Origin of the sequence: Ensifer sp. ENS02 (genome assembly GCF_014851885.1) — a bacterium.
Taxonomy (GTDB): domain Bacteria; phylum Pseudomonadota; class Alphaproteobacteria; order Rhizobiales; family Rhizobiaceae; genus Ensifer; species Ensifer adhaerens.
Map to the genome: position 1 here is coordinate 165,682 of NZ_JACVAO010000009.1, position 57,671 is coordinate 223,352.

Below are 57,671 nucleotides of genomic sequence, written 5' to 3' on the forward strand. Positions count from 1 at the left end.
TTGATGACCAGATGCTGCTCGACGAATTCCGGTGTCGAGGCGACGAAGCCGTTGATCTTCACCAGGCGGCGGATGCGACCGAGATCGCCGCCGAGCGCTGCCTTGGCCTGGGCAAGGATGTTGATCGAGCAGAGTTCGGCGGCGCGCTGTGCGCGGGCCACGTCCACATCCTTGCCGACGATGCCGGTCACAGCAACCTTGCCGTCTTCCATCGGAAGCTGTCCGGAGATGTAGAGCATCGAGCCGCTGATCACGTAGGGCACGTAGTTTGCAACCGGGGTCGCAGCCTGGGGAAGTGTGACGCCGAGGTCCTTGAGGCGCGCTTCGATCTCTGCCGACATGGAAAGCTCCATTGTTGTCTTTTGTGTTAAAATCCTGCATTCAGGCCGGATCGCGGCGGGCACCGGCTTTTTCCTGCGAACGCCGCCTCGCTTCTGCCGAACGCTTGTTTATAGCATTGCCGGCGAGTCCAACAGGAGGAAACGGATGTTTCATAAAGGCTTCGGTCTCGTCACTTTGGGCAGCGCCTGTTTCGCCGTCATGACAGTATCGGGCGCCACGGCGGCACACGCAAACGCCCTTGTGCCGCACCGCGCCGTCTATGATCTCGAACTCAAGGATGCATCGGATCGTTCGGGCATTGCCGGAATGTATGGTCGCATGGTCTACGAGTTCAATGGCTCGGCCTGCGCGGGCTATACCGTCAGCTTCCGTTTCGTCACCCAGGTCGATACCGGCGAGGAAGTGCGCCTGACCGATCAGCAGACGACCACCTATGAAGATCTAAAGAATGGCAATTTCCGCTTCCTGACCCGCTCTTTCACCGATGAGAAGCTGGACAAGGAAGTGCGCGGTACGGCGCATGAGGAAAAAGCGGGCGTTAAGGTCGAGCTGACTGCGCCGGACAAGCGCGAAATCGAGCTTGCGGCGAGCCGGTTTCCGACGGCGCACATGATGGAGGTGATCTCGCGAGCGAAGAAAGGCGAGAGCCTCTTTGAGGCGCGCATCTTCGACGGCTCCGATTCGGGTGACAAGACCTTGATCACCTCGACCTTCGTCGGCAAATCGCGCAAACCCACGGCGGACGAGCCGGATGCCGGCAAGGCGGGCAAGCTCAGCGGTGACAATTACTGGCCGGTGACGATCTCCTATTTCAACGATGACAAGAGCGGCGACGCGCTGCCGATCTACCGTATGTCGTTCAAGCTCTACGAGAACGGAATCACCCGCGACCTGACGATGGACTACGGCGATTTCGTCCTGAGCGGCAAGCTTGCGGACCTCGAAGTGTTCAAATCCGAGGACTGCAAATAGCCGATTGCGGTAAAAAGCGGCGTTTGCGGCTTGATTTCTCGGGCGGTTGCCGTTAAGGGGCTGCCCATTCCACACGTGAAGCTTGGGATGTTCCGGGAGAAATCCGGATCGTTCCGCCGGTGGGCCGGTCGAAAGACATGCTCGACGCTTCGCGGAGGTTCAACCGGAAAAGGAGAAAAGGCATGGCATTGCCTGATTTTAGCATGCGTCAGCTTCTGGAAGCTGGCGTTCACTTCGGCCACCAGACGCACCGCTGGAACCCGAAGATGAAGCCGTACATTTTCGGCGATCGCAACAACGTTCACATCATCGACCTCGCACAGACCGTGCCGATGCTGTCGCGCGCCCTGCAGATCGTCAGCGACACCGTTGCCAACGGCGGCCGCGTTCTGTTCGTCGGCACCAAGCGCCAGGCGTCCGAAATCATCGCTGACGCTGCGAAGCGTTCGGCCCAGTACTACGTCAACGCTCGCTGGCTCGGCGGCATGATGACCAACTGGAAGACGATTTCGAACTCGATCCAGCGCCTGCGCAAGCTCGACGAAATCCTCTCTTCGGAAGCTTCGGGCTTCACCAAGAAGGAACGCCTGAACCTCGAGCGCGAACGCGAAAAGCTGAACCGCGCTCTCGGCGGTATCCGCGACATGGGCGGCACGCCGGACCTGATGTTCATCATCGACACCAACAAGGAATCGATCGCGATCGACGAAGCCAAGCGCCTCGGCATCCCGGTTGTCGCAGTCATCGACTCGAACTGCGATCCGGACCAGATCGACTATCCGATCCCGGGCAACGACGACGCTTCGCGCGCCATCGCTCTCTACTGCGACCTCATTGCACGCGCTGCCATCGACGGCATCGCACGTCAGCAGGGCGCATCGGGCCGTGACCTCGGCGCATCTGCCGAAGCTCCGGTCGAGCCGGCGCTCGACGAGGCCTCCGACGCCTGATCGGGCCTTGGCGGCAGGTAAGCCTGCCGCCCCCAATGAAATGTCGGGACAAGGCCGTTTGTGATGAAAATCTGAACGGCCTTGTTCTTTTCAGCCGGGGATGGCGCTGATCCGTTCGGATCTTTGGAGCCGAGCAACCCCGTGATGTTTCAGTCATCACGGTGTCACATTGAAAAGCCATTCCCTGCCACACCTCCTGGTACCGCGCCCTTAAGGGCAGCGCGCCAACCAAACAGACAAAGAGGCAATAAGATGAGTGTAACTGCAGCAATGGTGAAGGAACTGCGCGAAAAGACCGGCGCAGGCATGATGGACTGCAAGAAGGCGCTCGCCGAAACCAACGGCGACATGGAAGCTGCGATCGACTGGCTGCGCGCCAAGGGCATCGCCAAGGCCGACAAGAAGTCGGGCCGCACGGCTGCTGAAGGCCTCATCGGTATTGTCAGCGGTGGCGTCAAGGCTGTCGTCGTCGAAATCAACTCCGAGACCGATTTCGTTGCCCGCAACGAAGCCTTCCAGGAACTCGTCCGCGGCGTTGCCAATGTAGCGCTGACCACCGACGGCTCGGTTGAAGCCATCGCGGCTGCAAACTACCCGGCAACCGGCAAGTCGGTCGACGAGACCATCAAGGACGCGATCGCCACCATCGGCGAGAACATGACGCTTCGCCGCGCAGCCCTCCTCAAGGTCGAAGACGGTGTTGTTGCCACCTACATCCACAACGCTGCCGGCGACGGCATCGGCAAGCTCGGTGTTCTCGTCGCCCTGAAGTCGATCGGCGACAAGGAAGTTCTCTTCTCGGTTGGCCGTCAGATCGCCATGCACATCGCTGCCACCAACCCGCTCGCGATCCGTGCGGACGAAGTCGACGCCGCTGTTGCCGAGCGCGAACGCAACGTCTTCATCGAACAGTCGCGCGCTTCGGGCAAGCCGGACAACATCATCGAAAAGATGGTCGAAGGCCGCATGCGCAAGTTCTTCGAAGAAGTCGCTCTGCTGTCGCAGGCCTTCGTCATGAACCCGGAAATCACCGTCGGTCAGGCCGTCAAGGACGCTGAAAAGCTCGCTGGCGCACCGATCGAAGTCACCGGCATGGCTCGCCTGCTACTCGGCGAAGGTGTCGAGAAGGAAGAGTCCGACTTCGCTGCAGAAGTTGCAGCCGTCGCCAAGGGCTGATTTCTTCACCCATATTGGGAAAACCTTGGGGCATCGCGTGACAACGCGGTGCCCTTCGTGTATCCGGCTTCGTCAATGCGCTGGACCCGCCGGAAAATACGCCGTTGCGGTTGAAACCATGGTGCGCAATGTGTCCTTATGCGCTGTGCGCCGCCATCGTGCGCACGCGCGCCGATCTGTTCAGGAGCGATGATGCCGGCCGAGCCACTCTACAAACGCGTTCTACTCAAAGCCTCCGGTGAAGCTCTCATGGGCAGCCAGGGCTTCGGCATCGATGTGGCGGTCGCTGACCGCATCGCCGCAGATATCGCCGAAGCGCGCGCCATGGGCGTCGAAGTGGGCGTGGTTGTCGGCGGCGGCAATATCTTCCGCGGCGTGGCCGTCGCTTCCAAGGGCGGCGACCGGGTAACCGGCGACCACATGGGCATGCTGGCAACCGTCATCAACGCGCTGGCGCTCGCAACGTCGCTGCGCAAGCTCGACATCGATACGGTCGTGCTTTCGGCAATCGCGATGCCGGAAATCTGCGAGAGCTTCTCGCAGCGCGCAACGCTCTACCATCTTTCCCTCGGCCGCGTCGTGATCTTCGCCGGCGGCACGGGCAATCCCTTCTTCACGACCGACTCTGCCGCCGCCCTTCGCGCCGCCGAAATGGGCGCGCAGGCGATCTTCAAGGGCACCCAGGTCGATGGGATCTATTCCGCCGACCCGAAGAAGGATCCGGACGCGACCCGCTTCGACCGCCTGACGCACAGCGAAGTCCTCGAGAAGGGGCTTGCCGTCATGGATGTTGCCGCCGTCGCGCTTGCACGCGAAAATGCCATTCCGATCGTTGTCTTCTCCATTCATGAGAAGGGTGGCTTTGCGGAAATATTGACCGGCGGCGGTCGCGCGACCATCGTCACAGACAATTAAGAAGCTGCAGAACGGCCCTCGGGCCGGCGAATGATAGAACGGGAGTTTCGACCATGAGTGAAGGTGTTGACCTGAAGGAACTGAAGCGTCGCATGGATGGCGCCATTTCCGCATTCAAGAGCGATATCGCGTCGCTCCGTACCGGCCGCGCGTCGGCGAACGTTCTCGATCCGGTGACCGTCGAAGCCTATGGCTCACGCGTGCCGCTCAACCAGGTGGCGAACATCACGGTTCCCGAGCCGCGCATGCTGTCCGTCTCGGTCTGGGACAAGCAGATGGTCGGCGCTGTGGATCGCGGCATTCGCGAATCGAACCTCGGCCTCAATCCGATCATCGACGGCCAGAACCTGCGCATTCCGCTGCCGGAACTCAACGAAGAGCGCCGCAAGTCGCTCGTCAAAGTGGCACATGACTACGCCGAAAAGGCGAAGGTCGCCGTGCGCCACGTGCGCCGTGACGGCATGGACGACCTGAAAAAAGCCGAAAAGGATGGCGACATCGGTCAGGATATCAGCCGTTCTCAGTCGGAGCGCGTGCAAAAGATGACCGACGAAACGATTTCCGATATCGACCGCTTGCTCGTCGAGAAGGAAAAGGAAATCATGCAGGTCTGATCTGCTCTGCTCGTGATCTGAGTCTCCTTTCGCGGACGCCTTATGCAAAACCTCACTTCCACGACCGTTCCGGAACATGTTGCCATCATCATGGATGGCAACGGGCGTTGGGCGAACGCGCGTGGGCTGCCGCGCACGATGGGGCACCGCAAGGGTGTCGAGACCGTTCGCGCCGCCGTCAAGACGGCGGGCGACTTGGGGATCCGCTACCTCACGCTTTTTGCATTTTCCTCGGAAAACTGGAGCAGGCCGGCGGCGGAAGTCAGCGATCTGATGGGGCTGCTCAAGACCTTCATCCGCCGGGATCTTGCCGATCTGCACCGCGAGAATGTCCGCATCCGAGTCATCGGTGACCGCTCCAACCTCAGAGGCGACATTCTACCGTTGCTGGTGGAGGCGGAGGAAACGACGCGGGCAAATACCGGGATTACGCTCGTCATTGCCTTCAATTACGGCGCCCGGGACGAAATGACACGAGCCATGCGGCGGCTGGCGACGGAAGTCGCCGAAGGACGCTTGCGGCCGGAAGACATCAACCCCGAGCGTATCGCGGCGATGCTGGACACGTCGGACATTCCCGATCCGGACCTTATCATCCGCACCAGCGGCGAAGAGCGTCTCTCGAATTTCCTTCTTTGGCAGGGCGCTTATTCGGAACTGATCTTCGTTCCGGAGTTGTGGCCGGACTTTACGCGCGAAACGTTCCTGGCGGCGCTTGAAAAATACGCCTGCCGCGAGCGCCGCTTCGGCGGCGTCGCCGAGCCCACGTTGGCGGTCGGTTCCTGATGCAGACTGAACTTAAGCTTCGTATCGCTTCGGGCGTGGTCCTCGCAGCGGTGACACTGGCGGCGACCTGGTTCGGCGGTTTGGCGTTTCAGTTGCTGTCGGCGCTGATTGCGCTGCTCGTCTATTATGAGTGGTCGACGATCACGGACCTCCAGGAGCGGGATTTCCAAGGCAATGCCGTTGGCTGGCTGGCCGTCGTGATCATCGCCGGCCTGATCGTGACCGGCTATATCGGCTACAGCCTTCCGGTCCTGACCGCTTTTGTAGTTCTCACTGTCCTTTGGGTATTTCTGCAGAAGACCAGTTGGTGGCTGCCGGGTGGCATCGCCTACGCCGGGCTGACCGGCATTTCGCTTGCGGCCCTTCGCGGCGCCGACGATCTTGGTTTGATGGCGACGCTGTTCGTCTTTGCCGTCGTCTGGGCGACCGACATCTTCGCCTATTTTACCGGCCGCGCGATCGGTGGACCGAAGCTCGCGCCACGCATATCGCCCGGCAAGACATGGTCGGGTGCCATCGGTGGCACAATTTGCGGCATTGTTGCCGGTGTTGCCGTCTTTATGGCTTATTTTTCACTGCAAGATCTCCGCATTCCGATCATTGCGCTGGTGCTCTCCGTCGCCAGCCAGGTGGGAGACTTGTTCGAATCCTTCATCAAGCGCCGTTTTGGGGTGAAGGATTCCAGCCGTCTCATTCCGGGGCATGGCGGCGTTATGGATCGGGTCGACGGGTTGATTTTCGCGTGTGTCGCGGCGTTGATTCTGGTCATGGTTCAGTATTTCGTCAGCGATGGGCGCCAGATCGCTTTCGGATCCGTCCTGTATAGCCTTTGAGCTTAGGCCCGCGGGTGCTTGAGGAACGTTCATGACATATCTGCTTGATGCCCTCCAGATTCTGACCGGCTACGTCGTCCCATTTCTTCTGGTGCTGACGCTGCTGGTCTTTGTGCACGAGATGGGCCACTACCTCGTCGGCCGCTGGTCGGGCATCCGCATTCTGGCTTTTTCGATCGGCTTTGGCCCTGAGCTCGTCGGCTGGACCGACCGGCACGGAACGCGGTGGAAACTGGCGGCGATTCCCCTTGGCGGTTACGTCAAGTTCTACGGCGATGAGGATGCGGCGAGCGTGCCGGACTACAAGCGCCTGGAGGCGCTGGCGCCGGAAGAGCGCAGCCAGACCTTCCTCGGCGCCAAATTGTGGAAGCGTGCGGCAACCGTCGCCGCCGGACCGATCGCAAACTTCATTCTCGCCATCGCCATCTTTGCCGTGCTGTTTTCCGTCTACGGGCGTCAGGTCGCCGATCCGGTGGTTGCGCGGGTGAATGAGAACAGTGCTGCTGCGCAAGCCGGTGTCGTGCCGGGAGACCGTCTGATTTCGATCGACGGCACGCCCGTCGTCACCTTCGACGACGTTCGCCGCTACGTCAGTGTTCGCCCGGAAATGCCGATTTCGATCCGAATCGAACGCAACGGCGCGATGCTCGATCTGTCCATGGTGCCGCAGCGTACCGAGCTCACGGATCAGTTTGGCAACAAGATGGAAATCGGCGTCATCGGTATCCTGACCGACCAGGAAGCCGGCAATTTCCGCACGGTCAGCTATGGTCCGATCGAGGCCGTCGGGCAGGGCGTCCTGCAAAGCTGGCACGTTGTCACCGGTACTTTCGACTATCTCTCCAATGTCGTGACCGGTCGGATGAAGGCGGATCAGATCGGTGGACCGATCCGCGTCGCCAAGGTCTCGGGGCAGATGGCGACGCTTGGAATTCCGTTTTTGCTGAATATTGCCGCGATCCTGTCTGTTTCCATAGGATTGCTTAACCTCATGCCCGTTCCGGTGCTTGATGGCGGCCACTTGATGTTCTATGCGGTTGAGGCCTTGCGCGGAAGGCCGGTGGGCCCGGCCGCGCAGGATGTCGCCTACCGGATCGGTTTTGCCATGGTGCTGATGCTCATGGTCTTTGCCACCTGGAACGACATATCGATGTTCTTCGGCTAGCGTTCGGCCGGGGAAACGGCGAGGGGGATTTCGACGGATACTGTGAACGATTGGTTTTCAACGGCTTGCGACGAAAGGTTTTGTTTACGATAAATCGAAGCTGTAGTGGCCGTTAAGCCACGGTTCGAATTGAAGTAAACAGAAATTAACGAGCTGGCTTGCTTGTATGGGAAAAGCGGTTAAAACGGCAACCGTGACCGGAGTCGGCACGAAATTGCCGCGCGACGTTTGGAAAAGGTAAGATTTGAACATGAAAGCTGGTTCAAGGTTTTTGAACGCGGTGTCGGCGGCTGCGCTGTCAACAAGCATTGTTGTTTCCGGCGCTGGTGTTGGGTTGCTCGCAGGCACGTCCGTTGCAGAAGCTGCGGTCATCAATCGTGTCGAAGTGCGCGGCGCCACGCGCGTCAGCGCTGAGACGGTTCGCGCCAACATCACGATCGTTCCGGGCAAGAGCTTCAACAACACCGACATCGACGCTTCTGTGAAGCGCCTGTATGCGACCGGCTACTTCTCCGACGTCAGCATCAATGTTTCCGGCGGCACGCTGGTCGTCAGCGTCAGCGAGAATCAGCTTGTCAACCAGGTCGTCTTCAACGGCAACCGCAAGATCAAGGACGACAAGCTGCAGGGCGTCGTGCGCACGCAGCCGCTCGGTCCTTACAGCGAAGCGACGGTCGAGACGGACATCCAGTCGATCAAGGACGCCTATGCGGCGATCGGTCGTGGCGATGTCACGGTGACGACGCAGGTCGTTCCTGTCGCCGAAGGTCGCGTCAACCTCGCGTTCGTCATCAACGAAGGCGAGCGCACCAAGATTTCTCAGATCAACTTCGTCGGCAACGAGGCCTACAGCGACGGTCGTCTGCAGTCGGTCATCGCGACGAAGGAATCGGGCATCTTCTCCTTCATTACGCGGAAGGACGTCTACAATCCTGACAAGCTGCGCGCGGACGAAGAACTGCTACGTCAGTTCTACTACAACCGCGGCTACGCCGACTTCCAGGTCGTTACTTCGGATGCGACCCTGAATGAAGCGACCAACGAATACACGGTGACGATCACAGTCGAAGAAGGTCCGCGCTACGACTTTGGTTCCGTCAATGTCGAATCGACCGTTGAGGGCATCAACGCCGAAGAACTGAAGGGGCTTATCGTCAGCCGTCAGGGTTCGGTCTACAAGGCCAAGGACGTTCAGGCGACGATGACCGAGATCTCGAAGCGCGTCGCTTCGGCTGGCTACCCGTTCGCTCGCGTCACGCCTCGCGGCAACCGCGATCTCGGCAACCACACGATCGCCGTCGACTACCTCGTCGACCAGGGCGAGCGCGCCTATGTCGAGCGTATCGAAATCCGCGGCAACACCCGTACCCGCGACTACGTTATCCGTCGCGAGTTCGACATGGGTGAAGGCGACGCCTTCAACCAGGAAATGGTAGCGCGCGCCAAGCGTCGTCTCGAGGCTCTCGGTTACTTCTCGACTGTCAACGTTTCGACCGCTCCGGGCAGCGCCGCTGACCGTGTTGTCGTGATCGTCGACGTACAGGATCAGTCGACCGGTTCGTTCGGTATCGGTGCAGGTTACTCCGCCGGTAGCGGTGGTGGCTTCCTCGTCGAAGCTTCGATCGAAGAAAAGAACTTCCTCGGCCGTGGTCAGTACATCCGCGTTGCCGCTGGTCGTGGTGACGAGAGCCGCACGTACAACGTTTCGTTCACGGAGCCGTATTTCCTCGGCTATCGTCTGGCCGCAGGCTTCGACGTCTTCAAGAACGAAAACGACTTCGATGACGACAACTACAGCTACGAAGATCAGGGCTTCAGCCTGCGCGTGACCGCGCCGATCACCGAGAACCTGTCGACGACGCTGCGTTACAACTTCACGCAGTTCGATTATAGCGGTGACCGGTCGAAGCTTTCGTCGCCCTACATTCGTGCGATCGACGGCGGCAACTGGGTCCGTTCGTCGGTGTCGCAGTCGATCACCTACAACACGCTCGACGATGCGCAGCTGCCGCATGACGGCATTCTTGCGACCTTCACGCATGAATTCGCCGGCCTCGGCGGTGACTCCGACTTCTACAAGATGACCGGTAAGGCCAAGTGGTACTACACGGTCAACGACGAAGCCGACATCATCGCTTCGCTCGGCGGTAGCGCCGGCCATATCTTCGAGACCGGTAGCGATCTGCAGGTCTTCGACCAGTTCCAGCTCGGCACCAGCGACATCCGCGGCTTCGAGCGGAACGGTATCGGCCCGCGCGAAAAGCAATCGGGTGACTCGCTCGGTGGTACGACCTATTTCACGGCTTCGGCCGAGGCGACGTTCCCGCTTCCGGGTATCCCGCGTGACAGCGGCTTCCGCGGTGCGGTCTTCGCTGACGCAGGAACGCTCTACAGCAACAAGGTCGCGCTCACCGGTCCTGGTGAATCGGTCCAGGGCAACGACGCCTCGCTGCGCGCCTCGGTCGGTATTGGTCTGATCTGGGCTTCGCCCTTCGGTCCGCTGCGAGTCGACTACGCATGGCCGGTTGCCAAGGAAGATTTCGACCGGGTTCAGAACCTGAAGTTCGGTATTTCGTCGTCGTTCTGATAAGAAGCAGTCCAGAACTGCCAGAAAAGATCGTTCTGGAGTGTACATGGAACAGAACTGGTTTTTTCCGCCCCACGATGGGATCCGCTTGGGCGACCTGGCGGATCGAATTGGGGCGGAGTTGGTTGATGTCGCGGTCGTTGACCGCGCCGTCCGCTCCGTAGCGCCGGTCTATCGGGCAAAGCCCGGTGACGTCTGCTATATGTTGTCTCGCAAGAGCCGTGCCGAACTCGAAACGTGTGAGGCATCGGCGATCATTTGCGATAAGACGATTTCGTCTCTCGTCCCTGCACATATTCCCGTCCTTTTGACAGCGCGCCCGCACACGGCCTTTGCGCTTGCCGGCACGTTGTTGCACGAGATTGCGATGCGTCCGGCTCGCAATACGAGCCTGCGCGGCATCGCGCCTGGCGCGTTCGTGGATCCAACCGCGCGGCTTGAAGACGATGTCGAGGTCGAACCGACCGCTGTGGTTGGTGCTGGCGCCGAGATCGGCCGCGGCACGCGGATCGCGGCCGGCGCGGTCATCGGCCCAGGCGTGCGAATCGGTCGCGAGTGCACGATTGCCGCAGGTGCAAGCGTGCTTTGCGCTCTCGTCGGCAACAGCGTGATCATTCACCCCGGCGCTCGCATCGGTCAGGACGGCTTCGGCTATGCGCCGGGTCCGAAAGGCGGGATGATCAAGATCGTTCAGGTCGGACGGGTGATCATTCAGGATCATGTCGAGATCGGCGCGAATACGACGATCGACCGTGGCACGATGGATGATACGGTGATCGGCGAGGGCACGAAGATCGACAATCTCGTTCAGATCGGTCACAACGTGCGCATCGGTCGCTATTGCGGCATCGTTAGCGGGGTCGGCATCGCCGGCAGTACGAAGATCGGCGACGGTGTCATGATCGGGGGCGGCAGCGGCGTCAATGGCCATATCACCGTTGGTGATGGCGTCCAGATCGCCGCCATGAGCGGCGTGGCGGCTGATGTTCCCGCCGGCGAACGGTACGGTGGTATCCCAGCGCGCCCGATGCGTGATTTCCTGCGCGACGTTGCGGAAATGGCGATGCGGGCAGAGGAAAGACAGAAAAAGAAGAAGGGCGGCGCGAATGAGTGAAGCAGCAACGGTTCTCGGCACGGCGGATATTCAGGAAATCCTGAAACTGCTTCCCCATCGCTACCCATTTCTGCTCGTCGATCGCATCATCGAGATCGACGGCGACAATTCGGCGATCGGCATCAAGAACGTTTCGGCGAACGAGCCGCATTTCACCGGCCACTTCCCGGAGCAGCCGATCATGCCGGGCGTCCTGCTGGTCGAGGGCATGGCACAGACCGCCGGCGCGATCTGCGCCCGCAAGGTGGGAACCGGCACGAACCTGGTCTATTTCATGACCATCGACAATGCCCGTTTCCGCAAGCCGGTCGTGCCTGGAGATCGCGTCGAATTCCATGTCGTGAAGCAGAAGCAGCGCGGCAATATCTGGAAATTTCACTGTGACGCAAAAGTTGACGGGCAACTTGTCGCAGAAGCTGATATCGGCGCGATGATAGTCAGCAAGGAAGACGCCTGAACATGATTGCAGCATCTGCGAAGATCCACCCGTCCTCGATCGTCGAGAGCGGTGCTGTGATCGGCGAGAACGTCAAGATCGGCCCGTTTTGCTACATCGGGCCGAAAGTCGTTCTGGGCGACGATATCGAGCTTCTCAGCCATGTCGTGGTGATCGGCCGGACGTCCGTCGGCAAGGGAACGAAGATTTTCCCGAACGCCGTGGTCGGCGGTGATTCTCAGAGCGTTCACCACAGCGCCGTCGATACCGAGCTTCTGATCGGCACCAATTGCACGATCCGTGAAGGCGTGACGATGAACACCGGAACCGTCGAGCATGGCGGTAAGACGGTCGTCGGCGATAACAATCTCTTTCTCGCCAACTCGCACGTGGCGCATGATTGCCGCCTCGGCAGCAACATCATCCTATCCAACAATGTGATGCTGGCGGGCCACGTCACGGTCGAAGATCGCGTCATTCTCGGCGGCGGCTGTGCGGTCCACCAGTTCACCCGCGTCGGCCGTCAGGCCTTTGTCGGCGGCCTGTCGGCTGTCAGCTACGACGTCATTCCCTATGGCATGCTCAACGGCAATCCCGGCCTGCTGAGCGGTCTGAATGTCGTCGGCATGAGCCGGGCTGGCATCGATCGTGCAACGATCCATGTGGTTCGCCGCGCCTACAAGCAGATCTTCGAAGGGCCGGAATCGATCCGCGCCAATGCCGCAGCGATTCGCGAAGACTATATGGATTGCGCGCCGGTCATGGAAATCCTCGATTTCATCGGCGCCGAGAGCGACCGCGCGCTATCTTCGCCGCAACGCGGCAAGGCCTGACCGTGATGTCTTCTGCTGCGAGCCGCGCGGCGACCAGCGGCCGGCTCGCAATCATCGCTGGTGGCGGCGCGCTGCCTCATCACGTCGCCGAAGCGGTTCGTGCACGCGGCGAAGATCCCTACATCATCGCGCTCACGCGTGAAGCGGAAGAAACCGATTGGGTCGATTTTGACCATTCGGTTCTGGCGATCGGCGATTTCGCCAATATCAGCCGCACATTCAAAGAAGAGGGCATCGACCGCGTCGTCTTGTCCGGGTGGGTTCGGCGTCGGCCGGAGTGGCGCGATATCCGCCCGACGTTGCGGACCCTCGCAAAGATACCGTCAGTGCTGAAGACCTTGGTCTCGGGCGGGGACGATGCGGTTCTGCGCATGGCGATGCAGCTGATCGAGGCAAGCGGCGCGCATGTCATCGGCGTGCACGAGGTGGTACCCAATCTCCTGGCCGAATCAGGCCCCATCGGTGCTGTGAACCCTGACAGTGACGACCAACGCGACATAGAAGCGGGCATCGCTGCGGCCAACGCGCTCGGCGCGCTCGACGTGGGGCAGGGGGCGGTTGCGGTCGGCGGGCGTGTCGTAGCGCTCGAGGGCGCCGAGGGCACGGACGCCATGCTGGAGCGTGTCGCCGTCTTGAAGGCGGAGGGGCGCGTCTCTTCGCGCCGGCGCGGCGTTCTCGTCAAACTTTGCAAGCCCGGGCAGGATCTGCGCGCGGATCTGCCGTCGATCGGCCCGTCCACCATCGCGCTCGCCGAGCGGGCCGGTCTTGCCGGTGTTGCCGTCGAAGCCGGACGGGCGCTGGTGCTGGAACGTAGCGAAGTGGTCAAGGTCGCCGATCAAGCGGGGCTTTTTGTCGCCGGAGTGGAGCGCACTTCCGGAGGTATCAGGCGATGAACGCGCCACGTTACAAGCTCGCAGTAATCGCGGGTGAAGTTTCCGGCGACCTTCTGGGTGCCGATCTCGTCCGCGCGCTTCGGGCGCAAAGCCATTCCGACGTCGAACTCGTCGGGGTCGGCGGCGAGGCGCTGGAGGCCGAGGGCCTTCGCTCGTTGTTCGACTATTCCGAACTGTCGATCATGGGCTTCACCCAGGTGCTCGCCCGTCTGCCGAAGCTGATCATGCGTATTCGCCAAACGGCAAAGGCGATCATCGCAGCCCGACCCGACGCGCTTCTGATCATTGATAGCCCGGATTTCACCCACCGCGTGGCGCGAAAAGTGCGCGCCGCATTGCCGGATCTGCTCGTCATCAACTACGTCTGCCCGAGCGTCTGGGCCTGGAAGCCGGAGCGAGCACCGCGCATGCGCGGCTACGTCGATCACGTGCTCGCCGTCTTGCCGTTCGAGCCGGAGGCGATGGAGCGGCTGCAAGGCCCCCCGACCACTTATGTCGGCCATCGCCTTGCAAGCGACGCCAATGTGCTCGCCGTTCGCGCAAGCCGCCAGCCGCGCCTTGCGGGCGCCAAGGACGGGCGTGTTGAAACATGCCTTCTATTGCCGGGCTCTCGCTCCAGCGAGGTTGGTCGCCTGCTTCCGATCTTCCGCGCGACAGTCGAGGAACTCGAAGCCCGCCATCCGGGCATTCGCTTCCTGCTTCCGACCGTCCCGCGCCAGGAGAAGCTGGTGCGGGAAATTACCGCATCGTGGACGATCCAGCCGGAAATTTCGGTCGGTGCGGCCGACAAATGGGCGGCCTTCGATCGAGCCGACGCGGCGATTGCTGCTTCGGGTACGGTCATTCTGGAACTCGCTTTGGCTGGCGTGCCCGTGGTTTCAACCTATGCGCCGGATTTCCTGGTGAAGTTCCTGCACAAGCGCATCCGCATCTGGAGTGGCGCACTGCCGAACCTGATCGCGGATTTCCCGATCGTCCCGGAATATTTCGGCGAATCGATCCGCCCCGGCGCGTTGACGCGCTGGATGGAGCGGCTTTCGGGCGCAACGGCGCAGCGGGCCTCGATGCTCGACGGTTACGCGCTGGTGCAGCAGCGCATGACGACCGATCATCCGCCGGGCGAGATGGCGGCCAAGATCGTTCTTGGCTATCTCAACAAGAGCAAGCCGTAAGACTTAGCGCCGCCCGAACGCACGATTGCCGCAATACTTCTGAAGACGGTGCCCTAGTGCACAGTGCGCGCTAGGGTGGCGTTGTGTTGCCGCCATTACGAGACCGGCCACAACTGGTCCGAAACGTCGATCCTAGCCTGCAAAAACAAAAGCCCGGTCATCGCTGACCGGGCTTTGTTGTCTCTGCTGATTTGTCAGTCTTAGCGCTTGGAAACCGGCACGTAGTCGCGCTGCGGAGCGCCGACATAGAGCTGGCGCGGACGGCCGATGCGCTGTTCCGGATCCTCGATCATCTCGTTCCACTGCGCGATCCAGCCGACGGTACGGGCAAGCGCGAAGAGAACGGTGAACATGGTGGTGGGGAAGCCGAGAGCCTTCAGCGTGATGCCCGAGTAGAAGTCGATGTTCGGGTAGAGCTTCTTCTCGATGAAGTACTCGTCGGTGAGCGCGATGCGTTCGAGTTCCATCGCCACTTCGAGGAGCGGATCGTCCTTGTGGCCGAGTTCGGCGAGCACTTCATGCGTGGTCTTCTGCATGATCTTGGCGCGCGGATCGTAGTTCTTGTAGACGCGGTGACCGAAGCCCATCAGGCGGAACGGATCGTTCTTATCCTTGGCGCGGGCGATGAATTCCGGAATACGGTCGGCCGTGCCGATTTCGGCAAGCATGTTGAGTGCCGCTTCGTTGGCGCCGCCGTGCGCCGGGCCCCAGAGGCAGGCGATGCCGGCCGCGATGCAGGCGAACGGGTTGGCACCCGACGAGCCGGCGAGACGAACCGTCGAGGTCGAAGCGTTCTGTTCGTGGTCGGCGTGCAGGATGAAGATACGGTCCATGGCGCGCGACAGAACCGGGTTGACGACATATTCTTCGCAGGGAACGGCGAAGCACATGCGCAGGAAGTTCGAGGCGTAGTCGAGGTCGTTCTTCGGGTAAACGAAGGGCTGGCCGATGTGGTACTTGTAGGCCATGGCCGCAATCGTCGGCATCTTGGCGATCATGCGCAGCGACGCAACCATGCGCTGGTGCGGATCGGTGATGTCGGTCGAGTCGTGGTAGAAGGCAGAAAGCGCGCCGACGCAGCCGCACATGACGGCCATCGGATGTGCGTCGCGGCGGAAGCCGGTGAAGAAGCGCGACATCTGCTCGTGCACCATGGTGTGGTGCGTGACGCGATAGTCGAAGTCAGCCTTCTGCGCCTTCGTCGGCAGTTCGCCGTAGAGCAGCAGGTAGCAGACTTCCAGGAAGTCGCCGTGCTCGGCAAGCTGTTCGATCGGATAGCCGCGGTGGAGCAGCACGCCTTCGTCGCCGTCGATATAGGTGATCTTGGATTCGCACGACGCCGTCGACGTGAAGCCCGGGTCGTAGGTGAACATCTTCGTCTGCTTGTAGAGCGAGCCGATGTCCACGACGTCAGGGCCGATGGACCCAGATCGCACCGGAAGATCCGCCGACTTTCCATCGAGTGTTACAACCGCGGTTTTATCAGTCATCGGACCCTCCGTCTTATGGCAACGTGGCACACAGACGTGCCACGACAATGAACGTTGCGAATTTGCTATATGATTTATTTTCGACTGCCAAGCTGTACGAAAGGCAAATTGTGCGATGCGAAAATGTGCATATGGCGACGCAATAATGGCATGTTACGGCAATAAGTCCAAAGAGATCAATAAGCTCGTCCGATGATGGTGCGGTACCATTCTATATAGGTTTGCCGCTTTTTTCGGCAGATAGCGCCTCGGTTGCAGTTGCGCTGCGTTGGTTGCATGATCGACCGCGAAGTCAGGGTCCAAAGTGCGGGCGCAATGAGCGAAACGGAAATGCGGCAAGCGTCGCTCGACGTCGAACGCGGAAGCTTCAGGCTTCCCGAATCCGATGCCGCCGTTGTCGCCGCGACATTACCTACGCGAGGCCGGTTCTTCCTGTTTCTCCGGCCATCGTGGCAAGCAATTGCGGGCCGCGCAGCCCGTTTCCGGCCTGCCGCGCTTAAACCGGCATTCCTCGCCGCGATCGAAGATGAACGGGCATTCGGTCACGGTTTCGTGTTGATCCCGGTGTTCTTGATCTTCGGCGTGCTCGCCTGGCTGGCGCTGCCCTTCGATATCCGGATTGCCAATCTTGCAGTGCTGCTGTGCATTTTCGGAATGGCAGCGCTGGCCTGTCGGTGGCGGCTGGCGCCTTTGAGGGCTCCGTTGATTGCAGTAACGCTGTTCGTCTCCGGCATGCTGCTGGTCGCGATCGAGACGTGGCGCACCGACACGGTTGTTCTCGACGCTCCGGTGACCACGAACCTGCGGGGCGTGGTCTTTTCGCGCGAGCAGGATGATCGCGGCCGGTGGCGCTACGGGCTGGAGATCGAGGAAACGAGCCGGCCAAAGCTGCGCCGCCAGCCGCTGAAGGCGACGCTGGTGACGCGGGGCTCCGGAGAGCCGTTTCCGCTCGGCGCCCTGATCGAGGGCAGGGCGCGGCTGTCTCCGCCCTCGGGTCCGGCGCTGCCCGGCCTGAACGATTTCGCCTTCGACAGCTATTTCAAGGGAATCGGCGCCGTCGGGTTTTTCTACGGCGCGCCCAAACTATCCGAGAAGGTGGCGACCGAAGAGCCTGGGACGGCTTTCTCGCTGCGTTCGGCAGCGACGAAAACCATGGCCGCAATGCGGGAAACGGTTGGCGAGAGGATCCGCGCCTCGATCGGCGGCGATACCGGCGCGCTTGCGGCGGCTCTGGTGACCGCAGAGGAAAGGGCCATCAGCCGGGAGACGGTCGAGGTGCTGCGACAGGCGGGGCTAGCGCATGTGCTGGCGATCTCCGGCCTCAACATGGCGCTGGCAGCCGGCACGTTTCTGATCGGCGCACGCACTGCTCTCAGCATGGTTCCGGGGCTGGCGCACCGTGTGCCGATCAAGAAGGTTGCCGCTGCCGGTGCGCTGCTGATGGTCTGCCTCTACATCCTCATTTCCGGCGGCGCCGTATCGGCACTTCGCGCCTGGATCATGATCTCGATCATGCTGGTCGCGGTGTTTTTCGACCGCATGTCGATCAGCCTGCGCAACGTCGCGCTCGCCGCAATCGTCATCGTGGTTCTCATGCCTTCGGCTGTGGCCGGGCCAGGCTTCCAGATGTCCTTCGCCGCCACCCTGGCGCTGGTTGCCGGCTACGGGCGCTGGCGCGAACGGCGCACCGGCAAGGCCGAAGCGGCTGGCGGCCGCAGCAAGGGGCGCCTCATCACCGGCGTCGCCGCAGGCATCCTCATCACCTCGCTCATCGGCGGCCTGGCAACGTCGGTCTATTCGATCGCCTACTTCCACAGGCTGCCGGCCTATGGCCTGCTCGCAAACATTCTCACCATGCCGCTGATCAGCATCGTGATCATGCCCTTCGGTCTGTTCGCCATGCTGCTAATGCCGTTCGGGCTTGAGCATCTGCCTTTGATGGCGATGGCGTGGGGTCTCGATCGGATGCTCGACGTCGCCCGGTTCGTGACGTCGCTCGATGGCGAGGTCGTGACCGGCCGCATCGGACCCATCGGCTTCGTGCTGATCGCGATCGGCGGTGTTTTTCTCTGCGCGCTGCGCAGTTGGCTGGCAATCTCTGGCATCGTGCTGATCTGTGCAGGCTTCTTCAGCCTGGCATTGGAAGATGGGAGCCGGCCCGACATCGTGATCGCCGAGGACGGACGCCTTATCGGTCTGGTGACGGATGATGCCATCGCAACGAACCGGCCGCGCCCGCCGGACTTCATATTTTCGCAATGGCAACGGGCGCTCGCCGTGGTGGAGCACGAGCGGCCGGTCATGCTCCCGCCTGCAGCCGATGATCTTTACCCGGCTATGGAACAGGCGGTCCGACGAGCGCCGCCGATCGATGGAGAGAAGGCTACGGCGATCCGTGCGGATTTTTCATCGGCCATCGAGGCAAGCCGGCCAAGCCGTTTTGTCTGCCGCGACAAGCAATGGTGTGCGGCGCGCAGCGCCATCGGCTGGACGATCGTCACCCTCGAAAATCCGCGCCTCTTTCCCGCCCTGTGCGATCAGGCAGACTTGATCGTGGTCGCCGCGCGGGTCGATGTGGAAGCGTGCGCGCCGCGCCGAGCCCGCATCGTCGACGCACGGACGCTGCGCCGCACGGGCGCAATCGAAATTCGGGCGGAGCAGCAGGAAGGGCAGGGCTCACCCGTCATGCAAATCCGGCCGGCTTTCACGACGCATGCCCGTCCCTGGGAGCGCCATCGCACCTATGATTGGCGCAGCGACACCTTCATCGAAGATCAGCCGACGCCCTGAAAACGCCTGTCCAGTTCCGGCAATGGGTGGTTGCGAAATTATTCTTGATTGATAAACTCCACAAATCCTTGTCATTCGGTTTTCCTTTGCTTAAAGAGCCCCGGAAGCGCGCAAGGGTAGCGGCGGATGACGGAAAACCCTTCGCCCTGACACGACGAAATGGACCAGTACGTGAGGAACGAGATGCCGAGACGAGCCCGATCGACGATCAATTTGTTGGCAGCCGCGATGCTGGTCCTGTCCTCCGCAGCTTCGCCAACGGCCGCCTTGGCCCAAGCGACGACGCAGGCACCCGCGGTTAATGGTACGCAAAGCGGCGCAACGGCGCCGTCCGCATCCGCGCCGACGGCAGAAAATCAGGGCACGGCCGTAACGGTTCCGCCGGCGGAACCGGCGACACAGGCGCAGCCGACACTGCAAGCTCCTGCCGCTACGTCGGGCGAGGGGGCTCCGGCAACCGTTGAAGGCGTCCCGGTGACGGCGGAAAGCGGGCCGGCAACGGGCGAGGGTGCAGCAAGCCCGGTGTTGCCGCATGATCTTTCGCCGATTGGCATGTTCATGGCCGCCGACGTGGTGGTGAAGAGCGTGATGATTGGCCTTGCGCTGGCGTCCGTCGCCACCTGGGCGATCTTTGTGGTCAAGCTGCTGGAACTCTTTGGTGCCAAGGCGCGCCTGACGCGCGCTGTTCGCCTGCTGTCGGCTGCCAACGGCCTGGCAGACGTCAAGGGAGCCTTTGTTGGCAAGTCGGGACCGGCGCCCGAAATGGTCGCCGCGGCGATCGACGAAATGGCCCGCTCGGAGGCGGTGATCGACCATGCGCCGACAGGCGGCCTGAAGGAGCGTGTTTCCTCGCTTCTGACCCGCATCGAGGTTCGCGCCGGTAAGCGCATGACAAGTGGCACCGGCATCCTGGCCTCGATCGGCTCCGTCGGCCCGTTCGTCGGCCTTTTCGGCACGGTCTGGGGGATCATGAATTCCTTCATCGGCATCAGCAAGGCACAGACGACCAATCTGGCGATCGTGGCGCCGGGCATCGCGGAGGCGCTTTTGGCGACCGCTATCGGCCTGGTGGCGGCGATCCCGGCCGTCGTCATCTACAACTATTTTGCCCGCTCGGTCGGTGGCTACAAGGTCATTCTCGCCGATGCCGCGGCGGCCGTGGAACGGCTCGTCAGCCGCGACCTCGACCATCGTCTGGCCCGCAAGGCGCAGCCGCGCCGCCAGGACTTCGGTCACACCGAGACGACCATCGCAAGGATCGGGTGACCTATGGCCGGAAAAATCAGCGACGGTGGCGGCGATCTCGATGAAAACGCCGAGATCAACGTCACCCCCTTCATCGACGTCATGCTGGTGCTGTTGATCATTTTCATGGTGGCGGCGCCGCTTGCCACCGTGGACATGAAGGTGGACCTGCCGCAATCGGCCGCAAAGCCGGCTCCGCGGGACGACAAGCCGGTCTTCGTGACTTTGAAGGCCGATCTGGCTCTGGCGATCGGCAACGATGAGACGGCGCGCGAGAGCTTTGCCGACGAGTTGAAGCGCCTGACCGAAGGCAATACCGAGACGCGCGTTCTGCTGCGCGCGGACAAAGCCGTCGACTACGGTGAGCTGATGACGGTGATGAACCTCATTCAGAACGCCGGCTACACCAAGATTGCCCTCGTTGGGCTGGAAGGAGCGCCGGGACGCTGATCCCGGCTGGCAATCGTGTTGCCTCCGCCATTCGCAGTGCAATTCCCTCCCGTTTTTCCGGCGCAGATTGCCGCTATCGCTTGAAACCGGCCGGGCGCCGATTTATGAGCTTACCTCAAAGGCTTTCCGACGGGAGCCAGAAGACGATCGTGCGTGCTTGCCCGAAAGCGGGCGCCGCGCCTATCCGGACACGAGGGCACTACCATGAATTTCGAAGCAGCGCGCACCAAGATGGTGGACAACCAGATCCGCACGACGGATGTCACGTCCCACTCGGTTCTGTCCGCGTTCCTGAGCGTGCCGCGCGAGGAATTCGTGCCTGCCAAGATGAAAGAGCTTGCCTACATCGACACGGATATCGCGCTTGAGGTTACCAATGGCAACGCACCGCGTTTCCTGATGGAGCCGTCGCCGCTCGCCAAGCTTCTCCAGCTGGCCGAAATCGCCAAGTCCGATGTCGTCCTGGAGATCGGCTGCGGCACCGGCTACGCGTCCGCACTGCTGTCACAGGTTGCAGGTTCGGTCGTTGCGCTCGAAAGCGATGAAGGCCTCGCCGCCACCGCGACGGAAACGCTGTCTCGCCTCGGCTACGACAACATCGCCGTCGTGACCGGCGAACTCGAGAAGGGATATGCCGCCGAGGCACCCTATGACGTGATCTTCGTTCACGGCTCGGTCGAAGTCCTGCCGACCGCTTTGTTCGAGCAGCTGCGCGATGGCGGGCGGCTGGTCGTCGTTGAAGGATTTGGCAATGCTTCTCGCGCTAAACTCTATGTGCACGAGCACGGAAAGACGTCCGAGCGCCCCGATTTCAACACCGCGGTCAAGCCGCTTCCCGGCTTCCGTCGTGCACAGGAATTTGTTTTTTGAGGTCCCGCTTATTGAGGGATATCAACAATTAATTGCGTTGCTAAAATAACAATGTTGCCAATTCGCAACGCGGTACTTGTTTCTTTTTGAAATGGCTGCGCAGAGTATGGCTGCGCAGTTGTCGGAATGCTGATTCCGGGTTTCAAAGAGTGCAGTGGTAGTGATTTGCTCACCAGTGGGCGGTGTGAGCGCTTCATCGCCGTGTCTAGTTGGGGTCGCTTTTTGCACAAAGAGCGGCGCCGCGGAAATAGAGGGCAGGCTCTGCCGCCCCGATCGGAGAGAGAAGTAATGGTGTCGATTGTCCGCAAAGCGGCCCTCCTGGCCGCCGTTTCGACAAGCTTGCTGCTTGCACCGCACGCAGTACTGGCCGAAACGATCTTCGGCGCAATGGCCAAAGCCTACGCAAACAACCCTGACCTGAACGCCGCGCGGGCCGGCCTCAGGGCGACCGACGAGAGCGTGCCGATTGCCAAGTCCGGCTTTCGCCCCCAGGTGGCGGCATTCGCGTCCGGAACGCTTTCGACCATCGACAGAGAAAAGACCCTGAGCGAAGACCTCCACCAGGGACAGGTCGGCATCACCGTAAACCAGATGGTGTTTGACGGCTTTCAGACGCTGAACAATGTGCGCGCCGCTGAATCGAACGTCTTTGCGACCCGCGAATCGCTGCGCGCCAACGAGATATCGATTCTCCTTTCGGCCGCGACCATCTATTCCAACATCGCGCGCGACCAGCAGCTCGTATCGATCCGCAAGCAGAACATCGCCTTCCTTCAGGAGCAGGTGAACGCGGCGAAAGCCCGTCTCGATGTGGGCGAAGGTACCCGAACGGACGTGAGCCTCGCCGAAGCCTCGCTCGCCAATGCCCAGTCGCAGCTTATCGTCGCCGTCGCTCAGTTGAAGCAGAGCGAAGCGACCTATGTACAGATCGTCGGCGATGTGCCGCGCGGCATCAAGCAGGCTTCGCCGGCTTCGAAGGCCCTGCCGCGCACGCTCGATCAGGCCGTCGCGACAGGTCTGCGCGAAAGCCCGATCATTCTGTCGGCGCAGTACTCCGTTGATTCGGCCGGTTATCAGGTCAAGTCGGCGGAAGGCACGATGCTCCCCGGTGTGACGCTGCAGGGCCAGGTTGGCCGCACCACCGGCAATGCCAGCCAGTTCGATAGCAATGCATCGAGCATTACGGCTCGCCTCGAAGTTCCGATCTATCAGGGTGGCGCCGAGTACGGCCAGATCCGCCAGGCCAAGGAACGTCTCGGCCAGCAGCGCATCCTCGTCGATTCGGCGCGTGCGGCGGTACAGCAGACTATTGTCTCCGCCTATGCTCAGCTGGAAGCCGCGATTGCGCGCATCTCCGCCAACAAGGCGCAGATCTCCGCCGCCAAGCTGGCTCTCGATGGCGTGATCGAAGAGCGCAAGGTCGGCCAGCGTACGACACTCGACGTGCTTGATTCGCAGCAGGACGTGCTTCAGGCACAGGAACTTCTGGCCGTTGCCCAGCGCGACGCGGTCGTTGCGAGCTATTCGCTGCTTGCTGCCGCCGCGCGGCTGACCGTGAAGGATCAGGGCCTGCAGGTTGCCGAATACCGTGCCGAAGAGCACTACGAAGTGGTCAAGGACAAGTGGTTCGGTCTGCGAACCGTTGACGGTCGCTAAGGCGTCCGTTCGCATTATTGAGTACTTGCCAACGCCTCGGGTCTTCCCCGGGGCGTTTCTATTTTTTCCCCTGAAAACAAATCTGTGCAAGAATCCTTAGCGTTGATTCGTGGCGTATGTTTCGTTCGCGAACTCACTTAAGGTTTGTCGGAAATCGGCGCATGTCCAGTTTTGGGACACATGTCTGCCGCGTCAAACGAGGATGGAAATGGCACAGCTCAATGTCGCGCGTGAACCGTCGATGGATGAAATCCTGGCATCCATTCGCAAGATCATTGAGAGCAACGAACCCGGGCAAGCCGGATTTGCGCCGCAGGAGCAGTTCGAGGACGAGGGCAACGACGAGATCGAGCTGACCATCGACAGCGAGATCGAGACGATCGCCTTTGGCCGACGCGATGAGGCGCCCAAGGCCGCGTTTGTCGAACCGGTCGTGGACAGCCAGGCCGGGCTGTCGGAGCCGTCGCCGGCAGCGCAGCCGCCGCTTTCACTTGCCGATGTCGCAGCACGGGTTCGCGCCGCGTCCGAGCGTCATACGACGGGCTTTGCCGGACGTGAGGTGCCGCCTGCGCCGCAGGTCGTCGCTATTCAGGACAGTCCGGTCGTCACCTCGCGCATGGCGGCGGTTTCCGCGCCGAAAGCGCCGGTGATCGAGCCCGCTGCTGCTGTTGAGGCGCCGGCAGAGCCGGAAGTCGTAGCGCCGCCGCCAGTCGAACTCCCGGAAGTTCTAAGCGCGGTTCCGCCGGTGGCCGCCGTCGTTCCGCCGGAAGCGCCCGCGCCGGAGACGGCGCTTGCGGCGATCGTCTCGCCGGAGGTCGGCCGCAAGGTCGCTCAGTCGTTCGGCGATCTTGCCCACGCAGTGGATCAGGAATCGCGGCGTTCCTTTGATGAAATTGCCGAAGCGATGCTACGGCCGATGCTGCAGGAATGGCTCGATGACAATCTGCCGACGCTTGTCGAGCGGCTCGTCCGCGAGGAAATCGAACGCGTCGCGCGCGGCCCCCGCCGCTAAAAGCCGAATCCGAACACGAAAGAAGCCGCGCGATCGTCGCGGCTTTTTGCGTTCGTGTTGACTTGCACCGGCCGTTCCGGTTTACAAGACGCTGACATCAATCTCGTAAATTGGCTCCAAAATGCTTGATAAGACCTACGATTCCGCATCCGTCGACCCGCGTATCGCCAAGAAGTGGGACGAAGAAAACGCGTTTCGTGCAGGGGCGGGTGCCAAGCCCGGCGCCGACAGTTTCTGCATCGTGATCCCGCCGCCGAACGTGACGGGTTCGCTGCACATGGGCCACGCGCTCAACAACACGCTTCAGGACGTGCTCGTTCGTTTCGAACGCATGCGCGGCAAGGATGTGTTGTGGCAGCCGGGCATGGACCATGCAGGCATCGCCACCCAGATGGTCGTCGAGCGTAAGCTGATGGAGAGCCAGCAGCACCGCCGGCAGATGGGCCGCGAAGCCTTCATCGAGAAGGTCTGGGAATGGAAAGCCGAATCGGGCGGGCTCATCTTCAACCAATTGAAGCGTCTTGGCGCGTCCTGCGACTGGTCGCGCGAACGCTTCACCATGGACGAAGGGCTGTCTGAGGCCGTTCTCGAGGTCTTCGTTTCGCTCTACAAGGAAGGCCTGATCTACAAGGATAAGCGCCTGGTCAACTGGGACCCGAAGCTTCTGACCGCGATTTCGGATCTGGAGGTCGAGCAGCACGAGATCAACGGCAACCTCTGGCACCTGCGCTATCCGTTGGAGCCTGGCGTAACCTTCGATTACCCGGTCGCCTTCGATGAAGAGGGCAAGGCGACCGAGTGGGAAAAGCGCGATTACCTCGTCGTCGCCACGACGCGTCCTGAAACCATGCTCGGAGACAGCGGCATCGCGGTCAATCCGGAGGATGAGCGCTACAAGCCTTTGATCGGCAAGCACGTCATTCTGCCGATCGTCGGTCGCCGCATTCCTGTCGTTGCCGACGACTATGCGGATCCGACCGCCGGTACCGGTGCGGTGAAGATCACGCCTGCGCATGATTTCAACGACTTCGACGTCGGCAAGCGCGCCGGTCTGCGCGCGATCAACATCATGACGATCGAAGGCCGCATCACGATCAAGGACAACGAGGATTTCCTCGAAGGGCTCAGCGATCCGGCTGCCCTGCACGGTGCCTGGGACGAACTCGAAGGCAAGGACCGATTCGAAGCGCGCAAGATCATCGTTCGCATATTCGAAGAGGCGGGCCTGCTCGACAAGATCGAGCCGCACAAGCACATGGTTCCCCATGGCGACCGTGGCGGCGTGCCGATCGAACCGCGTCTGACAGAGCAATGGTACGTTGACGCGAAGACGCTGGCCAAGCCCGCGATCGCGGCCGTCAAGGAAGGTCGGACCAACTTCGTTCCCAAGAACTGGGAGAAGACCTACTACGAGTGGATGGAAAACATTCAGCCCTGGTGCGTTTCGCGCCAGCTCTGGTGGGGGCACCAGATCCCGGCCTGGTACGGTCCGGACGGTCAGGTCTTCGTCGAAAAGACCGAGGAAGAGGCGCTGCACGCGGCGATCCAGCATTATCTGGCGCATGAAGGCCCGATGAAGGCCTATGTCGAGGATCTGCTCGAGAACTTCAAGCCGGGCGAAATCCTGACGCGTGACGAAGACGTTCTCGACACCTGGTTCTCCTCGGCGCTCTGGCCGTTCTCCACGCTCGGCTGGCCGAACGAGACGCCGGAACTGGAGAAGTACTATCAGACCGACGTGCTGGTCACCGGTTTCGACATCATCTTCTTCTGGGTCGCCCGGATGATGATGATGGGCCTGCACTTCATGAAGGATGCCGACGGCACTCCGGTCGAGCCTTTCCATACGGTCTATGTCCATGCGCTCGTTCGCGACAAGAACGGCCAGAAGATGTCGAAGTCGAAGGGCAACGTCATCGATCCGCTCGAACTGATCGACGAATACGGTGCTGACGCCTTGCGCTTCACGCTGGCGATCATGGCGGCCCAGGGGCGTGACGTGAAACTCGACCCGGCCCGCATCGCCGGCTACCGCAACTTCGGCACCAAGCTGTGGAACGCGACGCGTTTTGCCCAGATGAATGGCGTTACCAGCAGCGATGGTTTCATTCCCGAAACCTCATCGCTCACCGTCAACCGCTGGATCCTGACGGAGCTGTCGCGGACCATCCGCGACGTCACCGAGGCGCTCGATGCCTATCGCTTCAACGACGCGGCCGGCAGCCTCTACCGGTTCGTCTGGAACCAGTTCTGCGATTGGTACCTCGAACTGCTGAAGCCGATCTTCAGTGGCGAGGACGAAGCGGCAAAACGCGAGTCGCAGGCCTGCGTCGCCTACGTTCTCGACGAGATCTACAAGCTGCTGCACCCGTTCATGCCGTTCATGACGGAAGAGCTCTGGGCGCAGACGGCAGGCGAGGGCCAGGAGCGTTCGACGCTGCTGTGCCACGCCGAATGGCCGGCGCCGTCCTATGCTGACGACACGGCGGCCGACGAGATCAACTGGCTGATCGATCTGGTTTCGGGCATTCGTTCGGTTCGTTCGGAGATGAACGTCCCGCCGGCGGCAACTGCGCCGCTGATCGTTGTCGGTGCCAACAACCTGACGCGCGAGCGCCTGCAGCAGCATGCGCAGGCCATCGGTCGTCTGGCGCGCGTCGAGCATATCGACCACGCCACTGTTGCGCCGCGCGGTAGCGCCCAGATCGTCGTTGGCGAGGCAACGGCCTGCCTGCCGCTCGGCAACCTGATCGACCTTTCCGCCGAGAAGGCCCGGCTTGAGAAGGCGATCGCCAAGGTGGAAGCCGAGCGCGAGCGCATCCTCGGCAAGCTGGCCAATGAGAAGTTTGTCGCCAATGCAAAGCCGGAACTGGTCGAAGCGGAACGTGAACGCCTCGTAGAGCTCGATCTCCAGAAGGAATCGCTGAGCGTTGCGCTGACGCGCGTCGCCGAGGCCGGTTGAGGCCGTTAATCGACGGATTCAACGAGAGGGCGTTCAAGAGAATGCCTGACCGTCAGAAATCGAAATCCGCGGCAGAAATGCCGCGGATTTTTTATTTTAGAGATACAAGATAGACTTTAGCCTATCGAGATTTTGCATTGATTCGATCAGTTGAATCTGCTGCGCGGGTCATTAAGCGCGCGTGGCGTTTGAGCGGAACTTCAACGGAGTTTTTCGCTGTTCTACCGCAAAAAGCGATAATGTTGTTCAGGCGACACAGGTTTTCGATGGTTTGGAAATCCATTCTAATTCAGTGGATTTTATCCATGATTTTGGAAAAATGGTTCCGATCTGGCGTCATTGTGGCTAAATCATGAGAATCTTACGTAAATTCTGTGACCGATCGAGCCTGCTAACTGCTAGATCTCGCATTTGCGATTTCACGGGATCGTGAGAATACTTCGGCCCACACGACATGAGGTGGAATGTCGCAGTTTTGCAGTGCAGGGGGAGGAGCTGGATGGCTCACATGAATTTGAAGCGGGGTGTTCTGTCGGTAGCAGCGGGTTTGCTGTTTGCCTCCGCCGCGCACGCGGGCGGTCTTGAGCGCGGCGGTTACAACATCGATCTGCTGTTCGACCCGTCGGACTATGCCGCAGAAGCATCGGCGACCTACGTCAATCCGCAGCGCGAGCTGAACAACGTCCAGGATGCCCCCAGCGGTGGTAACCTGAATGGTCGTCCGAATTCCGGTATTGGCGATACGGAAAGCTATTGGGTACCGCGCATTGGCGTGAAGGCTGCGTTCGGGAGCAACGTTGACTGTATGGCTGACTACTCTCAGCCTTGGGGCGCACATACCAATCCGGGTCGGAATTGGGCGGGCGCCAACGATAACACCGAAACAAAGATCGACAGCGACAACTATGCAGCAACTTGCTCCTACAAATGGGATGTGGGACCAGGGAAGTTTCGCGTCATTGGCGGCGTTTTTTACCAAGAGGTAAGCGGGTTCAAAGAACGGCTGGTACAGGACCTGACTGTTCTTCCGCTGCCGCCCGCGCTGACCGCGGGACGCAACGGTATCGGACGGTTGGATCTTGAGGGCGATGGTTGGGGTTGGCGCGCTGGCGTCGGCTACGAAATTCCGGAATACGCAGTTCGTGCCAGCCTCGTTTACAATAGCTCGGTGGACCTCGGCGACGTGACCGGAACTCTGGACCTGCGTCAGCTCCCGCCGGTAGGAAACCCGTTGTCGGGCAAGGTCACGGATGTCTACGGCACTGCCGACATGCCGGATTCGCTGGAGCTTAAGATTCAAACCGGCGTAGCTCCCGGATGGGTGGTGTTCGGATCGGTCAAGTGGACGGATTGGAGCCAGCTTCAGATCTTGCCTTTCTGCCCCACTTCGACCCGCGGAATTGCGGCGTGCAAGGCAGGAAGCCCCGTAGAAGCAACGACGCTCGACCTTCTTTATCGCGACGGCTGGACGATTTCCGGTGGTGTTGGGCACAAGTTCAATGAAAAGTGGAGTGGCGCGGCAAGCTTGACGTGGGACCGCGGCACCAGCACCGGCCTCGGCACGCAGACGGACACCTGGACGCTTGGTGCTGGTGTTTCCTACAACGCCACTGAGAACATCGAGTGGCGCGTGGCTGGCGCAGTCGGCATTTTGACGGGTGGGCATTCCGGCACCGTCTACAAGGATGGTCTGCCTTACGGTAACCGGGCATCCTATGATTTCGACGATGATTTCGTCGGCGCCCTCTCGACCTCGATCAAGGTCAAGTTCTGATCTTTCCTCTGTCCGACATTTCAAGGCCCGGTTTTACCGGGCCTTTCTTATGTGTGGAGCCTCTTAACCACGCGTCCGCACTGTCCCGCAATGTGACGATTCAGCAACACTTTTAATGCTAGAGTTTGCTAGGATCAGACTCGTTCCGGCTATGTCCATTTCCCGCCACAAACAGGGAGCAGCGATATAGGGACAAGCCTGCAATGTGAGTGCGATACCTGCAGCGTTTGGGGTGAAATGAAACTTGGATCGATGACCGTCATGAGAAATGTGGCCTCCGGCACGCCAGTGCAAGTGGTCCATCAAAATGACTGCTTCGGGGACTATGTCGAAGTTTCATTGTGGAAAGGTTGCGCCGGCTTTGTCGGCGGAGTTGGTGCAGTTCCCGGCGGCGGGTCGTCCGGGCTTGTGTGTTTGCAGCGGTGATGGGTTCGGCGTGGCCGGCTGGAACGGAAGAATTAGACTGTGATGCTTGCGGGTGAACTAAAGTCACTAAAGGTTGCGATACTCGGCGTGTCGCTGGCGGTCTGTGGGACCTTCGCCATGCCGGCCTACGCTTTTGATCCCGGTGCGGGCGTCACCAAAGAATCAGGTCCGTTCGCGCTCTTCAAGTTCGGGTTTTCCGCCTACAAGAATGGCCGCAAGGACGAGGCCGTAGAAGCTTACAAATACGCGGCCGAGAAGGGCCACACCGGATCCCGCTGGGCCCTCGCCAACATGTACGCCTATGGCGACGGCGTCGCCGAGAACGACCTTGAAGCCTTTAAGATCTATAGCGAAATCGCCCAAGAGGGTGTGGAGCCAGGCTCGGAAGACACCGGTTACTTCGTCAACGCGTTGATCTCCCTTGCCGGCTACTATCGTCGCGGCATTCCCGACAGCCCGATCAAGTCCGACATGTCCCAGGCGCGCCAGCTTTATTTCCAGGCGGCATCGACCTTCGGCGTCGCCGAGGCGCAGTTCCAGCTCGCGCGCATGCTCTTGTCGGGCGAGGGCGGTAGCGTGAACGTTCAGCAGGCCAAGAAATGGCTCAATCGTGCGCGCAAGAGCGGTCACGCCGGCGCCATGGGCGTCTTTGGCAATGTGATTTTCCAGGAAGGCCAGACCGTTCGTGGTCTCGCGTTCATGACTGCGGCACTCGACCAGTGTTCGCCGAAGGATCGGCCGTGGATGCAGTCGATGCAGGAGCAGGCCTTCTCGCTTGCCAGCGAGGACGATCGACGCACCGCAATCGCACTGTCGCAGAACCTGCACATGCAGGGCGACGACGACTGATTGTCATCGTCGAGCGGTCCCCGAACCGCCGCCGGCCCTGGGACCATTCTCCACACACTAAGATCTGGAAAAACGCGCCTTAAGCGGGCGCGAACGCGAACGTCCCGATGACGGGCACGTGGTCCGAAGGCTTCTCCCAGGCGCGGACATGCTTGTCGATGGATGTCGACACCAGCCGATCGGTCGCCTCCGGCGACAGCATCAAATGATCAATGCGGATGCCGAAATTTTTCGGCCAGCAGCCGGCCTGATAATCCCAGAACGTATAGAGCGGCACAGCGTCCGACGTCGCGCGCACAGCGTCGGTGAAGCCGAGGTTGCGCAGCCGGCGAAATGCCTCGCGCGTTTCCGGCAGGAAGAGGGCATCGTTCTGCCAGACCTTGATATCCCAGCAGTCGTGTTCCTCGGGGATGACGTTGTAGTCGCCGGCAAGGATGAAGGGTTCTTCGAGCAACAGGCGCTGCTTCGCATAGGCCTCAAGCCGGCGCATCCAGGCGAGTTTGTAGGGGTATTTCTCGCTGTCGACGGGGTTTCCGTTCGGAAGGTAGAGCGAGCAGACGCGGATCGCGCCGCCTTCGACCGAGAAGACACCTTCGATGAAACGTGACTGTTCGTCCGTCTCGTCACCAGGCAGGCCGCGATTGACCTCGTCCGGCCGCAGCTTGGAAAGCAGCGCGACGCCATTGAAGCCCTTCTGGCCGTGTGTTTCGACATGATAGCCAAGCGCCTCGATCTCGAGGCGCGGAAAGCCGTCGTCGACCGATTTGATCTCCTGCAGGCAGACGATATCCGGTCCGCTTTCCTTCAGCCAGGCCAGCAGGCTGTCGATTCGCGCCTTGACGCCATTGATGTTCCAGGTGGCAATCTTCATGGCTCGAAACGCCCTTCCATGTCGGTTAAGTCCTTGGCGGGGTCATTTCTAGCCGCTCCGGATTCTTTTGACAAATCCGTTGCCTGCGGGTTTTCAACAGCGCGCGCGAGCCGCACCGACGCTTCCCATCAGGGGGCAGCGGTCGATACGGTATACGCTGCAGGCGTCGAATTGATTCCGCCCGTTGGCGGGCTATAGTCCCGCCCATGATCGATCTCGTGCAGAATTATTGGCCGCATATACTGGCGCTTTTGTCCTTCGCGCTGGGCATCCCTGCGGCCATTCATGCCGCGATGACGAAGGACGACGTGCGCGCCGCGGCCGGCTGGGTCGGTGTCGTCCTGCTTTCGCCGATCGTCGGCGCGCTGATCTATGCCGTTGCCGGAATCAACCGTATCCGGCGCTCCTCGATCGGCTCGCAACGCGCTCTGTTGCGCGGGCAGGGGCCGGATCAGTTCGGCCGCTTCGACATTTCGGATGCCGACATATCGGTGCAGTTCGGAGAACGATTTGCGGCGATGAAGATCCTCGGCGACCGCGTTTCACGCCATCGCATGTGCACGGGCAACCGTATTTCGGTGCTCGCCGGCGGCGATGCCGTCTATGCCGCGATGCTGGAAGCGATCGCCGGCGCCCGGCGCTCGATCCTGCTCGAAAGCTATATCTTCGATCGCGACGTCATAGGCCTGCGCTTTGCCGACGCCCTGATCGCGGCGGTGGCGCGCGGTGTCGAGGTGCGGGTGCTGATTGACGCCGTAGGCGCGCGCTACTCGGTGCCGAGCATTGTCGGTCATCTGGAGGCGGCGGGCGTTCCGACGGCGGTTTTCAACGGCAACATCATCATGGGGCTACGGCTGCCCTATGCCAACCTGCGCACGCACCGCAAGATCCTCGTGGTCGACGGTCAGGTTGCCTTTGCCGGCGGCATGAACATCCGGGTGGGCTTCACCAGCGAGATCGCCGGTCAGGCGCCGGCACAGGATACGCATTTCCGCATGGCCGGACCGGTGGTCGCCGATATCTTCCAGGTCTCGTTCGAAGATTGGCAATTCTCAAGTGGCGAGGTTCTGGCGGGCCCCGCATGGGCGATCGAAGAGGCACCGCTGCCGGCGGATGGGCCGTCGGTACTGATGCGCGCCGTGCCATCCGGACCTGACGCCACCAATGAGACCAATCACAAGATGCTCATGGGGGCGTTTTCGGTCGCGCAGAAGAATATCCGCGTGATGTCACCCTATTTCCTGCCGGACCGCGAACTGATCAGCGCGCTCGTCACCGCCGCGCGCCGCGGCGTCGAGGTGGATATCATCGTTCCCGCAGTCAACAATCTGCTGCTGGTCGACAGGGCGATGACTGCGCAGTTCGATCAGGTGCTGAAGGGCCATTGTCGCGTCTGGCGGGCGAAGGGCGCCTTCAACCACTCCAAGCTTTTGACCGTGGACGAGCGTTGGGCCTATGTCGGGTCCACCAATCTCGACCCGCGCTCCCTGCGCCTCAACTTCGAGTTCGACCTTGAGGTTCTCGACCATGGCTTCGCCGAGGCGATCAATCGCACGATCTCCGACATTCTCGCATCAGCCGAGCCGGTCACGCTCGAAAGGCTGCGCAAAAAGTCGTTCGCGGATCGATTGGCGAACCGCATGCTCTGGCTCGGATCGCCCTATCTCTGACGCAAACGGCTCCGTTCGTTGTTGAAACGGAGCCGGCTAAGAGAGACGTGGGGCGCTGGCGTCAGATGGAGAAACTCGTTCCGCATCCGCAGCTTGCAACCGCGTTCGGATTCTTGATCTGAAACGACTGGCCGAGCAGGTTGTCGACGAAGTCGATTTCCGAGCCGCCCATATAGACGAGCGACAGGCTGTCGATCAGGACCTTGGCTTCGTTCTTTTCCAGCACCAGGTCGTCGTCATTGCTGCTGTCGACCAGGTCGAACTTGTAGGAGAAGCCCGAGCAGCCGCCGCCCTCGACGGACACTCGCATGGCGTTGTTGTGGCTGTCGGAACGCAGGATCGTGGCGATCCGCTTCGCTGCAGCGTCCGAGAGGGTCACGGTTTCATGCGTCATATCTGCCTCCTGCCGGGGTCAAGAACCGGAGAGAATTGCCCTGTGTTAAAGCATGCGATCTGGTCGGTTTCGGGGCTTCTTTCAAGACCCGCGGCCAAGCCGTTGCTTCCGCTTGCGGAATCGGTCGATCTTGCATCACGCGTTTCCGTAGCTTTCACTATAGGTATGAAGGCTTGAATGTCCCGTCAATGGGACGACGAATTAGGTGGAAGATGACATTCGACAAAAATGCGCTCGGCTTCGGTTATGGTGAACATGCGCCGTTCGCGTCGAATCCCTGGATGACGCGCGGCAGGCTTTTTCCCGAAGCGACGAGTGCGACGCGCTCCGATTTTCAGCGCGACCGCGACCGCATCGTGCACACTACTGCGTTTCGCCGCCTGAAGCACAAGACGCAGGTCTTCATTGCCGCTGACGGCGATCACTACCGCACCCGTCTTACGCACACGATCGAGGTGGCGCAGATCGCCCGGGCTCTGGCGCGCGCGCTCAAGCTCGACGAAGATCTGGCCGAAGGCGTCGCTCTCGTGCATGATTTCGGCCACACGCCCTTTGGCCATACGGGCGAGGATGCCCTTCACGAGATGCTGAAGCCCTATGGCGGCTTCGATCACAATGCCCAGTCGCTGCGCATCGTCACCAAGCTCGAGCGGCGCTACGCCGAGTTCGACGGGTTGAACCTGACCTGGGAGAGCCTGGAAGGCCTGGTCAAGCACAACGGGCCGTTGCTAACCGCGGACGGTGAGGGCACGCGAGGGCCCGTGCCGCAGCCGATCCTCGACTATTGCGCGCTGCATGATCTGGAACTGGCGAGTTTTGCGAGCCTCGAAGCGCAGGTCGCGGCCATTGCTGACGATATCGCCTACAACACCCATGATATCGATGACGGTCTGCGGGCTGGCTATCTCACCTTCGAAATGCTCGAAGACGTGCCGTTTCTCGCGCGCCTGATGCGCGAGGTCCATGACCGTTATCCCGGTCTTGAAAGCAGCCGCTTCACGCATGAGATCATGCGGCGTCAGATTACCGCGATGGTCGAGGACGTCATCGGCGTCGCGCAGCAACGGATCGGCGAGATAAGGCCGCAACGTGCTGCCGATGTGCGCCAAGCCGGCACCGTGATGGCGACCTTCTCTGAGGAGATGGGCGAGACGGACAAGCAGATCAAGCGCTTGCTGATGACCCGGATCTACCGGCACCCGGAAGTCATGCGCGTGCGCGAAAATGCAGCCTCGATCGTCTGCGATCTCTATCATGCCTTCATGGACGACCCGCAGCTGATGCGTGAGCACTATTGGATCGACCAGATTGCCGGCATGGCGGAGCCGGCGCGGGCGCGGCACGTCGGCGACTACCTCGCCGGCATGACCGACACTTTTGCGATCAGCGTGCACAAGCGCTTGTTTGACCATACGCCCGATTTGCGCTAGGGACCCCCCGCCCGGAGGCTTGCGGTTCGGCCGAACCGAGCCTCCTTTTTGAGTTTTGCGCCGGTCACTTGTGGCCGGGAAAAGCGGACGGATCAGATGAATCTCTTCACGGACTTCGAATCAAGAATTAAGGACATTCTCGAAACGCTTGAAAGCGTTCGAGAAAAGCGATCCGAGCTTGACTTCGGCCGTGTCAATGTCGAGCCGCCACGTGATCCGAGCCATGGTGATGTTGCGACCAATGCTGCGATGGTGCTGGCAAAGCCGCTCGGCATGAATCCTCGCGCGCTTGCCGAACTCATCGTCGAGAAGCTCAAGCAGGATCCGGAAGTCACCGACGTCTCCGTCGCCGGTCCGGGCTTCATCAACGTCCGCCTTTCTGTTTCCTACTGGCAGAAGCTGCTGTCGGGCATGGCGCGTGCGGGCGTCGACTACGGCCGTAGCGCTGTCGGTGGTGGCCGCAAGGTCAACGTCGAATACGTATCGGCCAACCCGACCGGCCCGATGCATGTCGGCCATTGCCGCGGAGCCGTTGTCGGCGACGCGCTGGCCAACCTTTTGGCCTTCTCCGGCTATGAGGTCACGAAGGAATACTACATCAACGATGCGGGGTCGCAGATCGACGTTCTCGCGCGGTCCGCATTCCTGCGTTATCGCCAGGCGCTGGGCGAAGAGATCGGCGAGATCCCGCCGGGCCTTTATCCGGGCGATTATCTCGTGCCAGTCGGCGAGGCGCTCGCCGACGAATTCGGCACGAGCCTCAGGCTGATGCCTGAAGACAAGTGGATGCCGCTCGTCAAGGACCGGACGATCGACGCGATGATGGCGATGATCCGCGAGGATCTCGCGGCGCTGAACGTCAATCACGACGTCTTCTTCTCCGAGCGCACGCTGCACGCGAACGGTGCTGCCGCCATCCGCACAGCGATCAACGACCTGACCTTCAAGGGGCACGTTTACAAGGGCACGCTGCCGCCGCCGAAGGGCCAGCTCCCGGAGGATTGGGAAGACCGCGAGCAGACGCTGTTCCGCTCGACCGAGGTCGGCGACGATATCGACCGGCCGCTGATCAAGTCGGACGGCAGCTATACCTACTTCGCCGCCGACGTTGCCTACTTCAAGGACAAGTTCGACCGCGGCTTCGACGAGATGATCTATGTGCTCGGTGCCGACCATGGCGGCTACGTCAAGCGCCTTGAGGCGCTGGCGCGGGCCGTCTCCGGCGGTTCGTCGAAGCTTACGGTTCTGTTGTGCCAGCTGGTCAAGCTCTTCCGCGACGGCGAGCCGGTGAAGATGTCGAAGCGCTCTGGCGACTTCGTCACGCTGCGCGATGTCGTCGATGAAGTCGGCCGCGATCCGGTTCGATTCATGATGATCTATCGGAAGAACTCGGAACCGCTCGACTTCGATTTTGCTAAAGTAACAGAACAGTCGAAGGATAACCCGGTCTTCTACGTGCAGTATGCGCATGCGCGCTGCCGCTCGGTCTTCCGCCAGGCCGCGGACGCATTCCCGGATCTGAACCTCGAATCGGTCGATCTCGCCAGTGCCGTTCTGGGCCAGATCACGGATCCGACGGAGCTCCAGCTCGTCGCCAAGCTCGCAGAATATCCGCGAGTCATCGAGGCTGCGGCACTGGCTCAGGAGCCGCATCGCATCGCGTTTTACCTGTATGATCTTGCCGCCGCCTTCCACGCACATTGGAACAAAGGTAAAGAGAATCCGGAATTACGTTTTGTTAACGATAAAAATAGAGAATTAAGTACTGCCAGACTCGGGCTGGTGCATGCTGTCGCTTCGGTATTGAAATCCGGCCTGTCTATTACAGGCACCTCCGCACCGGAGGAAATGCGATAAGTATTGTCACCATTTTCCCACAATGCACTGGCACAGCGATACAGGCAATTGTGAGTGGAGAGCATGGCAGACAAACAATTCGCACGAAGCGGGCCGGCTGAATTCGATGTATTGGCAGACGATGATCCGTTGGCCGAACTCGCCCGGATCGTCGGTTACGATGCCCGGCCGGCCGTCCAACAGTTGCAGGAACTGCAACGACACCAGGAGGCGGTGCGTCAAGATCCCGCCTTCGATCTCGAAGACGAGCTGCTTCGCGCGTTCGACAGCTACGACGCGCCGCGGTCCGCACCGCAGCCGGCTCCGATCGAAGAGCCCCGGTTCGAGCCGGTAGCTGAACACGTCGTCGTTCACGAAGAGCCGGTGGCGGAGCCCGTCGCCGAGCTTGACGAGCCGGTGTTCGTCCAGCCCGAACGCGTCGAAGCGGCGCCAGCCCCCGTCGCTGACGAGGACTATGCCGAGGTTCACGCCTTCTCCGTGGCGCCGCAGGTTGCCGAAGACGGCAACGCCGAGGCCGTCGTCGACGAGCCGGCGTTTGACCTTGAGCGCGAACTCGAGTTGTCGCTTGGCGAAGCCGATCTGTTGTCGGACGACGTTGCCGAGGTTGCGGCGCACGTCGAGCCGCAGGATATCGATCCGCGTGATCAGTTCGTCGATGCATGGCAGGCGCCGGCCGTCGAAGCCGCTCCGGTCTGGGCCGAGCCGGCTCCGGTTGCGGATGCATTTTCGGCCTATGAACAGCCGCGCTTCGATGTCGCGGCCGAAGAGCGTGAAATTGAGCCTTCCTATCAGGAAGACGTGGTCGCAGCTCAGGCAGTCGTCGAGCAGGATGCTGGCCGTGACGATCTTCTGGCGGACATAGAACGGTTCCCGGTTCCGCCGGTCTCAGCGATGGTTGCCGCTGCGGTCCAGTCGCATCCGGCTCTCCATGTGGAAACACAGCCCGTCGTTGCGCCGGTGGTCACGCCAGCGGTTGCCACTGCCGCTCCGATAAAGAAGAGCCCTTATCCCTTTACGCCCACCTTCAGCCGTGCGACGCCGGTTGCGTCCGCCTCGGGCGCCAGCCAGCAGCGTGCCTTTGCCGGCCCGTTGGTATCGTCGGTCGCAGCACCGGTGGCCGCTGTTGCAGCGCCGGTTGCGGCAGTGGCTACTGCTCCCGTTCAGGTCGCGGAACCCTTGGTCGAGGTGGCCAAGCCAATTGCGCAGCCGGAGCACGAGCCGAGCTTCGACATCGAGAACTTCGAAATTGAGCTCTCCGACGAGGCGCTGAAGCTCGACTTCGCAGACGTCACCGTAGATGAGCCGGTCGTTGCTGCCGTCGTGCCGCAAGCACCGGTGCAGCCGGTCGCGCAGGCGGCCGTTCCGCAGCGCGAGCCGGAGCGGTTCGTCGAGCCTTACGTCGCTCCCGCGCCGGTCGAGCGCCAGGAAGCACAGCCCGAGAGCACGCTGCCCTTCGATCCGTCGATGATTGCCGAAGCCGAGAACGGCGTCGCCCCGATCGCGGATATGGACGTGCCGCAGCTGCCGGTTATCGAGACCGAGAAGCCGGTCGCTTATCCGGCCGACTACGATCTCGACATCGACGCGGAAATGGCCCAGCTCTTCGGAGCGCCGGCTCCGGTCAAGGAGAGCCGTCCGGCTGCAGTTGAAAAGATGGAGCCGGCCCGTCCGGCACCGGCCGCTGCCACTGCTCCGGCCTTTGGTCAGGGCTCGCTTGACGACTTCGACGAGTTTGAAAAGGCGATGGAAGAAGACTTCCGCCGCTCGATCGTCGAGCGTCCGGCGGTTGCGCGCGATGCCGAACGGGTTTCAGCGGCGCAGACCCAGCAGGATGCCGGCGAATACCGCGAATATGGCACCGGCCGTCGCTCGCAGCGCACGATGTTGCTCGCGGCAAGCGTTGCCGGCGTCATCATCCTTGGTGGCGCTGCCGTCTACGCCTGGATGGGCGGTAGCGGCGCGGTCAGCTCGGCCGAAGGCCCGAAGATCATTCTGGCCGACAAGGCCCCGGTCAAGGTCGTGCCCGAGGAAAAGGGCGGCAAGACCGTGCCGAACCAGGACAAGGCGGTTTATGACCGCGTTGCCGGTGCTCAGGCTGGTGCCCCGCAGCAGGAAGCCCTGGTCTCTTCGACCGAGGAGCCGATGGATGTCGTCCAGAGGACGCTGACGCCGGAGACCCTGCCGCTCGAAGGCAGCAACGAGGCCGAAACCCTGCAGACGGCACTGCCCAACGAAGAGGACGGCGATCGCCTGCTGCCGGATGGCGCCAACGGCGAGACCGCTGCCCAGGAAGAAGACAAGACGCCGGCCGTCGCACCGAGGAAGGTGCGCACGATGATCGTCAAGCCGGATGGAACGCTGGTCGCTCGCGAGGAGCCGGTTGCGGCACCGGCGACCGATGTCGCTGGCACGACCCAGCCGCTGCCCGCAACGCCTTCGAATGAAGTCGCTGCTGCAGGCCAGGCTGCGGCCAACACCGACCAGGTTGCGCTTGCCGCAACGGGTAACGCCAACATCGAACAGGTTCCGGTGCGCAGCGTCACGACGACGGCTTCTGCCGGTGGCGACAAGGCGCCGACGCCGCAGACCCGTCCGGCCGCACAGCCTGCCGAAATCGCCCGTCCGGCGGAAGAGCAGGCCGCTCTCCCGGCTGAGACCCAGCCCGCGCAGCAGGTTGCCACGGCATCGGTTCCGGCCGGTGGCTACTTCATCCAGGTCGCATCTCTGCCGTCGGAAGCCGAGGCGCAGAAGTCCTACAACAGCCTTTCGAGCAAGTTCGGAAGCGTCATCGGCGGCCGCGGCGTCGACATCCGCAAGGCGGAGATCGCCGGCAAGGGTACCTACTACCGCGTCCGCATCCCGGCCGGTTCGAAGGACGAGGCCAATGCCCTTTGCTCCAAGTACAAGGGCGCCGGCGGAAGCTGCCTGGTTACCAAGTAAACGGGCATAATGATCGAGTTGACGAAGGGCGCGGCCGAGGAGGCCGCGCCCTTCGCGTTTTCGGGCTTCCGATGCCCATGACCTTGTGCATGAGTGGGGGTGCGCTGTCTTTGTGGCTTCGCGCCGGGCAGCCCGCGCTCTATGCTTTTGGGATGAGCGAATCAAAAGCATTTATCTCCGGCTGCAAGGGCCTTTCCCTCACGAGCGACGAGCGCGATTTCTTTGCAGGAGAACGCCCCTGGGGCTTCATCCTCTTCGGTCGCAACATTGGTGAGGAGCAGCAGATCTCGGATCTGGTGGCAGCCCTTCGCGACAGCATCGGCAATCCCAATGCGCCCGTGCTCATCGACCAGGAAGGCGGACGCGTTCAACGCATCCGCCCACCGCTCGTTCAGCAGTATCCGAATGGCGCGGCGATCGGCGAAATCTACCGCCGCGACGCGGAGCTCGGTCTGCGCGCCGCCTGGCTGATGGGACGCCTGCATGCCTTTGACCTGATGCGCTTCGGCATCACCGTCGATTGCCTGCCTGTGCTCGACGTGCCCGTGCCCGGCAGCCACGACGTCATCGGCAATCGCGCCTATGGACACGATCCCGAGACCGTCACGGCAATCGGCCGTGCGATGGGCGAGGGACTGAAGGCCGGCGGCATGCTGCCTGTAATGAAGCATATGCCGGGCCACGGACGCACCTTCGTCGACTCGCACCACAACCTGCCTGTCGTCAGCGCCACATTCGACGAGCTTGCCGCGAGCGACTTCCTGCCCTTCGTTGCGATGAAGGACGAGGTGATGGCGATGTCGGCGCACATGGTGTTCACCACGATCGATCCGGACAATCCGGCGACCACCTCTGCGAAGGTCGTGCGCGAGATCATTCGCGGCCATATCGGTTTCGACGGCCTGCTGATGTCGGATGACGTGTCGATGAACGCGCTTGCCGGCGACATGACGACCCGCGCGCGCAGCATCATTGCTGCGGGACTTGATCTCGTCTTGCATTGTCATGGCATAATGGAGGAAATGAAGGCCGTCGCGGATGTCGTCCCGGTTCTGGCCGGCGAAAGCTTGCGCCGGGCGCGGGCCGCCGAAGCCGCGTTCCGGGCGCCTGACGATGCGAGCGAAGTCGATCTGCGGGCGGAGTTCAATGCCCTGTTTGCAACCGTCTGAGGCAAACTGAGGCTGACGGCAAACAGAGACTGAAGGAAAGGATCGGGCTGCCAGTGAGCAATGCGGGCGAAAGACAAGGCAAGCCTGCGTCGAAGGCGCCGATGGAGCCCTTGTGGCAGGACGAGACTGCCGAGCGCGGACTGCATGAGGAAGCGCTGGTGGTCGACATCGCCGGCTTCGAAGGTCCGCTCGACCTGCTGCTGCATCTCGCCCGAAGCCAACGCGTCGACCTTTCGCGCATTTCCGTCCTGGCGCTCGCCGAACAGTACATCGCCTTTATCGAACGCGCGCGCAGCATCCGCATCGAGCTTGCGGCCGATTACCTCGTCATGGCGGCGTGGCTCGCCTATCTGAAGTCGCGGCTGCTGATCCCGCAGCAGGCGAAGGATGATGGTCCTACCGGCGAGGAGATGGCCTCGGCGCTGGCCTTCCGGCTCAAGCGGCTGGAAGCGATGCGCGAGGCGGCGACGCGGCTCATCAACCGAAACCGGCTCGGCCGGGACGTTTTCGTCCGAGGCGCACCGGAGCATATCGTCACCGAGAGGAAATCCGGTTTCGACGCTTCGCTCTACGATCTGCTGAGCGCTTATGCGGGCCTGCGCCAACGACAGGCGATCACCCAGGTGACAATCGAGAAGCGCCACGTCTGGTCGCTGTCCGATGCGCGGCTGATCCTGGCCCGCATGATCGGTGGTCTCGACGACTGGACTGCGCTCGATCATTTTCTCGTGCGCTACATGACGACGCCGAAGGAGAGAGCGACGGCAATCGCCAGCTCCTTTGCCGCGTCGCTCGAAATGGTTCGCGAGGGCCGTCTGGAGATCCGCCAAGAGGAGGCCTTCGCGCCGATCTATCTCCGGCGCGGACCAAATCCGATCGATGCGGAGACTCTCGCCGAGATGGAGGCAGCCCGTGGCTGAAGCCCAGAAGTACCTGCCTGGCGTTCCCGACGAGGAGGACGAGATCGAAACGGCATCCCTCGACCCCCGGCTGGAGCAGGAAGCCGAGCGGATCGCCGAAGCCCTGGTGTTCGCTTCGGCGCAGCCGGTGTCCGAGGCCTATATCGAGAGCCGGTTGCCGCGTGGCGCCGATGTCCGCACGATCATGCTGCGGCTTAAAGCCGTTTACGCGACGCGCGGCGTCAACCTCGTTCAGGTGGCCGACCATTGGGCCTTCCGCACGGCCGCCGATCTCTCTTTCGTCGTTCAGACCGACGAACAGGAGGTCCGCAAGCTTTCAAGGGCAGCCCTCGAGGTTCTGTCGATTATCGCCTACCATCAGCCGGTTACGCGCGCCGAGATCGAGGATATCCGCGGCGTGCAGACCTCGAAGGGTACGCTCGACGTGTTGATGGAGGCGGGCTGGGTCCGGTTCCGCGGGCGCCGGCGCACACCGGGGCGTCCGGTGACCTTCGGTACGACGCGCGACTTCCTCGATCACTTCGGGCTTGAGGAACTGCGCGACCTGCCGGGCATCGAGGAATTGAAGGGCGCCGGGCTGCTCTCCGGCCGCGTGCCTTCGAACCTCAACATCCCCGTTCCGACCGGCGACGACGAACTGGCCGAGAACGAGGATCCGATCACCCAGCTCGACCTGGAGGAACTGGGGCTCTTGACACCGAAGGGCGAAGAAGCCGATTAGAAAAACCTGATTATAGATATCGGCTTTCCATGGCGTCGGGGCCCGCTGACCCTGCGCCATTGGTGTCAAGGAATGCAAGAGCATGGTTTCAGATCCGCAGGACGCTCCCGTCATGACCACGCGACGGACAGCGGGCGTCTCCTTCGCGGCGAGCCTGACCTTCGAAGATATTCACCACAGCTATCACGCCAAGGAAACGATCAAGGGCGTCAGCCTGGCGGCAAAGGCCGGCGAGGTCCTTTGCCTGCTCGGGCCTTCGGGATCCGGTAAGACGACCCTGCTGCGTATCGCCGCGGGTATCGAGAGGCAGAGCGCTGGGCGTCTGATGCTCAATGGCCAGGAAATCTCCGGCCCCTCTGTCTTCCTGCCGCCGGAAAAGCGTGGCGTCGGGCTGATGTTTCAGGACTTTGCGCTTTTCCCGCACATGACGATCCGCGACAACGTCCGTTTCGGTCTGACGGCGATCCCCAAGAAGGAAGGTCTGATCCAGGCGGATGCGGCGCTCGAGCGTGTCGGCCTGTCGCACTATGCCGATCTGTATCCGCACGTGCTTTCCGGCGGCGAGCAGCAGCGCGTAGCGCTTGCCCGCGCGCTCGCGCCGCGCCCGGCGGTGCTGCTCATGGACGAACCATTTTCCGGCCTCGACTCGCGCCTGAAGGATTCGATCCGTGCCGATACGCTGGCGATCCTCAGGGAAACGCGGGCAACGGCTATCGTCGTCACGCATGACGCCGAAGAGGCGATGCGCATGGCGGATCGCATCGCGCTCCTGAAGGACGGGCGCCTCGTTCAGGTCGGAACGGCCGACGAACTCTACCGCGAGCCGAGGGATCTTTTTGCCGCCGGCTTCTTCTCGGAGATCAACGTCTTCGATGCGCAGGTTCGTGACGGCCGCGTCGAAACGCCGGTCGGAAGCGTTGCAGCCGGCCCCCATCCGGAAGGTAAGCGCCTCTCGGTGGCTGTCAGGTTGTCTGGAGTGCGCGTCGGCGAAGAGGATGGCGACATTCCCGCCCGCATTCTCTCCCGTCGCTTCATCGGCGTGGTCGAGCTTCTGGAGCTCGCTGTGCCGCGTTGTGAAGAGGTGGTTCGGGCGCGCATCAGGGCGGACCGATTGCCGCATGGATTGCGTGATGTAATGCTTTCAGTTAACGAGCGGGATATATTACTGTTTGAAAAAAGCAGTTCGGCATCTTAGGTTCTGTCACAACGAGACGCGTGCTTGAGGCACGCCTGAAAATTGACATGTGATAGAGCCTAAATCGGGGAAGGCTCAGAGGAGTAAGAGCATGGGTTCGTTAAGCATTTGGCACTGGCTGATCGTTCTGGTCGTGGTGCTGCTCTTGTTCGGTCGCGGTAAGATCCCCGAACTGATGGGTGACGTTGCTAAGGGCATCAAGAGTTTCAAGAAGGGCATGTCCGACGATGAGGCGGCTGCTACCGACAAGACGCTCGACAGCAAGACCGTTGACCACAAGTCTGACGAAGTTCGCTAACAGTCTGGTGTCGGTGAAGCCTGTCCGGTGTCCATACCGGGCTGGCGGCATCAAGGGTTTGCAGGACATATCGCATGCTTGATATCGGCTGGACCGAGCTCGTCGTCATCGCAATCGTTCTGATCGTGGTTGTCGGGCCGAAAGACCTTCCGCCAATGTTGCGGGCTTTCGGCCGCATGACCTCGAAGATGCGCGGCATGGCATCGGAATTCCGTCAGCAGTTCGATGAAGCGCTGCGCGAAGCGGACCTTGACGAGGTTCGAAAGACCATCAGCGACGCGCAAAGTCTCAATCCGGCCAATGCGTTGCGCGATGCAATCAATCCGCTGCGCCAGATGGGCAACGATATCAAGGCGGACCTGCAGAAGGCGGCGACACCCGACCAGCCTGCGACACCGAACACCGTCGATACGGTTTCTGCCGTCGAACCGGCCGTTGCGCCGGCCGCGGTCGAAGCCAAGCCCGCAGATGCGGTTGCCGCTGCGGCAATCGGTTCGGCCAATCGCCAGATCGAGCGCGCAGAGGTCGCATCCGTACCGGCAGAAAAGTCGAAGCGTGCGACCAGAACGAAGGCCGATGCGACGCCGGCTGTAAAGAAGGCCGCGCCCAAGTCGACAACGGCAGCGCCCAAGACGGCAACAACTGCATCCAAGTCGGCCACGGCAAAGTCTGCTGCCAAGGCGCCCGCGAAGCCGGCCGCTGAAAAGAAAAAAGTGACGCCGACAGTGGCAGAGCCTGCTGCCAAGACGTCAAAGCCGCGCACCAGCGCGCGCAAGAAAGGTGAAGCATGAGCGGCGATATCGAGGACCGGCCGCAGCCGCTGATCGAGCATCTGATCGAATTGCGCAAGCGCCTGATGTGGGCCATCGGCGCGTTCTTCGCTGCGTTCCTCGTCTGCTTCTACTTCGCCAAGGGCCTGTTCAACCTTCTGGTGCTGCCGTTCAAATGGGCCGTGAGCTGGGCGGGCCTCAACCATCGCAATGTCGAGCTCATCTACACGGCGCCGCAGGAGTTCTTCTTCACCCAGATTAAGGTGGCGATGTTCGGCGCGCTGGTCATCGCCTTTCCTGTAATCGCTGCACAGATCTACAAGTTCGTTGCACCGGGGCTCTATAAGAACGAGCGCGCGGCGTTTCTGCCGTTCCTGGTCGCGTCACCGCTCCTGTTTCTGCTCGGCGGCGCGCTTGTCTATTTCTTCTTCACCCCGATGGTGATGTGGTTCTTCCTGGCCATGGAGCAGGGCGGTGGCGAAGGGCAGGTGGCCATTCAGCTCCTGCCGAAGGTCTCGGAGTATCTCAGCCTGATCATGTCGCTGGTCTTCGCCTTCGGCCTTGTCTTCCAGCTCCCGGTCATCACCACGCTTCTTGCCCGCGTCGGCTTCGTGAGCTCGCAGGGTCTTGCCGAGAAGCGCAAATACGCGATCGTAATCGCCTTCGTTGTCGCGGCCGTGCTCACGCCGCCGGACCCGATTTCCCAGATCGGCCTTGCGCTGCCAGCCATCCTTCTCTACGAAATTTCGATCTATACGGCGCGACTCGTCGAAAGGCAGCGGGCAGCGGACGCGCTCAAGAGCGAGGCTGCCGAGTCGCAGGAAGGATCTTCCGGAGAGGTCGGCCCCGCCAAGGGCTGAGCATTCGAGATTTCGCGCCGTGATCTGACCAACGCGTGGAACGAAAATGCTTGATATCAAATGGATCCGTGAGAATGCCGAGATGCTGGACGCCGCCCTGGCGAAGCGGGGCGCGGGGCCTTTGTCGGCATCTCTGATCGCGCTCGACGAACGCCGCCGTACGAATCTTCAGGCGCTGCAGGACATGCAGTCGCGCCGCAATGCGGCCTCGAAGGATATCGGCGCGGCCATGGCGCAGAAGAATGCCGAGCTCGCCGATAAGCTGAAGGCCGAGGTTGCCGACCTGAAGAACGCCATGCCGGCGCTCGAAGAGGACAGCCGCAAAATCGAGGCCGAGCTCAACGACGCCCTGTCGCGCATTCCGAACATCCCGCTGGACGATGTACCCGTCGGTGCCGACGAGACCGGCAACGTCGTCAAGAGCGTGGTTGGCAAGAAGCCCACCTGGAACCACCAGCCGCGCGAGCACTTTGAAATCGGCGAAGCGCTCGGGCTGATGGATTTCGAGGGTGCGGCTCGCATTTCCGGTTCGCGCTTCACGATCCTCAAGGGCCAATTGGCGCGGCTCGAGCGCGCGCTCGGCCAGTTCATGCTCGACCTGCACACCCAGGAACATGGTTACACCGAAGTGCAACCGCCGCTTCTGGTGCGCGACGATGCGATGTATGGCACCGGCCAGCTGCCGAAATTTGCCGAAGACCTCTTCCGCACCACGGATGGCCGTTGGCTGATTCCGACGGCGGAAGTGCCGCTGACCAACATCGTCCGGGAGCAGATCCTGGAAGGCGAAAAGCTGCCGCTGCGTTTCACCGCGCTGACGCCGTCCTTCCGCTCGGAAGCTGGTTCTGCCGGTCGCGATACCCGCGGCATGCTGCGCCAGCACCAGTTCAACAAGGTGGAACTCGTCTCGATCACCGATGCCGAAACGTCCGTTGCCGAACACGAGCGCATGACCGCCTGCGCCGAGGAGGTGCTGAAGCGCCTCGGCCTGCATTACCGCGTCATGACCCTTTGCACCGGCGACATGGGCTTTGGCGCCCGCAAGACCTATGACCTTGAGGTCTGGCTGCCGGGACAGGATACGTTCCGCGAGATTTCGTCCTGCTCGGTCTGTGGCGATTTCCAGGCGCGCCGCATGAACGCCCGCTATCGCACCAAGGAAGACAAGGGAACCCGCTTCGTTCACACGCTGAACGGTTCGGGCGTTGCCGTCGGCCGCGCGCTCATCGCCGTCATCGAGAACTATCTGAATGACGATGGTTCGATATCGGTGCCGGAGGTGCTGGTCCCCTACATGGGCGGCCAGACGCGCATCGAAAAGGTAGCCTGAGCGAACGTCGAGGGGAGTGCGGCATCATGCGGATCCTGCTGACAAACGATGACGGCATTCACGCCGAGGGCCTGTCGGTACTTGAACGCGTCGCCCGGACGATTTCGGACGATGTGTGGGTCGTTGCGCCCGAAGCGGACCAGAGCGGCCTTGCCCATTCGCTGACCCTGTCGGAGCCATTGCGGCTGCGACAGATCGCGGAAAAGCGCTTCGCACTTCGCGGCACGCCGACCGATTGCGTCATCATGGCCGTCCGCAAGGTGCTCGATCGCAAGCCCGATCTCGTGCTGTCCGGCGTCAACATCGGCGCCAACATGGCCGACGACGTGACCTATTCCGGTACCGTCGCCGGCGCCATCGAAGGAACGTTGCAGGGCATCCGCTCGATCGCGCTGAGCCAGGCCTACAATCACGCCGTCGGAAAGACCGTTCCGTGGGATGTCGTCGAAACGCACGCGCCGGCCTTGGTCCGCAAGCTGATGAAGGTGGATCTGCCTGACGGCACGCTGCTCAACGTCAACTTCCCCAATTGCTCGGCGGACGCTATTGCCGGTACGGAGGTGACGTCACAAGGCAAGCTCGACTTCGGCCTGTCGATCGACGAGCGAACCGATGGCCGCGGCTTTCCCTATTTCTGGCTGCGTTTCGGCGAACGCTTCGGCGATTTCCGCGCCGGAACCGACATTCACGCCCTGCGTGAAAACATGATCTCGGTCACGCCGCTCAAACTCGACCTTACCGACTACAGTGTCCAGGATCGCCTGGCGCGGGCGCTCAACGAGGGAGCCGTTGCTTGAGTGCGCGGGTGACCGAACAGGAAGGCTTTGCCAAGATGGTGCTGCGTCTGCGCGCCGAAGGCATCACCAACCATGATCTGTTGAAGGCGGTTGAGCAGACGCCGCGAAGCCATTTCGCGCCGCCGCAGTACCAGGCCGAAGCCCATTCGCAGCGGACGATTCCGCTCGATTGCGGTTCGTTCATGGAGGGATACGACTTTGCGGTCCGTTTGCTGCACAGTCTCAATCTGAAATCCGGCCAGCGTGTTCTCGAAGTCGGCACCGGTAGCGGCTTCACCGCCGCGGTCATGGGACGCGTTGCCGAGCGGGTGCTGACGATCGACCGCTATCAGACGCTCGTCGGCATCGCCCAGAAAAACCTCGAAAAAACGGGTGTTCGCAATGTCATCGTCCGGCATGCCGACGGCAGCGCCGGCGTGCCGGGTGAGGGCACCTTTGACCGGATCCTGATCACGGCCGCCTTCAACAGTCTGCCGCGCATGTTTTCGGATCACCTCGTTTCGGGCGGCACCCTGCTGGTTCCGATCATGATGAGCGAGACCCATTGCCGGGTCGTGCGCGTCAGCCGCACGGGCAGCCGCTTCGATCGCGAGGATCTGTTCGACGCGCCTTACCTTCCGATCGTGCAGCAGCTGGCGTCGTTTCTCTAAACGCTGAATTCCCGTCCGCGCGGGTGAGGAGCTCCTCTCGCGCCGGCGGCGATTATTAACGACCCCTTAACTTCCTCCAGCCTCGCGCAAGCTTGGCGCCATACGCCTGCCGTGCACGGACAGGGTTCCGCCTGCGAGTCGTCGCTTGCCTTGCGACGTCGGCGGACACCGGTCGCGAGGTACGGAGACGGCACATGCAGATCGCGAACAGGTTGACGGCGGCAGCATCCGGCGACGGGCTGAACAATCTTGCCGGGCGCAACGCCGGCCAGACGAATTCCTCAGGCAAGGATGAGCAGGCAGCACAGGCGCTTGCCGCGACCTTCTTTGATCCGACGCCACGCATCTCGCTTTCGGCCGATGCCCTGCTTTATCTAGGCCAGACGAAGAAGGGATCCGACGGCCAGCCGGCACTCACCCGCGAGGAATGGAACAACCGCCTGTCGCCGCAACTGGCCTCGCGCGAATACCAGGCCTTCGGCAAGTTTCTCGATTCCGGCGATCACCAAGCCTATTACAAGAACTTCATCGACTACTACGACGGCCTTCATCCGGAGGACCAGAACAGTTTGCGCTATTTCGGGACACGCGAGGCGGCGGTGGCCGGTTTGCGGTCGCTCGAATATGAAGAAGCAAGCGGTGCGGACGGAGACGCGGCGTTCCAGACTTTGGTGAGCGTCCTGCTCGACGAAGACAAGACGGCGCAGTCCGAAACCCTGGCGCAGCCGGCCGGTCGCCAGATTTTTGCCTGGGACCTGACGAGCATCAGCTACGAAGAGGACCAGACGGAGCGGCGATCCGTGTCCGAGATCGAGCGCCTCTATTCCGAACTGATCTAGCGCTAGGCTCCTCGTGCCCGGGCGGCAGCTGTGACGCTGCCTCTAGCACGCCCTTGACGGGCGACGGTCGACCTATGGTTAGCATTTAGTCAAATTAGTCCTTTGGTGGGGTCTACCTTAACCACGCGGTAACTCTAATACGCTTTAATCAATCCACATCGAGTTGCGTTCGGAGTGGGTAAGCGTCATGCGTAAGTTTGTATCTCCCGGGGTTGGAAAGTCGACGATCCGCCTTTGCGTGGCGGTCCTGCTGGCAGGCGTCGCAACAGGCTGCAGTTCGGATGCAAGCCGGTTTGACGGCCTGTTCTCCCGGTCCGACAACATCACCACAAATTCCATCCCCCGAGACGCAACGCCGGTTCCGCGCGGCGATGTGTCCGTCGGTCAGATGGCGGCAGCGCCGGTTGATAACCGTGGTTCAGCCCTCGGTCAGCCCTATCCTGCGGCAGCTGGGCAGGGTGCCTACGATCCGGTAAACACGGCCTCCACGCCCGTATCGAACGCCCGCGTCGCCTCGACCCCGATCTCCGTTCAGCGCAACACTCTGGCTGACCCGAGCGCTGCTGGAAACCAGCGCGCCGAAGCCCAGCCGTTCCCGGCAGCACGCCAGCAGGCCGCACTCGCCACGCAGCAGACGCTTCCCGCAGCGGTCAAGGAAACCGCAAGCAAGAGCGGCTGGACGACGCAGAACGCTCCGACGATCATGGTTCGCCCGGGTGACAATGTCGCCGTTCTCTCCAAGCGTTTTGGTGTCCCGGAAAAGGAAATCCTGAAGGCGAACGGTCTGCAGTCCGCAGCGCAGGTCGAGACCGGTCAGCGTCTCGTCATCCCGACCTTCGGTGTCGCAGGCAGCGCTGCCAAGGCGGCAGCCACGAACTCGATCGCCGATCTCGATGGCAACAGCCGCCAGCCGTCGCCGCTGCCGGTCAACCAGCGCGACGTTGCGATCCTGCCGGGTTCGGCCCAGTCCCGCGAAAAGGGTGAAGGCAAGTCTGACGTCGTTGCAGGCAAGCCGGCAACGAACGGCGAGGGCGCCGGCGGTGGATCCTACACCGTCAAGCCGGGCGACTCGCTCAACCGTATCGCCAAGACGACGGGCGTATCCGTTGCCGCCCTCAAGCAGGCAAACGGCCTGACGGCCGAATCGATCCGCGTCGGCCAGACGCTGCAGCTGCCGGGCGCAAATGGTGCCGCTCCGGATCAGCTCAAGACGGCCTCGGTTCCCAAGAAGGCCGAGCAGCCGCAGGTTGCCTCGCTCGACAAGAACAAGCCGGCTGAATACCAGGCGCCGGTTGCTAAGCAGAGCGTCAGCGAAGTCGCCAGCAAGACGACGGATATCGACGACGATTCTCCGAAGTCGACCGGCATCAGCAAGTACCGCTGGCCTGTGCGCGGCGCAGTCGTCGCCGGCTACGGCGCCAATGTCGACGGCAACCGCAACGACGGTATCAACATCTCGGTGCCCGAGGGCACGCCGATCAAGGCGGCTGAAAACGGTGTCGTTATTTATTCGGGCAGCAGCCTGAAGGAACTCGGCAACGCCGTCCTGGTGCGCCACGACGACGGCACGGTCACGGTTTATGGTAACGCTTCCGAACTCAAGGTTCAGCGCGGCCAGAAGGTTCAGCGCGGCCAGACGCTCGCTGCTTCGGGCATGACCGGCCGGGCAAGCCAGCCGCAGGTTCACTTCGAGGTGCGCAAGAATGCCACCGCGGTAAACCCGGCGACCTTCCTCGAATAGTCTCGATCGGTCGCAAAGCCGATCCGGATCCGGTGTTTGCACCGCTTGCCCTCTCGGGCAGGCGGTGCTTTCTATTTCAGGATGTCGGTAAGGCGTGCGGTTCGCGACGCGCCCGGTTACCCGTCGAGCCTGTGGCGCAGGCGGCCGGCGAGATCCTGGATGAACTGCCAGGCGACGCGGCCGGACCTTGCGCCACGGGTCGTTGCCCATTCCAGCGCTTCGGCGTGCAAGGTGTCGCGATCGAGCTTGAAGCCATAGTGCGCGGCATAGCCGTCGATCATCGCCAGATAGTCGTCCTGGCTGCACTTGTGGAAGCCGAGCCACAGGCCGAAACGGTCGGACAGCGAAACCTTCTCCTCGACCGCTTCCGACGGGTTGATCGCGGTCGACTGCTCGTTCTCCATCATATGCCGCGGCAGCAGGTGGCGCCGGTTCGAGGTGGCGTAAAGGAGCACGTTGGAAGGACGTCCCTCGACGCCGCCGTCGAGCACGGCCTTCAGCGACTTGTAGGACGTATCGTCGTGATCGAAGGACAGGTCATCGCAGAAGACGATAACCGGGACCGGTGCCGACTTCAGAATGTCCATCAGCGCCGGAAGTGTGGCAATATCTTCGCGATGCACCTCGACCAGCTTGACCGCAACACCGGTGTCGCGCGCAACCTGCGCATGAACCGATTTTACCAGCGAGGATTTGCCCATGCCGCGTGCGCCCCAGAGAAGCACGTTATTGGCCGTGTAGCCCTCGGCAAAACGCAGCGTGTTGTCGAGCAGGATGTCACGGACATGGTCGACCCCGGTGATCAGGGACAGTTCGATGCGGTTCGGCTTGGCGACCGGCTGCAGATGGTGTGTCGCCGGGGCCCAGACGAAGCACTCGGCAGCGGTCCAGTCGTTGGCTGCAGCGGCGGGTCCGGCCATGCGCTCGATCGCCGCGGAAAGCTTCTGCATTTCCCTGATGAGAACGTCGATCTTGGCTTCCGGCATATGTCTCTCTCCACTCGCTGAATCAGGTGTTTGGCCGTGCCGTCATGATTCGAGGCGGCGTGGCCCTGGTGTTTACCGTAACCGCGTCGCGGCCAGGTCCCACCAGAAACCCGGTAGCACGCAGGTTTACGCTGGAAAAGGTCACCGAGGCCCGCGCGAGGGGTTCTCCTCTTGTGTAAATTGTGTCAGAGGCACAGGAACGGGTACGGGTGCCCGCGGCTTTGCAGAGCGGCGGGGCGTCCCTATATTCCGGCCGATTTGGCGCGGAGGAACCGCCGATATTTGAACTCAAGGAGTGATCGATGTTCATTACCGAAGCTTTTGCGCAGACTGCCGGCGCCCCTTCCGCCGGCGGCGCGGACATTCTCATGTCCATCCTGCCGTTCCTGCTGATTTTCGTCGTTATGTATTTCCTGATCATCCGTCCGCAGCGCGCTCAGATGAAGCGCCGCGAGGAACTCCTGAAGAACATCCGTCGCGGTGACCAGGTCGTGACCGGTGGCGGCATCGTCGGCAAGGTCACCAAGGTCGTTGACGACAGCGAACTCGAAGTCGAAATCGCCGATGGCGTGAAGATCCGCGTCGTCCGCAGCGGCGTGTCGGAAGTTCGCGTCAAGGGCGAGCCTGTCAAGGAATAAGGCAGGAACAGCCACCACCAGCCGAGCAACTGGAGCGTTTGAGGCATGCGCAGATTACCGCCGTTGAAACGTATCCTCGTCTGGTTGGTGGCACTTGCCGGCATCGCCTTTGCGCTGCCGAACGTTCTAAGCCGGGAAGAGGCAGCCGAACTTCCGTCTTGGCTGCCCCATCGCCAGGTGGCGCTCGGGCTCGATCTCCAGGGTGGCTCCCATTTCATGCTGCGGGCGGCGCGCAGCGACATCGTCGCTGAACGGCTCGAGACGATCGCCAACGAGGTCGGCAAATCGCTGCGCGATGCCGACATCGCCTATATCGGCCTTTCCGGCGAAGGCCAGTCGATCGCCTTCCGCGTTCGCGACCGGTCGCAACTCTCTGCCGCTCGCGAGCGGCTGAGGCCGCTGACGGCGCCCGTCGATATCGGGGGGTTCGGCTCCGAGCCGATTTCCGAGGTCGTGTTCGACAGTGCAGAACCGGATGAACTGGTTCGCCTGCGCCTCACGGACGAAGGCATCGACTACCGGCTCTCGCTGGCCGTGGCGCAGTCCATCGACGTCGTGCGCCGCCGCGTCGCCGAAGTTGGCGCCATCGAGCCGCTGATCCAGCGCCGTGGCGATGACCGGCTGATCGTGCAGGTGCCTGGCCTCGGCGATCCGCAGCGGTTGAAGGATCTGCTCAGCCAAAGGGCCAACCTGGCCCTGCGGATGCTGGATACCTCCGTGCCCGTGCAACGCGCCGTGGAGGGCCAGCCTCCGTCCGGCACGGAAGTCCTCTATTCCTTCGACGACCCGCCAGTGCCCTATCTCGTCGAAAAGGCACCGCTGCTTGCAGCGGCGAATTTTGTTGCAGCCCAGCCGGAACCTGATGCTTCCGGCGAAAGCGCGTCGGTCGCCATCAAGATCGATACCGCTTCGCAGCAGCGTGTTGCCGCCCTTGCGGCGCAGCAGCCGCCAAAGGATGCAGCGATCGTTCTCGATGGACAGGTCATCGCGACGCTCAAGCTGTCGGAGGCTGTCAACAGCGACACCTTGCGCATCTCCGCAGACCTGCCGACCGAAGGTGCGACCGACCTTGCCGCTCTCGTGCGCACAGGGCCGCTCGCGACGCCCCTGACCTTCGTCGAAGAGCGAACGGTCGGCCCCGGCGTCGGTGGCGACGCCATCGCAGACGGCCTAAAGGCGGGTCTGGTTGCGGCTGTCGCAGTCGCCGCATCGATGATCTTTTTCTACGGCGTCTTCGGCGTCTTTGCGGTCATTGCGCTCGCCCTGAACATTGTCCTGATTATCGCGGCGCTTTCCCTTTCGGGCGCGACGCTGACCCTTCCGGGCATTGCCGGCATCATTCTGACGATCGGCGTGGCCGTCGATTCGAACGTGCTGATCTACGAGCGCCTGCGTGAAGAGGTTCGCGGCGCCGAGCCCCTGCGGCGCACCATCAACAACGCCTTTTCGCGTGTCTTCAGCAGCATCTTCGATGCCAACCTGACGATGCTGATTGCGAGCGCCATCCTCTTTTATCTTGGCTCCGGATCGGTGCGCGGCTTTGCCGTTACACTTGCGATCGGTAGCGTGACGACGCTCTTCACCGCTTACACGGTCACCCGCCTGATCGTGAAGCGCTGGCTGCGCCAATGGAAGTCGGAACGCTTGCCGAAGGGTATTCGGACCGGCCGCTTCAGCGACCTGGACATCCGGTTCATGCGGATCCGCAACCCGGTCTTCATCCTGATGGCGGCGCTGTCGCTCGCCTCCGTCCTGCTGCTTGCCGGCATCGGGCTCAATCTCGGCGTCGACTTCAAGGGCGGCTCGATCATCGAGCTGCATTCCAAAGGCGGACCGGTCGATGTCGCCGATCTTCGCGCGCGCCTCGACGAGCTGAATTTCGGCGAGGTCCAGGTGCAGCAGCTCGGCTCGGGCGAGGACGTTCTGGTGCGGGTACCGTCGCAGGAGGCGGGAGACAACGCCGAACAGACGGCCGCCGGCGTCATCCGGTCGGAACTTTCGGACGAGTATGATTTCCGCCGCGTCGAGGTGGTCGGCCCCGTCGTATCCGGCGAACTGACACGCGCCGGCACTATCGGGCTTGCTGTTTCGTTCCTTGCTATCCTGCTCTATGTGTGGCTGCGCTTCGAGTGGCGCTTCGCCGTCGGCGCGATCATTGCCACGACGCACGACGTCCTGCTGACGATCGGTTTCCTCGTGCTGACCGGCATCGAGTTCAATCTCGGCAGCATTGCCGCGGTTCTGACGATCGTCGGCTACTCGCTGAACGACACGGTCGTCATCTACGATCGCATCCGCGAAAACCTTGCACGCTACAAGCGCATGCCGTTGTCGGTGCTGATCGATACGTCGATCAACCAGACGCTGTCGCGCACCATCCTGACAGCGCTGACGACCGTTCTTGCACTGACAGCGCTTTATCTCTTCGGTGGCGGCCTTATCCGCGCCTTCAGTGTTACAATGCTGTTTGGCGTCATCGTCGGAACGATCTCGTCCATTTACATCGCCGGGCCGATCCTCATCCTCTTCAGAAAGCGCACCGACCACATTCCGGGGGACGAGAACGCCTCCGGCGCGGATACGGGTGCGGCGGGCGCGGCAAAGGGTGCTGTTTGAAATGCCTAAGGGAATTGAAATTCGCGAAGCCCATTTTCCGGGACGTGCGCCCATCGATGCCTACGGCAATGGTGGCTTTCGCTTCGCAGACATGTCGCATCGTGGCTCGATCCTGATGCTGCCCTCGGGCGTCTATGCATGGGACGTCGCGGAGGGCGATGCGCTGACAGTCGAGAAGTTCTACAAGGTCGTTGATGAGGCGAAGGACATTGAGGTGCTGCTGGTCGGCACCGGCAAGGACATTCGCCCGCTGCCGGCCGATGTGAAGACAGCTTTACGCGCCGCCAACATATCGTCGGATCCCATGAGTACCGGGGCCGCTGTCCGCACTTACAATGTGATGCTGGCCGAATCGCGCGCAGTCGCCGTCGCACTGATCGCAGTCTGATCGGGCCTGGGGAAGACGACGTGCACGACAATTCTGCCCAGATTCTGGCTGACCTGCGGGACACGGACCGCGACCGCTATCTCGCCTGCCTGCTTGCGCCGGCCGACAAGCAGCCCGCGCTTGCCGCACTCTATGCCTTCAGTGCGGAGATCGCCCGCATCCGCGATCTCGTGCACGAGCCGATCCCCGGTGAGATCCGCATGCAATGGTGGCGGGACCTCATCGGCAACGACGCGTCGACCGGAGAAGGGCATCCGCTCGCTGAAGCGCTCCTTGGCTGTATTCGCGCGCACAGACTGCCGGTCTCCGTGTTCGAGAACATGATCGATGCCCGGATCTTCGATCTCTACGACGATCCGATGGAAGACCGTTCGGCGCTCGAGGGCTATGCCGGCGAGACCGCCTCGGCGCTGATCCAGCTCTCATCCCTGGTCCTTGATCCAGAGAATGCCGCGAAATCGGCCGAAGTCGCCGGTCACGGCGGTGTCGCGCAGACGGTCGCGGGCCTCCTCATGCTGTTGCCGCTGCATTTGCGCCGTGGCCAGGTCTACCTGCCGGCCGAACTGCTGCGCGCCACCGGTCTCGATCGCGAAACGCTGATCGCCGGCGAAGACAGCGCCGCGATCAGCCAGGCGATCCGGGCCTTCGCGGGCTTCGGGCGAGATCATCTCGCCAGGGCGCGTGCGCAGCTGGCGGCGATCGCGCCGTCGAATTTCCCCGCCTTCATACCGCTTGCGCTCGTCGAGCCTATCCTTAACCGCGCGGAGGCTGCGGGCGCCGGGCTTCTGCAGAAACCCATCCGCCCGGCCCAATGGCAACGGCAATGGTGGATGTGGCGTGCTGCACGGCGCCGCCGCTTCTGATACGTCAGAGGTTCGGCCTGATCGGTCTGCTCGGGGCTTTGGCGCAGACGCACACGCCGTGACGACAAATTGGCGCAAGCCTCGCAGCGTATAGAAGCGCTTTATCGGCGTCATGCCGAGCGAAGGGGAGCGCCCGCGGATGCTTTGGTTATTGCTCATCGCCGTCATCATCTTGGTCGGCGCATTCTACATGTGGATGAACGCCCGCGCCGAGCGGGACTGGGACAATCCCGATGCCGGCTCTGCGATGGTGGAGTTCGGCCGTGCCTTTCCAGACGAGGCGATCCGGGCGCTGCACTCGACGGCGGACCGCACGGCAATCTTCCTGCGGCTGCATGACGGCAAGGCGGGCTTCATCCAGTCGCACGGCACCCACTATGTCTGCCACGTGATCCAGCCCGGAAAGGTTCGGGTCAATAGCTCCGAGACCGGCCGAGGCCTCATCGTGCATTTCCCCGATTTTGCTTATCTCGACAACGACTTCGAGTTTCAGAGCGCCGGCGAGGCGGCCGAGGTTTCGCTCTGGCTGCTCGGCAGCTTCAGTCCGAAATCGGAGTTCGAGCAGCCCGCCGCCGAGTCGCCGCATACGGCACAGGCGACCGAGTAGCTCTCACCGCGTTCTTCCATATAAGAAAAGGCCCGCTCGCATCGCTGCAGGCGGGCCTTTTGTCGTGGAACGAATGCGTGTCCGCCTGTCAGGCGGACTTGCCGAGCCAGGCGGCGCAATCGGCGAGCGCGCGCGACGCCGTCGCCTGCTTCTTGGCGACTGCCTTTTCCTTGCCACGGAAGCGCTTGACGCCTTCCGGCTTGGTGATCGCGCCCGGATCGAGTGGCGGGAACAGGCCGAAATTGACGTTCATCGGCTGGAACGAGCGCTTGCCCGGTTCATCTTCGGAAACGATGTGGCCGCCGGTGATGTGGTTGAGCAATGCGCCAAAGGCGGTGGTCGCCGGAGGGGTCGCCAAAGTCTCGCCCTTGCGTTCGGCAGCGGCGAAGCGGCCGGCGAGCAGGCCGATGCTGGCGCTTTCGACATAGCCTTCGCAGCCGGTGATCTGTCCGGCAAAGCGCAGGCCCGGCCGCGACTTCAGCGTCAGCGTTCCGTCGAGCAGTGTCGGCGAGTTGATGTAGGTGTTGCGGTGCAGGCCGCCGAGACGGGCGAATTCGGCATTCTCGAGGCCGGGAATCATGCGGAAGACTTCGGCCTGAGCGCCATACTTCAGCTTCGTCTGGAATCCGACCATGTTGTAGAGCGTGCCGAGCGCATTGTCCTGGCGCAGCTGTACGACGGCATAGGGCTTGACGGTGGGGTTATGGGCATTGGTGAGGCCCATCGGCTTCATAGGCCCGTGGCGCAGCGTCTCGCGGCCGCGTTCCGCCATCACCTCGATCGGCAGGCAGCCGTCGAAATAGGGCGTG

At 61.9% G+C, this 57,671-nt stretch carries 51 protein-coding genes (2 of these 51 only partly in view); 44 read left to right on the forward strand and 7 right to left on the reverse strand.

Going from position 1 to position 57,671, the window contains the following annotated elements:
• Positions 1-341 carry the 5' portion of a RidA family protein gene (locus tag IB262_RS20395; protein ID WP_043622203.1) on the reverse strand. The gene continues 127 nt to the left of window position 1, outside the view, so 341 of the gene's 468 nt are visible here — the first part of the coding sequence; the start codon lies at positions 339-341; the stop codon falls past the left edge of the window.
• Between the two features lie 145 nt (positions 342-486).
• Here IB262_RS20395 and IB262_RS20400 point away from each other — a divergent pair, with 145 nt between their 5' ends.
• The 8 genes from IB262_RS20400 (at position 487) to rseP (ending at position 7,753) form a co-directional block, all read left to right on the forward strand.
• Positions 487-1,314 carry a cell envelope integrity EipB family protein gene (locus IB262_RS20400; RefSeq protein WP_034796712.1) on the forward strand — a complete coding sequence of 276 codons (828 nt, stop codon included), beginning with the start codon at positions 487-489 and terminating at the stop codon, positions 1,312-1,314.
• Positions 1,315-1,496: 182 nt separating this feature from the next.
• Positions 1,497-2,264, forward strand: a complete 768-nt coding sequence (gene rpsB, locus IB262_RS20405) for a 30S ribosomal protein S2 (RefSeq protein ID WP_034796710.1) — start codon at positions 1,497-1,499, stop codon at positions 2,262-2,264.
• Between the two features lie 252 nt (positions 2,265-2,516).
• Positions 2,517-3,440, forward strand: a complete 924-nt coding sequence (tsf, locus tag IB262_RS20410; RefSeq protein ID WP_034796708.1) for a translation elongation factor Ts — start codon at positions 2,517-2,519, stop codon at positions 3,438-3,440.
• A 192-nt stretch (positions 3,441-3,632) separates the two neighbouring features.
• Positions 3,633-4,355 carry a UMP kinase gene (gene pyrH, locus IB262_RS20415; protein ID WP_034796706.1) on the forward strand — a complete coding sequence of 241 codons (723 nt, stop codon included), beginning with the start codon at positions 3,633-3,635 and terminating at the stop codon, positions 4,353-4,355.
• A 53-nt stretch (positions 4,356-4,408) separates the two neighbouring features.
• Entirely contained in the window at positions 4,409-4,969 is a 561-nt protein-coding gene (gene frr, locus IB262_RS20420) for a ribosome recycling factor (protein WP_034796704.1), read from the forward strand.
• Between the two features lie 42 nt (positions 4,970-5,011).
• Positions 5,012-5,755 (forward strand): isoprenyl transferase, encoded by a 744-nt coding sequence (locus tag IB262_RS20425; protein ID WP_060585290.1) that lies wholly within the window; start codon positions 5,012-5,014, stop codon positions 5,753-5,755.
• Positions 5,755-6,588 carry a phosphatidate cytidylyltransferase gene (locus IB262_RS20430; RefSeq protein ID WP_112976431.1) on the forward strand — a complete coding sequence of 278 codons (834 nt, stop codon included), beginning with the start codon at positions 5,755-5,757 and terminating at the stop codon, positions 6,586-6,588. The genes IB262_RS20425 and IB262_RS20430 overlap by 1 nt, the downstream gene beginning before the upstream one ends.
• Before the next feature lie 31 nt (positions 6,589-6,619).
• On the forward strand, positions 6,620-7,753 hold the full coding sequence (gene rseP / locus IB262_RS20435; protein ID WP_090295657.1) for an RIP metalloprotease RseP: 1,134 nt from the start codon (positions 6,620-6,622) through the stop codon (positions 7,751-7,753).
• Positions 7,754-7,837: 84 nt separating this feature from the next.
• Here rseP and IB262_RS20440 read toward each other — a convergent pair whose 3' ends face one another.
• Positions 7,838-8,062 carry a hypothetical protein gene (locus IB262_RS20440; RefSeq protein ID WP_162728816.1) on the reverse strand — a complete coding sequence of 75 codons (225 nt, stop codon included), beginning with the start codon at positions 8,060-8,062 and terminating at the stop codon, positions 7,838-7,840.
• On the opposite strand from IB262_RS20440, the gene bamA reads away from it, so the two are divergent.
• Genes bamA through lpxB form a run of 6 tightly spaced genes read left to right on the forward strand, consistent with a single transcriptional unit; the run spans position 8,004 to position 14,788 of the window.
• Positions 8,004-10,340 carry an outer membrane protein assembly factor BamA gene (gene bamA, locus IB262_RS20445; RefSeq protein ID WP_060607504.1) on the forward strand — a complete coding sequence of 779 codons (2,337 nt, stop codon included), beginning with the start codon at positions 8,004-8,006 and terminating at the stop codon, positions 10,338-10,340. The two genes, IB262_RS20440 and bamA, sit on opposite strands and share 59 nt — an antisense overlap.
• Positions 10,341-10,386: 46 nt before the next feature.
• Positions 10,387-11,454 carry a UDP-3-O-(3-hydroxymyristoyl)glucosamine N-acyltransferase gene (lpxD, locus tag IB262_RS20450; protein ID WP_112771565.1) on the forward strand — a complete coding sequence of 356 codons (1,068 nt, stop codon included), beginning with the start codon at positions 10,387-10,389 and terminating at the stop codon, positions 11,452-11,454.
• Positions 11,447-11,911 (forward strand): 3-hydroxyacyl-ACP dehydratase FabZ, encoded by a 465-nt coding sequence (gene fabZ / locus IB262_RS20455; RefSeq protein WP_034796695.1) that lies wholly within the window; start codon positions 11,447-11,449, stop codon positions 11,909-11,911. Before lpxD ends, fabZ begins: the two co-directional genes overlap by 8 nt.
• Positions 11,908-12,723: an acyl-ACP--UDP-N-acetylglucosamine O-acyltransferase gene (gene lpxA, locus IB262_RS20460; RefSeq protein ID WP_060607473.1), complete on the forward strand. Its 816-nt coding sequence runs from the start codon at positions 11,908-11,910 to the stop codon at positions 12,721-12,723. Before fabZ ends, lpxA begins: the two co-directional genes overlap by 4 nt.
• A gap of 5 nt (positions 12,724-12,728) precedes the next feature.
• The gene (locus IB262_RS20465) at positions 12,729-13,616 is read left to right on the forward strand and encodes an LpxI family protein (protein WP_112976433.1); all 888 of its coding nucleotides are present in this window, start codon (positions 12,729-12,731) and stop codon (positions 13,614-13,616) included.
• Positions 13,613-14,788: a lipid-A-disaccharide synthase gene (lpxB, locus tag IB262_RS20470; RefSeq protein ID WP_112976434.1), complete on the forward strand. Its 1,176-nt coding sequence runs from the start codon at positions 13,613-13,615 to the stop codon at positions 14,786-14,788. The genes IB262_RS20465 and lpxB overlap by 4 nt, the downstream gene beginning before the upstream one ends.
• A gap of 200 nt (positions 14,789-14,988) precedes the next feature.
• Here the strand turns inward: lpxB and gltA are convergent, their stop codons facing one another.
• Entirely contained in the window at positions 14,989-16,278 is a 1,290-nt protein-coding gene (gltA, locus tag IB262_RS20475) for a citrate synthase (RefSeq protein ID WP_034796688.1), read from the reverse strand.
• Positions 16,279-16,593: 315 nt separating this feature from the next.
• On the opposite strand from gltA, the gene IB262_RS20480 reads away from it, so the two are divergent.
• The 9 genes from IB262_RS20480 (at position 16,594) to exoR (ending at position 30,312) form a co-directional block, all read left to right on the forward strand.
• The gene (locus IB262_RS20480; RefSeq protein WP_246802677.1) at positions 16,594-19,068 is read left to right on the forward strand and encodes a ComEC/Rec2 family competence protein; all 2,475 of its coding nucleotides are present in this window, start codon (positions 16,594-16,596) and stop codon (positions 19,066-19,068) included.
• Positions 19,069-19,296: 228 nt separating this feature from the next.
• Positions 19,297-20,334, forward strand: a complete 1,038-nt coding sequence (gene exbB, locus IB262_RS20485; RefSeq protein ID WP_112976435.1) for a tonB-system energizer ExbB — start codon at positions 19,297-19,299, stop codon at positions 20,332-20,334.
• Between the two features lie 3 nt (positions 20,335-20,337).
• The gene (exbD, locus tag IB262_RS20490) at positions 20,338-20,763 is read left to right on the forward strand and encodes a TonB system transport protein ExbD (RefSeq protein ID WP_034796684.1); all 426 of its coding nucleotides are present in this window, start codon (positions 20,338-20,340) and stop codon (positions 20,761-20,763) included.
• 204 nt (positions 20,764-20,967) lie between these two features.
• On the forward strand, positions 20,968-21,633 hold the full coding sequence (locus tag IB262_RS20495) for a protein-L-isoaspartate O-methyltransferase (protein WP_060583185.1): 666 nt from the start codon (positions 20,968-20,970) through the stop codon (positions 21,631-21,633).
• Positions 21,634-21,921: 288 nt separating this feature from the next.
• Complete coding sequence (locus IB262_RS20500; RefSeq protein WP_034796676.1) at positions 21,922-23,289, forward strand: TolC family outer membrane protein; 1,368 nt, start codon at positions 21,922-21,924, stop codon at positions 23,287-23,289.
• A 208-nt stretch (positions 23,290-23,497) separates the two neighbouring features.
• A complete protein-coding gene (locus tag IB262_RS20505) occupies positions 23,498-24,301 on the forward strand; it encodes a PopZ family protein (RefSeq protein WP_112976465.1) in 804 nt (267 codons plus the stop codon).
• A 121-nt stretch (positions 24,302-24,422) separates the two neighbouring features.
• Positions 24,423-27,263 carry a valine--tRNA ligase gene (locus tag IB262_RS20510; protein WP_034796674.1) on the forward strand — a complete coding sequence of 947 codons (2,841 nt, stop codon included), beginning with the start codon at positions 24,423-24,425 and terminating at the stop codon, positions 27,261-27,263.
• Positions 27,264-27,762: 499 nt separating this feature from the next.
• Positions 27,763-29,037: an OmpP1/FadL family transporter gene (locus tag IB262_RS20515; protein ID WP_112976437.1), complete on the forward strand. Its 1,275-nt coding sequence runs from the start codon at positions 27,763-27,765 to the stop codon at positions 29,035-29,037.
• A gap of 468 nt (positions 29,038-29,505) precedes the next feature.
• A complete protein-coding gene (gene exoR / locus IB262_RS20520; protein ID WP_034796672.1) occupies positions 29,506-30,312 on the forward strand; it encodes an exopolysaccharide production regulator ExoR in 807 nt (268 codons plus the stop codon).
• Between the two features lie 79 nt (positions 30,313-30,391).
• On the opposite strand, the gene xth is transcribed toward exoR, so the two are convergent.
• Positions 30,392-31,183 (reverse strand): exodeoxyribonuclease III, encoded by a 792-nt coding sequence (gene xth, locus IB262_RS20525; RefSeq protein WP_112976438.1) that lies wholly within the window; start codon positions 31,181-31,183, stop codon positions 30,392-30,394.
• A 206-nt stretch (positions 31,184-31,389) separates the two neighbouring features.
• Between xth and IB262_RS20530 the strand changes: the two genes are divergently transcribed.
• Positions 31,390-32,853 (forward strand): phosphatidylserine/phosphatidylglycerophosphate/cardiolipin synthase family protein, encoded by a 1,464-nt coding sequence (locus IB262_RS20530; RefSeq protein WP_112976439.1) that lies wholly within the window; start codon positions 31,390-31,392, stop codon positions 32,851-32,853.
• 61 nt (positions 32,854-32,914) lie between these two features.
• Here IB262_RS20530 and erpA read toward each other — a convergent pair whose 3' ends face one another.
• Positions 32,915-33,247: an iron-sulfur cluster insertion protein ErpA gene (erpA, locus tag IB262_RS20535; RefSeq protein ID WP_034796669.1), complete on the reverse strand. Its 333-nt coding sequence runs from the start codon at positions 33,245-33,247 to the stop codon at positions 32,915-32,917.
• Positions 33,248-33,459: 212 nt separating this feature from the next.
• On the opposite strand from erpA, the gene IB262_RS20540 reads away from it, so the two are divergent.
• The 15 genes from IB262_RS20540 (at position 33,460) to IB262_RS20610 (ending at position 50,764) form a co-directional block, all read left to right on the forward strand.
• Positions 33,460-34,677, forward strand: a complete 1,218-nt coding sequence (locus tag IB262_RS20540; protein ID WP_112976440.1) for a deoxyguanosinetriphosphate triphosphohydrolase — start codon at positions 33,460-33,462, stop codon at positions 34,675-34,677.
• Positions 34,678-34,773: 96 nt separating this feature from the next.
• Positions 34,774-36,534, forward strand: coding sequence for an arginine--tRNA ligase (gene argS, locus IB262_RS20545; protein WP_034796661.1), 1,761 nt, complete (start codon positions 34,774-34,776; stop codon positions 36,532-36,534).
• Positions 36,535-36,597: 63 nt separating this feature from the next.
• Complete coding sequence (locus tag IB262_RS20550; protein WP_112976441.1) at positions 36,598-39,474, forward strand: SPOR domain-containing protein; 2,877 nt, start codon at positions 36,598-36,600, stop codon at positions 39,472-39,474.
• 152 nt (positions 39,475-39,626) lie between these two features.
• Entirely contained in the window at positions 39,627-40,643 is a 1,017-nt protein-coding gene (gene nagZ, locus IB262_RS20555) for a beta-N-acetylhexosaminidase (RefSeq protein WP_112976442.1), read from the forward strand.
• Between the two features lie 101 nt (positions 40,644-40,744).
• A complete protein-coding gene (locus IB262_RS20560) occupies positions 40,745-41,563 on the forward strand; it encodes a ScpA family protein (RefSeq protein ID WP_060517402.1) in 819 nt (272 codons plus the stop codon).
• On the forward strand, positions 41,556-42,284 hold the full coding sequence (scpB, locus tag IB262_RS20565; protein ID WP_060516985.1) for an SMC-Scp complex subunit ScpB: 729 nt from the start codon (positions 41,556-41,558) through the stop codon (positions 42,282-42,284). The genes IB262_RS20560 and scpB overlap by 8 nt, the downstream gene beginning before the upstream one ends.
• Before the next feature lie 82 nt (positions 42,285-42,366).
• The gene (locus tag IB262_RS20570) at positions 42,367-43,479 is read left to right on the forward strand and encodes an ABC transporter ATP-binding protein (RefSeq protein ID WP_060516987.1); all 1,113 of its coding nucleotides are present in this window, start codon (positions 42,367-42,369) and stop codon (positions 43,477-43,479) included.
• A gap of 91 nt (positions 43,480-43,570) precedes the next feature.
• A complete protein-coding gene (locus tag IB262_RS20575; protein ID WP_034796642.1) occupies positions 43,571-43,777 on the forward strand; it encodes a twin-arginine translocase TatA/TatE family subunit in 207 nt (68 codons plus the stop codon).
• 74 nt (positions 43,778-43,851) lie between these two features.
• The gene (gene tatB / locus IB262_RS20580; protein WP_112976443.1) at positions 43,852-44,568 is read left to right on the forward strand and encodes a Sec-independent protein translocase protein TatB; all 717 of its coding nucleotides are present in this window, start codon (positions 43,852-43,854) and stop codon (positions 44,566-44,568) included.
• Positions 44,565-45,407, forward strand: coding sequence for a twin-arginine translocase subunit TatC (tatC, locus tag IB262_RS20585; protein ID WP_060516991.1), 843 nt, complete (start codon positions 44,565-44,567; stop codon positions 45,405-45,407). Before tatB ends, tatC begins: the two co-directional genes overlap by 4 nt.
• Positions 45,408-45,453: 46 nt before the next feature.
• Complete coding sequence (gene serS, locus IB262_RS20590) at positions 45,454-46,737, forward strand: serine--tRNA ligase (RefSeq protein WP_112976444.1); 1,284 nt, start codon at positions 45,454-45,456, stop codon at positions 46,735-46,737.
• Between the two features lie 26 nt (positions 46,738-46,763).
• Positions 46,764-47,534, forward strand: a complete 771-nt coding sequence (gene surE, locus IB262_RS20595; protein WP_034796625.1) for a 5'/3'-nucleotidase SurE — start codon at positions 46,764-46,766, stop codon at positions 47,532-47,534.
• Positions 47,531-48,184: a protein-L-isoaspartate(D-aspartate) O-methyltransferase gene (locus tag IB262_RS20600; protein ID WP_089044633.1), complete on the forward strand. Its 654-nt coding sequence runs from the start codon at positions 47,531-47,533 to the stop codon at positions 48,182-48,184. The genes surE and IB262_RS20600 overlap by 4 nt, the downstream gene beginning before the upstream one ends.
• 194 nt (positions 48,185-48,378) lie before the next feature.
• Positions 48,379-49,023, forward strand: coding sequence for a biotin biosynthesis protein BioC (locus IB262_RS20605; RefSeq protein WP_112976445.1), 645 nt, complete (start codon positions 48,379-48,381; stop codon positions 49,021-49,023).
• A 187-nt stretch (positions 49,024-49,210) separates the two neighbouring features.
• The gene (locus IB262_RS20610; RefSeq protein WP_112976446.1) at positions 49,211-50,764 is read left to right on the forward strand and encodes a LysM peptidoglycan-binding domain-containing M23 family metallopeptidase; all 1,554 of its coding nucleotides are present in this window, start codon (positions 49,211-49,213) and stop codon (positions 50,762-50,764) included.
• Between the two features lie 116 nt (positions 50,765-50,880).
• Here the strand turns inward: IB262_RS20610 and IB262_RS20615 are convergent, their stop codons facing one another.
• Complete coding sequence (locus IB262_RS20615) at positions 50,881-51,750, reverse strand: ATP-binding protein (RefSeq protein ID WP_034796613.1); 870 nt, start codon at positions 51,748-51,750, stop codon at positions 50,881-50,883.
• Positions 51,751-52,052: 302 nt separating this feature from the next.
• On the opposite strand from IB262_RS20615, the gene yajC reads away from it, so the two are divergent.
• The 5 genes from yajC (at position 52,053) to IB262_RS20640 (ending at position 56,862) form a co-directional block, all read left to right on the forward strand.
• Positions 52,053-52,388 (forward strand): preprotein translocase subunit YajC, encoded by a 336-nt coding sequence (yajC, locus tag IB262_RS20620; RefSeq protein WP_034796611.1) that lies wholly within the window; start codon positions 52,053-52,055, stop codon positions 52,386-52,388.
• Between the two features lie 45 nt (positions 52,389-52,433).
• Positions 52,434-55,004 carry a protein translocase subunit SecDF gene (gene secDF, locus IB262_RS20625; RefSeq protein WP_034796609.1) on the forward strand — a complete coding sequence of 857 codons (2,571 nt, stop codon included), beginning with the start codon at positions 52,434-52,436 and terminating at the stop codon, positions 55,002-55,004.
• Position 55,005: 1 nt separating this feature from the next.
• Positions 55,006-55,392 (forward strand): Mth938-like domain-containing protein, encoded by a 387-nt coding sequence (locus IB262_RS20630; RefSeq protein WP_034796607.1) that lies wholly within the window; start codon positions 55,006-55,008, stop codon positions 55,390-55,392.
• Positions 55,393-55,412: 20 nt separating this feature from the next.
• Positions 55,413-56,255, forward strand: a complete 843-nt coding sequence (locus IB262_RS20635) for a phytoene/squalene synthase family protein (RefSeq protein ID WP_060607510.1) — start codon at positions 55,413-55,415, stop codon at positions 56,253-56,255.
• Positions 56,256-56,394: 139 nt separating this feature from the next.
• Complete coding sequence (locus IB262_RS20640) at positions 56,395-56,862, forward strand: hypothetical protein (protein ID WP_112976466.1); 468 nt, start codon at positions 56,395-56,397, stop codon at positions 56,860-56,862.
• 88 nt (positions 56,863-56,950) lie between these two features.
• Here the strand turns inward: IB262_RS20640 and trmFO are convergent, their stop codons facing one another.
• Positions 56,951-57,671, reverse strand: the 3' portion of a protein-coding gene (trmFO, locus tag IB262_RS20645; RefSeq protein WP_112976447.1) for a methylenetetrahydrofolate--tRNA-(uracil(54)-C(5))-methyltransferase (FADH(2)-oxidizing) TrmFO. It continues 698 nt past the right edge of the window; the window shows 721 of its 1,419 coding nt (coding positions 699-1,419); its start codon lies beyond the right edge, outside the window; it ends in the stop codon at positions 56,951-56,953.

Excerpts from the sequence above, each read along its gene's own strand:
- IB262_RS20400 (WP_034796712.1), top strand. The coding sequence starts at position 487 with ATGTTTCATAAAGGCTTCGGTCTCGTCACTTTGGGCAGCGCCTGTTTC.
- rpsB (WP_034796710.1), top strand. The coding sequence starts at position 1,497 with ATGGCATTGCCTGATTTTAGCATGCGTCAGCTTCTGGAAGCTGGCGTT.
- tsf (WP_034796708.1), top strand. The coding sequence starts at position 2,517 with ATGAGTGTAACTGCAGCAATGGTGAAGGAACTGCGCGAAAAGACCGGC.
- pyrH (WP_034796706.1), top strand. The coding sequence starts at position 3,633 with ATGCCGGCCGAGCCACTCTACAAACGCGTTCTACTCAAAGCCTCCGGT.
- frr (WP_034796704.1), top strand. The coding sequence starts at position 4,409 with ATGAGTGAAGGTGTTGACCTGAAGGAACTGAAGCGTCGCATGGATGGC.
- IB262_RS20425 (WP_060585290.1), top strand. The coding sequence starts at position 5,012 with ATGCAAAACCTCACTTCCACGACCGTTCCGGAACATGTTGCCATCATC.
- IB262_RS20430 (WP_112976431.1), top strand. The coding sequence starts at position 5,755 with ATGCAGACTGAACTTAAGCTTCGTATCGCTTCGGGCGTGGTCCTCGCA.
- rseP (WP_090295657.1), top strand. The coding sequence starts at position 6,620 with ATGACATATCTGCTTGATGCCCTCCAGATTCTGACCGGCTACGTCGTC.
- bamA (WP_060607504.1), top strand. The coding sequence starts at position 8,004 with ATGAAAGCTGGTTCAAGGTTTTTGAACGCGGTGTCGGCGGCTGCGCTG.
- IB262_RS20440 (WP_162728816.1), bottom strand. The coding sequence starts at position 8,062 with ATGCTTGTTGACAGCGCAGCCGCCGACACCGCGTTCAAAAACCTTGAA.
- lpxD (WP_112771565.1), top strand. The coding sequence starts at position 10,387 with ATGGAACAGAACTGGTTTTTTCCGCCCCACGATGGGATCCGCTTGGGC.
- fabZ (WP_034796695.1), top strand. The coding sequence starts at position 11,447 with ATGAGTGAAGCAGCAACGGTTCTCGGCACGGCGGATATTCAGGAAATC.
- IB262_RS20465 (WP_112976433.1), top strand. The coding sequence starts at position 12,729 with ATGTCTTCTGCTGCGAGCCGCGCGGCGACCAGCGGCCGGCTCGCAATC.
- lpxB (WP_112976434.1), top strand. The coding sequence starts at position 13,613 with ATGAACGCGCCACGTTACAAGCTCGCAGTAATCGCGGGTGAAGTTTCC.
- gltA (WP_034796688.1), bottom strand. The coding sequence starts at position 16,278 with ATGACTGATAAAACCGCGGTTGTAACACTCGATGGAAAGTCGGCGGAT.
- IB262_RS20480 (WP_246802677.1), top strand. The coding sequence starts at position 16,594 with ATGAGCGAAACGGAAATGCGGCAAGCGTCGCTCGACGTCGAACGCGGA.
- exbB (WP_112976435.1), top strand. The coding sequence starts at position 19,297 with ATGCTGGTCCTGTCCTCCGCAGCTTCGCCAACGGCCGCCTTGGCCCAA.
- exbD (WP_034796684.1), top strand. The coding sequence starts at position 20,338 with ATGGCCGGAAAAATCAGCGACGGTGGCGGCGATCTCGATGAAAACGCC.
- IB262_RS20495 (WP_060583185.1), top strand. The coding sequence starts at position 20,968 with ATGAATTTCGAAGCAGCGCGCACCAAGATGGTGGACAACCAGATCCGC.
- IB262_RS20500 (WP_034796676.1), top strand. The coding sequence starts at position 21,922 with ATGGTGTCGATTGTCCGCAAAGCGGCCCTCCTGGCCGCCGTTTCGACA.
- IB262_RS20505 (WP_112976465.1), top strand. The coding sequence starts at position 23,498 with ATGGCACAGCTCAATGTCGCGCGTGAACCGTCGATGGATGAAATCCTG.
- IB262_RS20510 (WP_034796674.1), top strand. The coding sequence starts at position 24,423 with ATGCTTGATAAGACCTACGATTCCGCATCCGTCGACCCGCGTATCGCC.
- IB262_RS20515 (WP_112976437.1), top strand. The coding sequence starts at position 27,763 with ATGGCTCACATGAATTTGAAGCGGGGTGTTCTGTCGGTAGCAGCGGGT.
- exoR (WP_034796672.1), top strand. The coding sequence starts at position 29,506 with ATGCTTGCGGGTGAACTAAAGTCACTAAAGGTTGCGATACTCGGCGTG.
- xth (WP_112976438.1), bottom strand. The coding sequence starts at position 31,183 with ATGAAGATTGCCACCTGGAACATCAATGGCGTCAAGGCGCGAATCGAC.
- IB262_RS20530 (WP_112976439.1), top strand. The coding sequence starts at position 31,390 with ATGATCGATCTCGTGCAGAATTATTGGCCGCATATACTGGCGCTTTTG.
- erpA (WP_034796669.1), bottom strand. The coding sequence starts at position 33,247 with ATGACGCATGAAACCGTGACCCTCTCGGACGCTGCAGCGAAGCGGATC.
- IB262_RS20540 (WP_112976440.1), top strand. The coding sequence starts at position 33,460 with ATGACATTCGACAAAAATGCGCTCGGCTTCGGTTATGGTGAACATGCG.
- argS (WP_034796661.1), top strand. The coding sequence starts at position 34,774 with ATGAATCTCTTCACGGACTTCGAATCAAGAATTAAGGACATTCTCGAA.
- IB262_RS20550 (WP_112976441.1), top strand. The coding sequence starts at position 36,598 with ATGGCAGACAAACAATTCGCACGAAGCGGGCCGGCTGAATTCGATGTA.
- nagZ (WP_112976442.1), top strand. The coding sequence starts at position 39,627 with ATGAGCGAATCAAAAGCATTTATCTCCGGCTGCAAGGGCCTTTCCCTC.
- IB262_RS20560 (WP_060517402.1), top strand. The coding sequence starts at position 40,745 with ATGGAGCCCTTGTGGCAGGACGAGACTGCCGAGCGCGGACTGCATGAG.
- IB262_RS20570 (WP_060516987.1), top strand. The coding sequence starts at position 42,367 with ATGGTTTCAGATCCGCAGGACGCTCCCGTCATGACCACGCGACGGACA.
- IB262_RS20575 (WP_034796642.1), top strand. The coding sequence starts at position 43,571 with ATGGGTTCGTTAAGCATTTGGCACTGGCTGATCGTTCTGGTCGTGGTG.
- tatB (WP_112976443.1), top strand. The coding sequence starts at position 43,852 with ATGCTTGATATCGGCTGGACCGAGCTCGTCGTCATCGCAATCGTTCTG.
- tatC (WP_060516991.1), top strand. The coding sequence starts at position 44,565 with ATGAGCGGCGATATCGAGGACCGGCCGCAGCCGCTGATCGAGCATCTG.
- serS (WP_112976444.1), top strand. The coding sequence starts at position 45,454 with ATGCTTGATATCAAATGGATCCGTGAGAATGCCGAGATGCTGGACGCC.
- surE (WP_034796625.1), top strand. The coding sequence starts at position 46,764 with ATGCGGATCCTGCTGACAAACGATGACGGCATTCACGCCGAGGGCCTG.
- IB262_RS20605 (WP_112976445.1), top strand. The coding sequence starts at position 48,379 with ATGCAGATCGCGAACAGGTTGACGGCGGCAGCATCCGGCGACGGGCTG.
- IB262_RS20610 (WP_112976446.1), top strand. The coding sequence starts at position 49,211 with ATGCGTAAGTTTGTATCTCCCGGGGTTGGAAAGTCGACGATCCGCCTT.
- IB262_RS20615 (WP_034796613.1), bottom strand. The coding sequence starts at position 51,750 with ATGCCGGAAGCCAAGATCGACGTTCTCATCAGGGAAATGCAGAAGCTT.
- yajC (WP_034796611.1), top strand. The coding sequence starts at position 52,053 with ATGTTCATTACCGAAGCTTTTGCGCAGACTGCCGGCGCCCCTTCCGCC.
- secDF (WP_034796609.1), top strand. The coding sequence starts at position 52,434 with ATGCGCAGATTACCGCCGTTGAAACGTATCCTCGTCTGGTTGGTGGCA.
- IB262_RS20630 (WP_034796607.1), top strand. The coding sequence starts at position 55,006 with ATGCCTAAGGGAATTGAAATTCGCGAAGCCCATTTTCCGGGACGTGCG.
- IB262_RS20640 (WP_112976466.1), top strand. The coding sequence starts at position 56,395 with ATGCTTTGGTTATTGCTCATCGCCGTCATCATCTTGGTCGGCGCATTC.